This is a genomic window from Candidatus Binatia bacterium, assembly GCA_035631035.1.
Classification (GTDB): Bacteria; Eisenbacteria; RBG-16-71-46; order SZUA-252; family SZUA-252; genus DASQJL01.
The window spans coordinates 115,344-167,064 of sequence record DASQJL010000062.1; the positions used below are offsets into that span (position 1 = coordinate 115,344).

Annotated in this window: 50 protein-coding genes and 1 pseudogene (1 of these 51 running past the window's edge); 20 read left to right on the plus strand and 31 right to left on the minus strand. The window is 70.0% G+C overall.

Annotation, left to right across the window (positions count from 1 at the left end):
• The 3 genes from VE326_06860 to VE326_06870 all read right to left on the minus strand — a co-directional run.
• A protein-coding gene (locus VE326_06860) for a DUF4126 domain-containing protein (protein HYJ32926.1) crosses the window boundary here: on the minus strand, positions 1–318 show its 5' portion. It extends 264 nt beyond the left edge of the window; the window shows 318 of its 582 coding nt (coding positions 1–318); its start codon is at positions 316–318; its stop codon lies beyond the left edge, outside the window.
• A 66-nt stretch (positions 319–384) separates the two neighbouring features.
• Entirely contained in the window at positions 385–4,932 is a 4,548-nt protein-coding gene (locus VE326_06865; GenBank protein ID HYJ32927.1) for a PKD domain-containing protein, read from the minus strand.
• Between the two features lie 82 nt (positions 4,933–5,014).
• Positions 5,015–5,425, minus strand: coding sequence for a hypothetical protein (locus VE326_06870; GenBank protein ID HYJ32928.1), 411 nt, complete (start codon positions 5,423–5,425; stop codon positions 5,015–5,017).
• 149 nt (positions 5,426–5,574) lie between these two features.
• Between VE326_06870 and VE326_06875 the strand changes: the two genes are divergently transcribed.
• Positions 5,575–6,105 (plus strand): Lrp/AsnC family transcriptional regulator, encoded by a 531-nt coding sequence (locus VE326_06875; GenBank protein HYJ32929.1) that lies wholly within the window; start codon positions 5,575–5,577, stop codon positions 6,103–6,105.
• On the plus strand, positions 6,102–7,058 hold the full coding sequence (locus tag VE326_06880) for an EamA family transporter (GenBank protein ID HYJ32930.1): 957 nt from the start codon (positions 6,102–6,104) through the stop codon (positions 7,056–7,058). Before VE326_06875 ends, VE326_06880 begins: the two co-directional genes overlap by 4 nt.
• A gap of 109 nt (positions 7,059–7,167) precedes the next feature.
• Here the strand turns inward: VE326_06880 and VE326_06885 are convergent, their stop codons facing one another.
• A complete protein-coding gene (locus tag VE326_06885) occupies positions 7,168–8,073 on the minus strand; it encodes a hypothetical protein (GenBank protein HYJ32931.1) in 906 nt (301 codons plus the stop codon).
• Between the two features lie 504 nt (positions 8,074–8,577).
• On the opposite strand from VE326_06885, the gene VE326_06890 reads away from it, so the two are divergent.
• On the plus strand, positions 8,578–9,456 hold the full coding sequence (locus VE326_06890) for a DMT family transporter (GenBank protein ID HYJ32932.1): 879 nt from the start codon (positions 8,578–8,580) through the stop codon (positions 9,454–9,456).
• On the opposite strand, the gene VE326_06895 is transcribed toward VE326_06890, so the two are convergent.
• The 3 genes from VE326_06895 to VE326_06905 are packed head-to-tail and all read right to left on the minus strand — an operon-like array spanning position 9,398 to position 12,822.
• Positions 9,398–10,618, minus strand: a complete 1,221-nt coding sequence (locus VE326_06895; protein HYJ32933.1) for a PP2C family protein-serine/threonine phosphatase — start codon at positions 10,616–10,618, stop codon at positions 9,398–9,400. The two genes, VE326_06890 and VE326_06895, sit on opposite strands and share 59 nt — an antisense overlap.
• Before the next feature lie 10 nt (positions 10,619–10,628).
• Positions 10,629–11,984, minus strand: a complete 1,356-nt coding sequence (locus VE326_06900; GenBank protein ID HYJ32934.1) for a sigma-54 dependent transcriptional regulator — start codon at positions 11,982–11,984, stop codon at positions 10,629–10,631.
• On the minus strand, positions 11,977–12,822 hold the full coding sequence (locus VE326_06905) for an ATP-binding protein (GenBank protein ID HYJ32935.1): 846 nt from the start codon (positions 12,820–12,822) through the stop codon (positions 11,977–11,979). Before VE326_06905 ends, VE326_06900 begins: the two co-directional genes overlap by 8 nt.
• 272 nt (positions 12,823–13,094) lie before the next feature.
• Between VE326_06905 and VE326_06910 the strand changes: the two genes are divergently transcribed.
• Positions 13,095–13,529 (plus strand): Hsp20/alpha crystallin family protein, encoded by a 435-nt coding sequence (locus VE326_06910; protein HYJ32936.1) that lies wholly within the window; start codon positions 13,095–13,097, stop codon positions 13,527–13,529.
• A 13-nt stretch (positions 13,530–13,542) separates the two neighbouring features.
• Here VE326_06910 and VE326_06915 read toward each other — a convergent pair whose 3' ends face one another.
• From VE326_06915 to VE326_06965, 11 genes are all read right to left on the minus strand, one after another.
• On the minus strand, positions 13,543–14,019 hold the full coding sequence (locus VE326_06915) for a GNAT family N-acetyltransferase (protein ID HYJ32937.1): 477 nt from the start codon (positions 14,017–14,019) through the stop codon (positions 13,543–13,545).
• Positions 14,020–14,030: 11 nt separating this feature from the next.
• A complete protein-coding gene (locus VE326_06920; GenBank protein HYJ32938.1) occupies positions 14,031–14,489 on the minus strand; it encodes an SCP2 sterol-binding domain-containing protein in 459 nt (152 codons plus the stop codon).
• Positions 14,486–15,913 carry an FAD-binding protein gene (locus tag VE326_06925; GenBank protein ID HYJ32939.1) on the minus strand — a complete coding sequence of 476 codons (1,428 nt, stop codon included), beginning with the start codon at positions 15,911–15,913 and terminating at the stop codon, positions 14,486–14,488. The genes VE326_06920 and VE326_06925 overlap by 4 nt, the downstream gene beginning before the upstream one ends.
• Entirely contained in the window at positions 15,894–16,472 is a 579-nt protein-coding gene (locus VE326_06930; protein ID HYJ32940.1) for a DinB family protein, read from the minus strand. The genes VE326_06925 and VE326_06930 overlap by 20 nt, the downstream gene beginning before the upstream one ends.
• A gap of 15 nt (positions 16,473–16,487) precedes the next feature.
• The gene (locus VE326_06935; protein HYJ32941.1) at positions 16,488–17,063 is read right to left on the minus strand and encodes a cytochrome c; all 576 of its coding nucleotides are present in this window, start codon (positions 17,061–17,063) and stop codon (positions 16,488–16,490) included.
• A 40-nt stretch (positions 17,064–17,103) separates the two neighbouring features.
• A complete protein-coding gene (locus VE326_06940) occupies positions 17,104–17,835 on the minus strand; it encodes a TSUP family transporter (GenBank protein ID HYJ32942.1) in 732 nt (243 codons plus the stop codon).
• Between the two features lie 84 nt (positions 17,836–17,919).
• Complete coding sequence (locus tag VE326_06945; GenBank protein ID HYJ32943.1) at positions 17,920–18,639, minus strand: methyltransferase domain-containing protein; 720 nt, start codon at positions 18,637–18,639, stop codon at positions 17,920–17,922.
• Positions 18,640–18,652: 13 nt separating this feature from the next.
• The gene (locus VE326_06950) at positions 18,653–20,956 is read right to left on the minus strand and encodes an FAD-dependent oxidoreductase (GenBank protein ID HYJ32944.1); all 2,304 of its coding nucleotides are present in this window, start codon (positions 20,954–20,956) and stop codon (positions 18,653–18,655) included.
• 61 nt (positions 20,957–21,017) lie between these two features.
• Positions 21,018–23,420: a PAS domain-containing protein gene (locus VE326_06955; protein HYJ32945.1), complete on the minus strand. Its 2,403-nt coding sequence runs from the start codon at positions 23,418–23,420 to the stop codon at positions 21,018–21,020.
• A 3-nt stretch (positions 23,421–23,423) separates the two neighbouring features.
• Entirely contained in the window at positions 23,424–23,906 is a 483-nt protein-coding gene (locus VE326_06960; GenBank protein HYJ32946.1) for a GAF domain-containing protein, read from the minus strand.
• A 132-nt stretch (positions 23,907–24,038) separates the two neighbouring features.
• Positions 24,039–24,494, minus strand: coding sequence for a DinB family protein (locus VE326_06965; protein HYJ32947.1), 456 nt, complete (start codon positions 24,492–24,494; stop codon positions 24,039–24,041).
• Between the two features lie 64 nt (positions 24,495–24,558).
• Here VE326_06965 and VE326_06970 point away from each other — a divergent pair, with 64 nt between their 5' ends.
• On the plus strand, positions 24,559–25,200 hold the full coding sequence (locus VE326_06970) for an HAD family hydrolase (protein ID HYJ32948.1): 642 nt from the start codon (positions 24,559–24,561) through the stop codon (positions 25,198–25,200).
• On the opposite strand, the gene VE326_06975 is transcribed toward VE326_06970, so the two are convergent.
• Complete coding sequence (locus tag VE326_06975; GenBank protein HYJ32949.1) at positions 25,197–26,117, minus strand: proline dehydrogenase family protein; 921 nt, start codon at positions 26,115–26,117, stop codon at positions 25,197–25,199. The two genes, VE326_06970 and VE326_06975, sit on opposite strands and share 4 nt — an antisense overlap.
• 118 nt (positions 26,118–26,235) lie before the next feature.
• Between VE326_06975 and VE326_06980 the strand changes: the two genes are divergently transcribed.
• Both VE326_06980 and VE326_06985 read left to right on the plus strand, forming a co-directional pair.
• Positions 26,236–27,888, plus strand: coding sequence for a hypothetical protein (locus tag VE326_06980; protein HYJ32950.1), 1,653 nt, complete (start codon positions 26,236–26,238; stop codon positions 27,886–27,888).
• A 494-nt stretch (positions 27,889–28,382) separates the two neighbouring features.
• Positions 28,383–29,237: a hypothetical protein gene (locus tag VE326_06985; GenBank protein ID HYJ32951.1), complete on the plus strand. Its 855-nt coding sequence runs from the start codon at positions 28,383–28,385 to the stop codon at positions 29,235–29,237.
• A 4-nt stretch (positions 29,238–29,241) separates the two neighbouring features.
• On the opposite strand, the gene VE326_06990 is transcribed toward VE326_06985, so the two are convergent.
• Together VE326_06990 and VE326_06995 are read right to left on the minus strand one after the other, a co-directional pair.
• Positions 29,242–30,537, minus strand: a complete 1,296-nt coding sequence (locus VE326_06990; GenBank protein ID HYJ32952.1) for an amidohydrolase family protein — start codon at positions 30,535–30,537, stop codon at positions 29,242–29,244.
• Entirely contained in the window at positions 30,534–31,235 is a 702-nt protein-coding gene (locus VE326_06995) for a type 1 glutamine amidotransferase (GenBank protein HYJ32953.1), read from the minus strand. Before VE326_06995 ends, VE326_06990 begins: the two co-directional genes overlap by 4 nt.
• Before the next feature lie 178 nt (positions 31,236–31,413).
• Here VE326_06995 and msrA point away from each other — a divergent pair, with 178 nt between their 5' ends.
• Positions 31,414–32,043 carry a peptide-methionine (S)-S-oxide reductase MsrA gene (gene msrA / locus VE326_07000; GenBank protein ID HYJ32954.1) on the plus strand — a complete coding sequence of 210 codons (630 nt, stop codon included), beginning with the start codon at positions 31,414–31,416 and terminating at the stop codon, positions 32,041–32,043.
• Here msrA and VE326_07005 read toward each other — a convergent pair.
• The gene (locus VE326_07005; GenBank protein ID HYJ32955.1) at positions 32,040–33,296 is read right to left on the minus strand and encodes an aminoacetone oxidase family FAD-binding enzyme; all 1,257 of its coding nucleotides are present in this window, start codon (positions 33,294–33,296) and stop codon (positions 32,040–32,042) included. The two genes, msrA and VE326_07005, sit on opposite strands and share 4 nt — an antisense overlap.
• A gap of 342 nt (positions 33,297–33,638) precedes the next feature.
• Here VE326_07005 and VE326_07010 point away from each other — a divergent pair, with 342 nt between their 5' ends.
• The 3 genes and pseudogenes from VE326_07010 (at position 33,639) to VE326_07020 (ending at position 37,297) form a co-directional block, all read left to right on the plus strand.
• Positions 33,639–34,427 (plus strand): PEP-CTERM sorting domain-containing protein, encoded by a 789-nt coding sequence (locus VE326_07010; GenBank protein ID HYJ32956.1) that lies wholly within the window; start codon positions 33,639–33,641, stop codon positions 34,425–34,427.
• Positions 34,428–34,732: 305 nt separating this feature from the next.
• Positions 34,733–35,605, plus strand: a pseudogene (locus VE326_07015) (beta-eliminating lyase-related protein).
• A 213-nt stretch (positions 35,606–35,818) separates the two neighbouring features.
• A complete protein-coding gene (locus VE326_07020; GenBank protein HYJ32957.1) occupies positions 35,819–37,297 on the plus strand; it encodes a tryptophanase in 1,479 nt (492 codons plus the stop codon).
• A 32-nt stretch (positions 37,298–37,329) separates the two neighbouring features.
• On the opposite strand, the gene VE326_07025 is transcribed toward VE326_07020, so the two are convergent.
• From VE326_07025 to VE326_07035, 3 genes are read right to left on the minus strand one after another with little or no spacing between them, the layout of a single operon-like run.
• Positions 37,330–38,109: a succinate dehydrogenase/fumarate reductase iron-sulfur subunit gene (locus VE326_07025; protein ID HYJ32958.1), complete on the minus strand. Its 780-nt coding sequence runs from the start codon at positions 38,107–38,109 to the stop codon at positions 37,330–37,332.
• On the minus strand, positions 38,106–40,019 hold the full coding sequence (locus tag VE326_07030) for a fumarate reductase/succinate dehydrogenase flavoprotein subunit (protein ID HYJ32959.1): 1,914 nt from the start codon (positions 40,017–40,019) through the stop codon (positions 38,106–38,108). Before VE326_07030 ends, VE326_07025 begins: the two co-directional genes overlap by 4 nt.
• 4 nt (positions 40,020–40,023) lie before the next feature.
• The gene (locus VE326_07035; protein ID HYJ32960.1) at positions 40,024–40,716 is read right to left on the minus strand and encodes a succinate dehydrogenase cytochrome b subunit; all 693 of its coding nucleotides are present in this window, start codon (positions 40,714–40,716) and stop codon (positions 40,024–40,026) included.
• A gap of 81 nt (positions 40,717–40,797) precedes the next feature.
• On the opposite strand from VE326_07035, the gene VE326_07040 reads away from it, so the two are divergent.
• The 4 genes from VE326_07040 (at position 40,798) to VE326_07055 (ending at position 44,701) form a co-directional block, all read left to right on the plus strand.
• On the plus strand, positions 40,798–41,130 hold the full coding sequence (locus VE326_07040; protein ID HYJ32961.1) for a hypothetical protein: 333 nt from the start codon (positions 40,798–40,800) through the stop codon (positions 41,128–41,130).
• A 194-nt stretch (positions 41,131–41,324) separates the two neighbouring features.
• Positions 41,325–42,389 (plus strand): peptide-N-glycosidase F-related protein, encoded by a 1,065-nt coding sequence (locus tag VE326_07045; protein HYJ32962.1) that lies wholly within the window; start codon positions 41,325–41,327, stop codon positions 42,387–42,389.
• A 22-nt stretch (positions 42,390–42,411) separates the two neighbouring features.
• Positions 42,412–43,713, plus strand: a complete 1,302-nt coding sequence (locus tag VE326_07050; GenBank protein ID HYJ32963.1) for an MFS transporter — start codon at positions 42,412–42,414, stop codon at positions 43,711–43,713.
• A gap of 28 nt (positions 43,714–43,741) precedes the next feature.
• Complete coding sequence (locus VE326_07055) at positions 43,742–44,701, plus strand: threonine/serine dehydratase (protein HYJ32964.1); 960 nt, start codon at positions 43,742–43,744, stop codon at positions 44,699–44,701.
• 169 nt (positions 44,702–44,870) lie between these two features.
• On the opposite strand, the gene VE326_07060 is transcribed toward VE326_07055, so the two are convergent.
• The 3 genes from VE326_07060 to VE326_07070 all read right to left on the minus strand — a co-directional run bounded on the left by VE326_07060 (position 44,871) and on the right by VE326_07070 (position 47,138).
• On the minus strand, positions 44,871–45,461 hold the full coding sequence (locus VE326_07060) for an outer membrane beta-barrel protein (protein HYJ32965.1): 591 nt from the start codon (positions 45,459–45,461) through the stop codon (positions 44,871–44,873).
• A 458-nt stretch (positions 45,462–45,919) separates the two neighbouring features.
• Positions 45,920–46,414, minus strand: coding sequence for an outer membrane beta-barrel protein (locus VE326_07065; GenBank protein ID HYJ32966.1), 495 nt, complete (start codon positions 46,412–46,414; stop codon positions 45,920–45,922).
• A 247-nt stretch (positions 46,415–46,661) separates the two neighbouring features.
• Positions 46,662–47,138, minus strand: a complete 477-nt coding sequence (locus tag VE326_07070) for a DUF1579 family protein (GenBank protein HYJ32967.1) — start codon at positions 47,136–47,138, stop codon at positions 46,662–46,664.
• An 82-nt stretch (positions 47,139–47,220) separates the two neighbouring features.
• Between VE326_07070 and VE326_07075 the strand changes: the two genes are divergently transcribed.
• The 4 genes from VE326_07075 to VE326_07090 all read left to right on the plus strand — a co-directional run bounded on the left by VE326_07075 (position 47,221) and on the right by VE326_07090 (position 49,268).
• Positions 47,221–47,922: a hypothetical protein gene (locus VE326_07075; protein ID HYJ32968.1), complete on the plus strand. Its 702-nt coding sequence runs from the start codon at positions 47,221–47,223 to the stop codon at positions 47,920–47,922.
• Positions 47,923–47,924: 2 nt separating this feature from the next.
• Positions 47,925–48,122, plus strand: a complete 198-nt coding sequence (locus tag VE326_07080; protein ID HYJ32969.1) for a PspC domain-containing protein — start codon at positions 47,925–47,927, stop codon at positions 48,120–48,122.
• Positions 48,123–48,348: 226 nt separating this feature from the next.
• Complete coding sequence (locus tag VE326_07085) at positions 48,349–48,675, plus strand: hypothetical protein (protein ID HYJ32970.1); 327 nt, start codon at positions 48,349–48,351, stop codon at positions 48,673–48,675.
• A gap of 47 nt (positions 48,676–48,722) precedes the next feature.
• Positions 48,723–49,268, plus strand: coding sequence for a hypothetical protein (locus VE326_07090; protein ID HYJ32971.1), 546 nt, complete (start codon positions 48,723–48,725; stop codon positions 49,266–49,268).
• Here the strand turns inward: VE326_07090 and VE326_07095 are convergent.
• Positions 49,234–49,944 carry a hypothetical protein gene (locus VE326_07095; GenBank protein HYJ32972.1) on the minus strand — a complete coding sequence of 237 codons (711 nt, stop codon included), beginning with the start codon at positions 49,942–49,944 and terminating at the stop codon, positions 49,234–49,236. The genes VE326_07090 and VE326_07095 overlap by 35 nt on opposite strands.
• Before the next feature lie 96 nt (positions 49,945–50,040).
• On the opposite strand from VE326_07095, the gene VE326_07100 reads away from it, so the two are divergent.
• The gene (locus VE326_07100) at positions 50,041–50,517 is read left to right on the plus strand and encodes a VOC family protein (protein ID HYJ32973.1); all 477 of its coding nucleotides are present in this window, start codon (positions 50,041–50,043) and stop codon (positions 50,515–50,517) included.
• Between the two features lie 20 nt (positions 50,518–50,537).
• Here VE326_07100 and VE326_07105 read toward each other — a convergent pair whose 3' ends face one another.
• Both VE326_07105 and VE326_07110 read right to left on the minus strand, forming a co-directional pair.
• Positions 50,538–51,233, minus strand: a complete 696-nt coding sequence (locus VE326_07105) for a hypothetical protein (GenBank protein ID HYJ32974.1) — start codon at positions 51,231–51,233, stop codon at positions 50,538–50,540.
• Positions 51,234–51,259: 26 nt separating this feature from the next.
• Positions 51,260–51,721: PH domain-containing protein (locus VE326_07110; GenBank protein HYJ32975.1), on the minus strand; the 462-nt coding region annotated here is incomplete at its 5' end.

Here is a 51,721-nt window from a genome sequence, read left to right on the forward strand (position 1 = left end):
AGCGGCGCCGATCCGCCACGGCTCTCCCACCCCGGCCACCGCGGCGAACGCGAGAATCGCGGCCGCGGGCGGGCGGATGAAGGTGTGGATCACGTCCCAGACGTGGTCCACGGCCGGGATCTTGTCCGCCACGAACTCCACCAGGTAGAGCAGGATCGCGAGACCCAGGATGAGCGGGTGCGCGAGCGGGCGGAGCGATTCGGGAAGGACGATCGCGCCGAAGCGCTGGAGCAGCCCCAGCGTCGCCACCGTGGCGTAGACGTTGAGCCCCGCCGCGAAGGCGGTGCCGAGGACGAGTCCGAGGGAGCCGGTGGGCATGCCGTCAGTGTAGCGCGGGGCGCCCCGCTTGGGGACGCCCCGCTTTGCGGTGGTGCCGCCGGCCCCTCACTTCATCATGACCAATTTCCCGGAAGCGTTCCCCTCCGACGTGATCACTCGATAGAAGTAGACGCCCGAGGGCAGATCGCGGCCGTGAGCGTCGCGTCCGATGGGAACTTCGTGGTAACCCGCGGCCTCGCGGGGATCGTCGAGTGCCACGCGCACCACGCGTCCCGCCACGTCGAACAGCACCACGCGGGCCGGACCCGGGCTCGCCATCCGGAACGTGAGCAGCGCCGTCGGATTCAGCGGGTTCGGAGCGATGGCCACCGCCAGCCCCTTCTTACCGGCGTCGATCCGCAGCTGGAGCGGCGCCGCAAACCGTCCGCCGCCTGCCAGCGTCCCGCGAACCCAGAACGCGACGTCGCTCATCCCGGGTGCGAGGTCCGCGAGCATCGCGCGCAGGTCCGAAGTCCGGAAGGTGATCGCGATCTCAGACACGCCGTCGTGGTCCTGGTCGGTGAGCGCCGGGCTCTTCTCGCGCACCGCCGCGATCGCCGCGGCAACGCCGTCCCGTCGCTGCAGCGTGACGGAAGCGAGGTCCACGTCGGAGGCCCCGAAGCCGCCCGTGGACGGCTCGAGGGAGATCCGGACCGTGGGTCGCGCGGACTGCAGGCGCACCGCCGGCCCGCTGGCGGTGAGGAGCGCCGCCGCCGAGTCCACGGGAGCGATCTGGGCCGCCGTGGAGTCCTCGGTTCCGAGATGCGCGTCGAAGACCGAGAGCCGGACAGGGTACCTGCCTGCCGCGGTGTAGGTATGAAGCGGCTGAACTCCGCTGCCGATGGCTCCGTCCCCGAATCGCCACGTGTAGACGAGGGCATCCCCGTCCGGATCGCTCGACCCCGAGCCATCGAAGGTCACCGGCGTCCCGGCAAAGCCGGAGTACGGGCCGCCGGCTTCCGCTGCAGGTGGGCGGTCCGGCGGTGGCACGGGCGGCTCCATGATCTCGGATGCGGTGATTCGAAGGCGACGAAGCGCGTCCAGGGGGTAGAGCCCCTCCGCGGCGACGATCGCGAAGCGAACTTCCTGTTCCGCCCCGGGAGCGAGATCGAACGGGCCGGCCGAAGCCAGGATCCAGACGCCGTACCGACCCGCATACAACCAGCCGCTCTGGAGCAGCGGGTCTCCCGTGTAGGCGTACGGTGTGATCGGGAGCGCCGGATCGTCCCGTTCGTGCCGTGGCGTGCCGTCCGGATTGAGTCCTTGGAGCTGGTTGTGTACGCCCTGTGGCGAGAAATCTCTTTGGTCCTGAACGGCCGCGGGCCTGGGCTCGGGACCCAACGTGAGGACCCCAATGGCATTCCGGGCGACCCAGTCGTCCCGGCTGTACGCGTACGCCAGGCCGCTCGTCGTGTCGCATCCCATCTGATCCCGGTTGGGGTAGGCCACGCATCCGCCACCGGTCTCCCACGTGACCGGGTCCAGCTGGACCGCGGCATAGAGCTCCTGGATCGGGCTCGTGCCGACGTTCCGAAGCCGAAACGCCTGATAGACCGTGCTGCCCACGGCGCCCGGGTCGGCCATGCTCCAGGATGTCTGCCGGATCTCCAGGCCGAGCGCCTCGCGTGACGAGGGGGGAGACTCCCAGAGCGCGGGCGCGTCGTTGTAGACGCTCCATACCGTTTCATCCCCGAGGAGCAGAGGTCCGCCCGAAGCGTCGATGGGGGCGCCCAGCTGAGTCGGCCAGTGCACCCAATCGTAGTCCGACGTGGAGCCGCGCCGGATCGTGTAGTTCTTGAACTCCGGACGGAATACCGGCGCGGTGCCGCTTTCGACCGGCCCGGCATGATAGTCGGTGACCGGGCGGGCGATCCGGACGGAGCCGTCCACGACGCCCGAGAGAAGCAGCCCCGCCGAGCTCCCGACCGCGATCCCGGAGCCGCGCGGATAGATGAATCCCGGACCATTCCCCCACACGTCACTCGTGCTCCCGCGGTTCGTGACGATCGCCTGCAGCCGGTTCGCGTCCACGACGGCCGTCGTCTCGCCGGGGATATCGACGCAGGTGGTCATGAGACACGTATCGGGCGCCGTACCCGCGCGCTGCGCAATGAAGCGCAGGGAATGCAGGCCCTTGTCTCCCCAATCGGGAGTCCACCGGAAGAGAGCGGTGCTGTCGTTCGAGATGGTTATCGCCGCACCCGCCGGCAGGTCGGGGGATGTGACGGTCGGGCTTCCGGCGGCGTACCCGCCGATTCTCAGAGGAACTTCGAGCGCGACCTGAGCATGCGCCTCCATGCGGCTCGGCGCGTCGATCGACACCGGGAGCTGCGCGGCGTAGCGCAGCTCGACCTCGAAGAGACCGGAAACGCCATCCGGGTCGTGGCGAGCCGTCGCCCAGAACGATGTGACCGTGCCGTCTGCCGCGGCCTGCACCTGCCGGATCTCGAGCCGCGCTGAAGGGGGGCTCCGGAAGGAGCAGTAGTCGTGCGCCACGAACGCCGCGTGGGTGCTGTCCGCGACCGGGAGCGCGTCGTAGGTCACGCCGGCCGTGAACGTCTGCCCGAGCGGCGGCTGGAACCAGAAGGTCCAGTTGTTGATCGGTTCGCTGAGACAGTGCGGCCGCTGTGCCGGGAGGCAAGCGAGCTGAACGGCGGGACCCCACGCCGTGCCGTCGGGTTTCGGCGGGGGCGGCACGAACGCGACGGCAACCGTTCCGTGGTCCCCCCCTCTGGTGAACGAGCCCTCTCCCGTCCGGAACTGCAGCGTCGTCCATTCGTCCGAGGGCGCGGGATCGCGATGAAGCAGGAACATCGTGGAACCGGCGCGCGGCTCCAGCACCGTGACCTGGAACGACTGCTCCGACTCGCCCATCCCGTCCGACACCCGCACGCCCACCGTTGCCTGTCCCCGATCCCCGGGACGGGGCGCCATCACGATGCGCGCCGTCGTCTCGGTCGCGCCGCGGGTCACGTCGGTGAGGCGCATGAAGGGGAAGAAGCTGATCGGCGTGAACTGGAGCCAGTTCCCCTCCGGATCGCTCGCGTGCACGACCTGCGACACCGAGTCCCCTTCCACGGCGACCATGTTCGCGATGGGGTTCAGGACGGGGGGCGCGTTCAGCTCGTTGGGGTCGGGGACCTGAACACCCATGGTGGTGTAGCTGAAGGAGGTGCCGTCGCTCACCTTGATGCGCGCCGTGTGATCGCCCACATCGGCCAGAGTCGGCCGTAGTTCCACGCGACCCAAGCCGGTCCCATGACCTGGGTCGATCGTGAGAACCGTCATGAACGCGATAGGCTGCGAGAACACGAACTCCGAGAACGTGAGCGGCGCGCCCTCGGGATCGGTCGCGCTGACGTCCACCGAGGCCAGCGTTCCGGGGACCACGCTCACATCCGGCAGGTATTCGGGGATGATCGGCGGCTGGTTCCCATTCGTCACCGTGATCGGGAATGACTCCGTGTCGGATGCCATGCCGTCGTTCGCCGCGAGGACACCCGTGTAGGACCCCTCGTCCGAGTACCCGGGCCGCACGACGAGATCGGCGGAGATGCTCGTCATGCCCCCGACGACACGCGACAGGGACATGAAACCGGGACCGGACACGATCCTCAGGCTGAGAGGTGTCGTACCGTCCGCGTCCGACGCGACCACCGGCAGGGTCGCCGTCTGGCCTTCGACCACGCTCACGGCCGCCAGGGGCTGCAGGGCCGGCGCGCGGTTCACGTCGGTGACGGTGAGGTGCAAAAGGCTCCCCGCCTGGCTGACCCCGTCGGTGGCAAAGACGATCGCCTCCGTGGTGCCGGCGTCCGTATAGCCTGGCGAAACGCGCAGCAAGCCGGTGGCGCTCCCGGTGCCCGGGTCAGTCGTCGTGACCGAGGCATACGAAGGCCCGTCCATCCCGAAGGTCAGCGCCTGTCCATCGGGATCGGTGGCATGCAGTGCACGCTCGAGCACGGAGCCTTCCGCCACGATGAGGGGCGGGATGGGCTCGAGACTGGGCGCTCCGTTACCTGGGGAGGAGAACGGGAGCCCATCGGCATCGAACCAGTCCGTGCCCAGCTTCATGGTGTTGTCGTAGTCGACCCCCATGCATTGCGACCCAAACGAGGTCAGCGGTGCCCCGCTCATCGTCTCGGACGTGGGGACGACCAGGATCGACGGCGATCCGAACGTCGCCGTGGCCGTGAGACTCGCCAGCCGGTACCGGCCCGGCGCGAGCGCCGTGATCCCGGCGCGGCCGATCCAGAATTCGGTCGAGGAGCTGTCGCCTCCGGCGGCGTACGCCTGCGGCAGCAGCCGGTCCACGAAATTGCTCCAGACCACGGTTCCCTGAGTGGCGCGCAGGATGAAGGAATACGAGTTGATCGTCAGCGCCGCGGAGGGATCTGCGGCGCAGGTCGCGGGGGTGCCGTCCCGGTTGTGATCCGTCACCAGCCAGACGTCGAACGTCGCCGTGCCCGTCGACGGGAAGACGTCGGCTTCGGTGCGGACGCCGTCGCCGTTGGCGTCCAGGTACATGAATTGGGCCGCGGCGGTGGCGGCGCTGGCGACGACTACGAGGGAGACGGCAACCGCGATCGCATGGCGAACGTGGTAGCAAGGGTCCATGGACACCTGTCCCCCCGGACAGAGCCTCCGGCGGGCCGATCCGGGGCCTGACGACCCCTGTGAAGAGCGAGGCGCGCGGTCGTCATGACGCGCCCCGCTCCCGTTGCGCCTCGCCGCGCCTCACGAGCACGAACGCGATGAGCGCGACCACGAAGAACACCAGCAAAGCCCAGGCGATCCCCTGCAGGACCTGGAGGATGGTTCGGTACACCTCGAGACCCATCGACTCGGAATTGAGCGCGAAGGGAGGGCGGCCGGCGCCGTTCGGTCCCGGCTCCGCGCGGAGGTACTGCTCGAGCTTCCAGATCTGAACGCCGGAGGAGACGCCCACGACGTAGATGGCGAAGAGGAGGAACCGCTGCCAGGCGTGCGCCAGCTCGGGGCCGATGATGCGGTCCAGAATCTGGCGGATCGGCTTCCGGAAGAGGGCGACGACGATCGCTGAGGTCGCGAGCGCGACCAGGAGCGTCACGAGCAGAAGTGTCAGGAACACGATGAGTCGACCCCCTCGGGCCCGATCGGGCCGGACGGCTCCAGTGTACGCCGCGTCCCCTCCCCCGCCCATCCGAATTCCCGCGCAAGAATCGGAGTGCGTTAAGGCACCTTAACGAATATCATTCTGTCATACCCTGGAGGTGCCAAATGATCGACGCTGTTGACCGTGAAATACTGTCGATTCTTCAGGAGAACGCCCGCACCTCGAATGTGGAGGTGGCGCGGCGGATCGGGCTCGCGCCCTCCGCCGTGCTGGAACGGATCCGGAAGCTCGAGAAGCGCGGCGTGATTCGCGGCTACGAGCCGCGCCTGAACGCCTCCGCGCTCGGCTCGCCGCTCCTCGCCTTCATCTTCGTCCACGCCGACGAGAAGATCGGCGGGCTCGAGATCGGGCGGAAGATCGCGAAGTTCCCCGAGGTCCAGGAGGTGCACCAGGTCGCGGGCGAGGATTGCTACCTGGTCAAGGTGCGCATCGCGGACACCGACGCGCTGGGGCGGCTGCTTCGGGACTCCTTCGGCGCGCTCCCCGCGATCCGCACCACGCGTACGACGATCGTCCTCTCCTCGGTGAAGGAATCGGCGCAGATGCCGCTTCCGCCCGATGGCGCCGCAGCGCGCGCCTCCGAGACGCGCCGGCCGAAGCGCGCCGCCGCGCGTTCGCGCCGGAGGGCGCCATGACCGCCGCGACGCTCCGCTCCTCGCGCTTCAAGGTGATCCTCGCGTTCGCCTGCATCTATCTGATCTGGGGAAGCACCTACCTCGCGATCCGGTTCGCGGTCGAGACGATCCCGCCCCTTCTCATGGCGGGCGTCCGTTTCGTGATCGCGGGCGGCCTCCTCTACGGCTGGCTCGCCCTGCGCGGGGAAACGATGCCTCCCACGCGCCGGCAGTGGTCGGCCGCGGCGATTCTCGGGGGGCTCTTCTTCCTCGGAGGAAACGGCGCCGTCTCGTGGTCCGAGACGCGCGTCCCGTCGGGGCTCGCCGCCCTGCTCGTCGCCACCATCCCGTTCTGGATCGTGCTGTTCGACTGGATGCGCCGGGGTGGAACGCGCCCTTCGGCCGCGGTTCTGTGCGGCGTGCTCGCCGGCTTTGCGGGTGTCGTGCTCCTGGTGGGGACCCGCGGGCCGGAGGGAGGGATCGACCACGCGGGGGCGGCGGTGCTGGTCGTCGGACCGATGGCCTGGGCCGCGGGAACGGTCTTCTCGCGGCGGCTTTCCCATCCCCGTTCCCACCTCCAGTCGGGCGCCATGCAGATGCTGGTCGGAGGCCTCGCGTTGTGCGCCGCCGGACTCCTGCTGGGCGAGGCGCGGCAGGTCCACGTCGCGGCGATCTCGATGCGCTCGATTCTCGCGATCCTCTACCTGATCGTCGCGGGTTCGATCGTGGCCTTCAGCGCCTACAACTGGCTGCTCCAGGCCTCGACGCCCGCCCGGGTCGGGACCTACGCGTTCGTCAACCCGATCGTCGCGGTGTTCCTGGGATGGGCGTTCGCCGGCGAGGCGTTCGGGCCGAACACGCTGGTCGCGGCCCTCTTCATCCTGGCGGGAGTCGTGCTGATCGTATTCTCGCGCATGCGCGCGAAGAACGGCGGGGCTGAGCGCGCCGCAGCGTCCCGCGGGCGGGCGGCATGACCCGCCGGCTGGGCGGGCGGTAAATGCAAAGGGCGGACCCTGAGGTCCGCCCTTCGAGCCGCGACCGGCCCTTCCGTGCTCGGCCGCAGTGCTGTTATCCGAACGCTCGCTACTTCTTCCCGCCGTCGCTGCCGGAAGCGCTTCCCGCCGGGGCAGACGCGGCGTCGGGGGCCGCATCCTTGCCCGCGTCCGCCTTGGCGGACGCTGCCTTGTCCGCCTTGGACGCTGCCTTGTCCGCATCCGCCTTGGCGGACGCTGCCTTGGACGCCTCCTTCATGGCCGCCTTCTCAGCCTTCGCGGCACGTTCGCTCGCGTCGGCCTTGGAGCCGGCCCCATGCACGACGGCCACCTTGCCGTCAGCCGGCACCGCGCCCTTGGCGACACGAGCCTCCTCCTTGGCCGCCTTCACGACGTCCCCGAGGCGCAGCCCCATTCCGGTGGCGATCTGTCCCCACGACATCCCCTCCCCGCGCAGATCGAAGACCTGCTTGGCCGTGAGGTCGGTCGATCCGTTGGCGACGAGGGCATGGGCGATCATCAGCTGCCCCCAGCTCGCCTTGAGATCGTTCTTCTCGGAGAGGAGCGCGTCCGGCGTGGTGCCGAATTCCGCCGCGAGCCGCGCGGCGATCTTCGCGTCGCCGTCGGCCGCGACGTTCTTCTCGACGTCGTTGGAGGCGGCATCCAGGGCCGTGGTGACCTTCTGGTCCGTCTTGGCGTCGACCTTCTTTCCCTCGTCGCGGATCCGCGCCAGAACGTCCGCGGCGCTTGGCGCCGCCGGGGCGGCCGCGTCGCTGCTCACGGCGGGCTGACCGGGATCGGCCGGAGCGGTCGTCGGCGCGGGAGCCGGCTGCGTGGCCGGAGGCGGCTGCGTGGCCGGAGCCGGCTGCGTGCTCGGCGTCTGGGTCTGGTCCGCGGCGCCGGGCGCGGTCTGCGTCGCGGCGTCGTCGGCCAGCGCCGGGATCGCGGCGAGGGACAGGAGGCCGAGAGTTACCAACAGGGAGGTGGTGCGCTTCATGGAACTGACTCCTTCATGGCCGCGCGTCCCGAACGCACGTCCGAGGCGGCGACTCACGGTCTCCGCGGAACCTAAAAAATGGCCAGGGTCCTCGCGCCCCACCCCGGAGAGGCGAGGCGCGGAGGAGATGTCGTGATCGAAATCCGTTCCAACCCTGGCCGCCTCGATTCATCCCGGCGCCGTCATGGCGACGCCGAGGCAGACGTTCAGGAGAAAGGGACATGCCAGCGTGGGGAGCTGCGCCTGTGAAAAGCGCAAGTCGCTAGCACGAGGCCATTTAGCGCCGAGGCGGCCTTGCGCCGCGCGAACGAAAGGGCGCCGCCCTGTCCCGTTGCGGACAGGATACGGCGCCCGTGGAACGGCTGGGGACGGCTCGGACAAGTCCCACTCGCCCGGCGCGCCTCCCATTTCGCGACCGCTCCGTTCACGTGGGGCCCAACCAGCTCCCTGCTTCTCACTAGGTGACGCCCGGGGCCTCTGCTATAGAGGAGCTACGTGAAACCCATGAGCCGGGCACGGTTACAGGTCCTGGCGGCGGCTCTCATCTTCTCCGTGGGGGGCGCCGGGATCAAGGCGTGCGCCTTGACGAGCTGGCAGGTGGCGAGCTTCCGATCCGGCATCGCCGCGCTCGCCGTCTGGCTGATGATGCCGGAAGCCCGGCGCGGCTTTCGGCGTCCCGTGTGGCTCGTATCCCTGGCCTACGCCGCGACGGTTCTCCTCTTCGTCCTCGCGAACAAGCTCACGACGTCGGCGAACACGATCTTCCTGCAATCGACGGCCCCGCTCTACATCCTGCTGCTGGCGCCGGCGCTCCTGCGCGAGAAGACGCGCGCGTTCGACTGGGCGATCATCGGACTCCTGGCGATCGGCCTCTCCTTCTTCTTCGTGGGCGCCGAGGCTCCCCTCCGAACCGCGCCCAATCCGGCGCTCGGCAACATCCTCGCTGCCGCCGCGGGGATCACCTGGGCCCTGACCGTGATGGGGCTGCGCTGGATCGGTCGCGCGGAGGGCGCCGCGGGATCCGCCCCGGCCGTCGTGATCGCGGGCAACGCCATCGCCTTCCTGGTCGCGCTTCCCTTCGCGCTGCCCGTGGAGCACGCGCGCGCGCTCGACTGGGTGATCGTGTCGGGGCTGGGGGTCGTGCAGATCGGCGTGGCCTACGTGTTCCTGGTGCGGGCCATGCGCCACGTCCCGGCGCTGGAGGCCTCGGTGCTCCTCCTCCTCGAGCCGGCGCTGAACCCGCTCTGGGCGTGGATCATCCATGGGGAGCGGCCGGGTCCCTGGTCCAACGCGGGCGGGCTGCTCATCCTCGGCGCCACCGGGCTCAAGACCTGGCTGGACTCGCCGCGGGGCCGTCCGCGTAACGCACCACCAGCACCGTGACGTCGTCGGCCGGCGGATGGCCTGACGCGAACGCCCGCACGTCGTCGAGCAGCGATTGGAGGATCGCAGACGGAGGGCTTCCCCGGCTTCGCTCGAGACACGAGAGCAGGCGCTCTTCGCCGTACTGCTCCCCGCCCGGCGCCTCGGCGTCGGTGACGCCGTCGCTGTAGAGCACCAGCGTGTCCCCAGGCGTGAGCAGCGCCTCCTCCTCGGCGTAGGAAGCGAAGTCGAAGGCGCCCACCATCAGCCCGCCCTCTTCCAGGCGCGTCATCGTCCCGTCGCCGCGGAACAGGAAGCCGGGGTTGTGTCCCGCGTTGCAGGTGACCAGCTTCCCCGCCCGGTCCAGGCAGCCGTAGAAGAGGGTCGCGAAGCGCGCCTCGATCGCGCGGCGGAGGAGGGCCTTGTTGACGCGGTCGACGGTCATGGCGGGCGGCACGTCCGGTCCCACGTGCGAGGCGAGGATTCCCTGGGCCATCGCGGCCAGGATCGCCGCCGGCGGCCCCTTGCCCGCGACGTCCCCGAGCGCGAACGCCAGGCGTCCGTCCCCCAGCTCGAAGTAGTCGAAGAAGTCTCCGCCGATCGTCCGGCAGGGAATGGAGGATCCGGTGGCGCTGCACGTGGCCGCCTCGTGGGAATGCGGGGGCAGCAGCGCCTGCTGGATCGAGGCCGCCGTGCGCAGCTCCTGCTGCTCGCGTCCGCGGGCTTCCGCCGTGGCGATGACGTGCGTCAGGTACCGGCCCTGGATGATGAAGACGTAGTTCACGGCCAGGAAGAGCGCGCCGAAGAGCAGCGACCAGACCAGGATCTCCACCATCACGTGCGCCGAGCGGAGCAGTCCGGGGGCGATGGTGAAGTGGAGCACGACCGCGGCGAGGAGGGTTCCCACCAGGCTGGCGACGCCGTAACTGGCGATCTCGCGCACCAGCCCCGCGCCGCGGTCGGCCCGACCGTCCCGCGAGAGTCTGGGGCGCACCCATTTCGTATTGGCCTCGATGCACCATCCGATGATCAGCGAGAAGATGAGCGAGGCGACGTAGTACGCGGCGAACTGGCGGCCGGTGGTGCTCTGGAACTGGAAGAACAGGGCAAAGGGAACCGCGATCAGCGCGGGACGAAGGAGCAGCTTCCAGACCGGGGATTTTCGGAAGGAGCGCGCGGCCATGCGCGCGATCCTAGCACGCCGCTTCGGCTTCCAGCTCCTTGAGCTTTCGGTAGAGGTTGCGCTCGCTGATCCCGAGGATCTTGGCGGCCCGCTGGCGGTGGCCGTTGCACTCGCCCAGGACCTGACGGATGTAGCGCCGCTCGGCCTCGGCCAGGGTCATCCGCGACGTCGCCGACTCGCCGTTGCGCATGGGCGCGGCGCGCACTCCGATCGGGAGCTCCGCGGGCTGGAGCACGTCGCCGTCCGAGAGGATCAGCGCGCGCTCGATCACGTTCTGCAGCTCGCGCGCGTTCCCCGGCCAGTCGTAGCGCACCAGCACGCTCATCGCCTCGGGGCTCACCGTGACGCCCCGCTTCCCGACGACGCCGCTCGAGTGGATGAAGTGCTCGACCAGGAGCGGAATGTCCTCGCGGCGGTCGCGAAGCGGCGGAATCTGGATCGAGAAGACGTTCAACCGATAGTAGAGGTCCTCGCGGAAGGTGCCGGAGCGCATCATCGCCTCGAGGTCGCGGTTCGTCGCCGCGATGACGCGCACGTCCACCGAGACGTCGGAGGTTCCGCCCACCCGGCGGAAGACGCCCGTCTCCAGCACGCGGAGGAGCTTCACCTGGAGCGCCGGCGTCACCTCGCCGATCTCGTCCAGGAACAGCGTGCCGCGGTCGGCGACCTCGAAGAGGCCGTGCTTGAGCCGCACGGCGCCGGTGTAGGCGCCCTTCTCGTGCCCGAAGAGCTCGCTCTGGAGCAGGTTCTCGTGGAGCGAGGCGCAGTCGACGACGACGAAGGGCCGCCGCGCCCGGCGGCTCGCGCGATGGACCGCGCGCGCCACGAGCTCCTTCCCCACGCCGCTCTCTCCACGGATCAGGACCGTGGAATCGGTGCCGGCCACGCGGCCGATCAGGCCCATGACCTCGCGAAGCGGCGCCGTGGAGCCGACGATGCGATCGCTCGGTTTCAGCCGGTCGACGTCGCGCTGCAGGGCGAGGTTCTCGCGGGCCAGCGCCTGGACTTGAAGCGCGCGCTGGAGCACCGCTTCCATCTGTCCCAGCGTGCACGGCTTCGCCAGGAAATCGAAGGCCCCCTGCTTCATCGCCCAGATCGCCTCCTGCACGGTGCCGAAGGCGGTGAGGACGATGACCTGCGTCGCCGGGAAGGCTCCGTGGATCTCGGGGATCAGGTCGAGGCCGTTCCCGTCCGGAAGGCGCAGGTCCAGGAAGACGACGTCATACGCGCGCTCGGCCAGGAGCTCGCGCGCATCGGCCAGGGAGCCGGCGGTCTCGAGCGAGTAGCCGGCGTGCCGCAGCTCCTCGTGCGCGATCACGCGGAACGATTCTTCGTCGTCGACCAGGAGAACCCGGGGCTCAGCCATCCTCTCCTCCACGGGACTGGATCGGCAGCTCGACCGTGAAGCGCGCGCCGTGCGGCGTGAGGTTCTCGGTCCGGATCACCCCCCCCTGCCTGGCGACGATGCTCTGGGAGATGGAGAGCCCCAGTCCCGTTCCCCGCCCCGGGGGCTTCGTCGTGAAGAAGGGATCCCAGATGCGGTCCTTGATCTCGGGAGGAACGCCCTGCCCGGTGTCGTCCACCTCGAGCATGGCCGCCTCGGCCGTGTAGCGCGTGCGCGCCGTGAGCACGCCCCCCTTCGGCATCGCCTGGAGCGCGTTCATCATGATGTTCAGGCAGACGCTTCGCATCGCCCCCTCGCGCGCCCAGATGCACGGCAGTCCCGGCGCCAGGTCCAGCTGGGAGCGGATCCCCTGGACCGTCATCTGGTATCCGAGCAGCGCGGCCGTGTCGTCCACCGCGCGATTCAGGTTGAACCAGTTCGCCTTCTCGGACTCGGGGCGGGCGAGGAGCATCAGCTTGTCGGCGATGTCGCGCACCCGGCGCGTCTCCCGCTCCAGGATGTCGAGCAGCCGCGTCACGTCGGCGGCGGAGGCGGCCTCCTGCGGGTCGGAGAGACGACGGCGGAGCGCCTCGACCCCGGCGAGCAGCGACGCGAGCGGGTTGTTGATCTCGTGGGCGACGCCGGCGGCCAGGATGCCCAGCGACGCGAGCCGCTCGCTGTGACTGAGCTGCCGCTCCAGGGCGCCGCGATCTTCGACGAACGGGAGCGGCGCGGCGATCCCCGCGGCCGGCGCCAGGGTGGTGGGCGCCGGAGGACCGGCGGTTCCGGGGTTGGTTGAAGCTGGGCTCTCCACTGACATGGTGGTCTCCGTTCTCTGACAGATTGGCAGAGGAGGCCCGCGCGCCGATACGGTACCTAGGTAGAAGTCCCGCACCTACCGGAGCCGAAGTGCTTGGCCGATGGGGGCTCGCGGCCGGTTGCGCGCGGCGCCGCCCGGCCGGGCGTTCGCGGCACAATTCGTGCGGTTCCTGCTCCCGGTCGACGCGACGACCAAGCACCGAGCGCGATCCCGGGAAGCGCTGCGCCGCCCGGCTTCGCGGGGCCACCACGGCGGGCAAAGGGGGAGATGGAATGAAACCGCTCATCTCGGATGCCGGAATCTCGGCGCTACGCCGGGAGATGGACCGGCTCTTCGATCAGTTCTGGGGCTCGGAAACGCCGGTCAACACGTACGGGGTATGGGTCCCCTCGCTCGACATCGCCGACAAGGGGGACGCGATCGTCGTGAAGGCGGAAGTCCCGGGCGTGGATCCGAAGGAGATCCAGGTCACGGTGGACGAAAACGTCCTCACGCTGACGGGCGAGAAGCGGTACGAGAAGGACGAGAAGGACGAGAAGCACTATCGCATGGAGCGGTCGATGGGCAGCTTCACCCGGAGCGTTCAGCTCCCCCTGCCCGTCGATGCGACGAACGTCACGGCGGTTCACAAGAACGGCCTGCTCACGATCCGACTCCCGAAGACGAAAGCCGTGAAAGGCGCCGCGATCCCGGTGAAGATCGAGTGACGTCCCGAAGCTCCTAGAGGTCGAGTTCCATGTAGAGGGCGCCGGGGACCGGGTTCGGGCGATAGGGCTCGATCGCGCGAAAACCCAGCGCGCGGTATAGCGCGATGGCCGCGTCCATTCCCGGTACCGTGTCGAGCCGCATGCGGCGATATCCGCGGGCGCGAGCCTGGCGGATCGACGCGGCGGCGAGATCACGCCCGGCGCCCAGACCTCGATACGCCGGCCGCACGTACAGCCGCTTCATCTCGCACACGCCGCTCTCGAAGGGGCGGATCGCGATGCACCCCGCCGTTCCCGCTTCCGTCGCCGCCAGGAGCAGGCAACCTTCCGGTTCGGCGTAGGCGCCCGGCAGGGTCGCCACCTCGCGCTCGAAATCCTGAAATCCCAGATCGAACCCGAGCGATGCCGCGTACTCGAGAAAGAGGGTCCGGGCGAGAGCGAAGTCCTCCGGAGTCTCGGCGCGGCGGATGGAGACCGGTCGCGCGGCCACGGAGCGGCGGGTCAGCGAGCGGGAGGCGAGCCGGCGGCGGGCGCCGCCGGAAAGACGGTGGGCACGCTGGCGACCACGTGGATCAACGCCCGATTGGAGCCCGCGTGCCGGAGCAGCGTCAGCTTGTCCCCTTCCACGCGCATCCGGCCGGTGAGGATCGCCGCGGCGGCGAGGGTCCGCCGCTCGAGGATCTCCCGCCAGAGGGCGAAGGGAGCGCGCAGCGTGAAGCCCGCGTCGGGGTGGGACGGACCGGCCGTGAACTCGGCGCGCTCGCACCGTCCCTGCGCCAGCGCGAGGAACAGGTAGAGCGGCTTCGCGAGCCCGGCGTCGGCTTCGAACGCGAACAGGAGGTTCCCGTTCCACCCCGCGCCCCAGCGCGCCGCGGCATTCCGGTATTCCGAGGAACGGTTCACCGCCTCGCGGAGCGCTGCGGCCCACTCCGGGGTTCCGAACGGGATTCCCTCGGTCATCGAGCGACTTCGTCCGGAATCGGAGCGGCCGGACGCCGCTCGTCCAGGGGGATGAATCCCGGATTCAGGACGGCGTCGGGATCGAAGCGCCGCTTGGCGGCGGCGAACGGCTCCCACATCGGTCCGAAGTGCTCGCGCCACTCTTCCGGCGTGAACTCCACGTACCCCGACAGGTAGCGCTTCCCGCCCATCGCGATCGAAAGGCGGCTGGCCACGTCCAGCATCGGCTTGGCGTCCTCCCAGTAGCGGGCCGGAATCGCGGGAAGGATGCCGAATCCGAGAAGGTCCTCTCCCTCGGGCCGCATGAACAGCTTCGAGCGCGACGTGTTCCCTTTCGCGGGCCAGAGGAGAACGTGTCCGCCCACCAGGATCGAGGGGGGCAGATCGGGGAGGATGGCCTCGAGCAGGTCGGGAGCGGTCGCCCAGGGCATGACGCACTCCGTCCAGGCGTGGACGTGCTCCCACGTGCCGCCGCGCTTCCAGAGGTCGAATACCGGCTCCAGGCGCGCGAAGAAGTCGTACGTGGGGAGGTCGTCGACGTACAGGTTCTCGTAGGGGGTCAGTCCCGCCAGGAGTGCGGCGTCGTCGGGCTCGGCGTCCTCGTCGAACTCGACCGTGGCGTGGAAGGGATAGAACCAGCGCGCGAACACCTGGCGCCGCCCGTTCACCGGCTTCGTCCCCTGAGGCGAGGGGGAGGCCCACGACTCGAGGTGGTCCCAGCGCCCGGAGTCCATCGCCGTCCGCGCGTCGTCCATGAAGCGCCGCGCGTCGTCGTACAGGAGATAGTAGGTGCGGGTCATCGGCTTCACCCGGCGCAGCTTGAGCCGCGCGCGCGTGATGATGCCGCACTGTCCCATCCCCGCGATCACGGCCTCGAAGAGATCCTGATGCTTCCCCGGGCCGCAGGTCACCGTCTCGCCCGCGCCGGTGACCACGTCCAGCTCCTCGACCTGATCTCCCTGCGTGCCGTAGCGGAAGGAGGCCACCCCGATCCCCGCGACCGAAAGGGTGCCGCCGATCGTCACGTTCAGGTTGTTGGTCAGGACGGGAGGCGCCAGGCCGAACGGCTTCAGCTTCTGCAGCAGCGTGCCCCAGAGGACGCCGGCCTCGACGTCGGCGGTGAGGCGCTCGTGGTCGATCGTGAGCACGCGGTCGAGCGAGGGCATCGCGAGAAGGATGCCCTGCTCGGACAGCCCGACGTGGCTCTGGCTGTGGCCGCCGCCCCGCGCCGAGACGGTGAGCCCGTGCTCGCGCGCGAAACGGACCGCGGCCAGGACATCCTCCGGGGCGCGCGGCTCCACGAGGAGCCGCGGCACCGAGCGGAAGACGTGGCCGAAATTGGTGGTCAGCTCCTCCGGCACCTCGCCGGCGTCGCGGACCGCTCCCGTGACGGAGCGCTTCAGCTTATCGCGCAGTCCGCTCACGAGCCGCGCGGCGCATGTGGACCAGGAGCTGAATCTGTCCCCGGTGTCCCGAGAAATGCTCGAGCAGATGGTAGTAGTACCAGCGCACGTTGAAGCTCCGCACCGAACCGTCGGGACGCTCGCGCTGGATCTCCCGCTCCATGTCTTCCGGCGCCCGTTCCCGCGCCGTGCGCTTCAGGAACTCCCGCGAGCGGTCGAGCAGGTCGTGGTAGAACGCGAGGTCCTTTCCGTTCAGCGGCGGAAACGCCGGCGCTCCCTCCGGCACAGGGAGCCCGTCGCCGTCCGCGTCGATGCCCAGCACGTCCTCCACCGGGGCCGCCGGGTCGCCGCCGAGCACGAATTTGGTCCAGAACACCTCCACGACCGCCATGTGCGCGAGCAGCATCCCGATGGTGTTCATGCCGGGCGCCGGCTGCCACATGAGGTCCTCGGGCGTCAGATCGCGCGTCGCTTCCTTGACCAGCCGGAGCTGGTCGTCGAGCTGCGCGAGGAACGTGCCCGCCTCCGGAGCGCTGAACCCCGGAAGCGGCAGGATGTGGGATCGAACGACGGTCTGCATGGGAGCCCTCCCCGCTTACGATGCCGGCTTCCGCGGCTTGTCCCAATCGGGCGCCGGCGGGAACACGATGACCGAGCCCGCGACCTTCTGGCCGGGTGGGACCCTGGCGGGCGGAACGTGATGCACGGGCGGAATGCTGCGGAGATAGGCGACCACCGCCATGGCGTCGGCATGGGTCAGGTGCGCGAAATCGGGCCACGGCATCGGCGGGGCGATCGGCGATCCGTCCTTCTTCACGCCGTTCTGAATGGCGCGAAGGATCTCGTCGTCGGTCCATCCCAGGAGGCCGGTGGAGTCCGGGGTCAGGTTGCGCGCGTAGGAGACGCCCCACGGACCCTGCCATCCCAGCTCGCTTCCCGAGAGGGCGCGGCTCATGTCGGGCGCGCCGTAGAAGTAGCCCGGGGTGTGGCAGTCGTGACAGCCGAGCACGGTGACCAGGTACTCGCCGCGCTGCACGGGAGTCATGGACGCGGCGGCCTGCGCGGCGGAGTCGGCCGGGGCGCCCGCGCCCTGACCCGGCTCGTTCTTGGAGCAGGAGGCCGCGGCGAGCGCAAGGAGGGCGAGGATCGCGATGCGGTGAATCCGATGCATGGTTCGTGGATCTCCTTTCGAAGTTCGCTGCGTGAAACCGCTACCGACTCCCCGGCGCGAGAAGGTCGCGAGCGACCTTCACGACCAGCCCGAGCACGACCAGCACGACGACCGCCCGTATGAAACGGTCCCCCTGGCGCACGGCCAGGTGCGCGCCGAGGAACCCGCCCAGGAGCTGCGCCCCCGCCATCGGGAGGGCAAGGCTCCAGAGGACCGAGCCGCGGCTCGCGAAGAGGGCGACCGCCGCGAGGTTCGATCCGAAGTTCACGACCTTGGCGTCCGCCGTCGCCCGCGTGAGCGTGCGGTGCAGCAGCGTCACGAGAACCAGGATCAGGAACGTGCCGGTGCCGGGACCGAAGAAGCCGTCGTAGGCGCCGATCCCGAGGGCGGCTCCCGCCCAGATCCAATCCGCCCGTCGTTCGGACGGCGCGGCGGCGCGACGCTCCTCCGACGGGCGGACGGAAACCACGACCACCGCGGCGGCGACCAGAAGCACCAGCACCAGAGGTCGCAGCACTTCGGGCCGGATCGCAAGCGCCAGCGCGACGCCTCCGGCCGAACCCGCGACCGCGAGCGGGAACGCGAAGCCGGCCGCCTTGCGGTCGACCAGCCCGGCGTGCGCGTAGCGCGACAGCGCCGCGAAGGAACCGAAGACCGACTGGCCCTTGTTGGTCCCGAGCGCGAGGTGCGGCGGCAGGCCGGCGGCGAGGAGCGCGGGCACCGTCACGAGCCCGCCGCCGCCGCCCACCGCGTCCATCGCGCCCGCGAACATCGTGGCCGCGCACAGGGCCACGACGGTGCCCGCCGAGAGTTCCGCCGCCGCCTCCTTCCCGACCGTTACGCCGCGAGCGCGGGATTATAGCAGGGGCTTCCCCACGAATCGAAGTCCCGCGGCGGCGATGTCCCGCTCGCGGATCAGGCGGCTCTCCAGCTCGAACGCGACCTCCAGGACGCGCACCCCGCGCGGGCCGCCCTTGGCGCGCGCGGCGAAGCCGCGGTAGAGGAAGGGAGCCTCTTCCACCGCGGAGAGCTCCAGGCGTTCACGCGCCGCGGCGAGCATGTCGTGCCCCGTAGCGAGAGGCGGATCGGACGCGTGCTCCTGGCGCCATCGCGCGAGAGGACGGCGCTCGGCGGCGTGCGCCGGATCGGGAGGCTCGATCACGTCCGCGGCGACGAGCACCGATTCGAGGTCGTAGAACCACCGCGCCGTGTGCACGTTGACGCGATCGAACGCAACCTCCTCGGCGAGGAGGAGGCCGCCGGGCGCCAGCGCGGCGAGCGCGCGGTCGAGCGTCCGGCCGGCCGGCTGGAGCGCGTGAAGGGCGTTCGTGAAGAGGACCGCGTCGAACGGCTCGTCGGGAGTGAAATTCGAGAACTCGGCCTCGATCCACTCCAGCGGGGCGTCCCCTCGCTCGGGAGGGGCTGCCTCGTCGAGGGCCGTGACGGCATAGCGCCGGCGTGCCAGCTCGAGCGCCACCGCTCCGTCGGCCGCTCCGACCTGGAGCAGGCGCGCGGGCGGAGGCGGCAGATGGCGCTCCAAGAAGGCGATCGTCTCGCGAAGGGCGACGCCGTTCACGACGGGGATCGGCTCACGGCGCGGTTTTGGGCACGGCGCCTGCCCGGACGTCGGCTTCACGCATCTGCACGGGCGAGGCCGGAAGGAGATCGAGCGCGATCGTCCGCCCCGCGCGGTCGACCTGGCCGAAGGTCAGCACGCCGGTGGGACAGGCATGAACGCACGCCGAGCAGCGCACGCACTCCGGATCCCGCATCGGCTCTCCCTTGTTCGCGAAATTCATCACGTCGATCCCCTGGTGGCAGACCGACGTGCAGACGTTGCAGGAGATGCACTTCTTCTTGTCGGGCACGATGGCGAACCGGCTGAAGCGCGCGTACACGTGCATCAGCGCTGCGAGCGGGCAGAAGAACCGGCACCAGACCCGTCCCGAGAACCAGAAGTAGAGACCGTATCCGATCACGCCGGCGAGGAACACGTCCACGATCCACTTGTACTGGGTCTTGAAGACCGGATCGAAGAGCCGGTCGGCCCAGTTCCCGTCCGGGAGGATCCACCCCGCGATCCGCACGCCGAGCAGCAGAAAGGCGACCGCCAGGACCCCCTGCCCCGCGAGGTTGAGGCGGTTCCACGCCGGGCCGTGCGGCATCTTGTGACGGTGGGTGTCGCCCAGCGTCTCGGCCAGAGCGCCGCAGGAGCAGATCCAGCCGCAGTAGACGCCCTTGCCGAAGAAGTAGATCCCCAGCGGGATCAGCACGAAGGTCTGCGCGGCGCTGATGCCGATCCACCACCAGAGCGGGTCGTGCGTGAACACGTTGTACACGTTGAGGGGCCAGGCGAGGATCAGCCCGTAGGCGCGCCAGTACTCGCGGCCGTGGCCGTAGGTCACCGACGGGAACAGCGCGTCGGCCAGGCCGCGCGGGAGCAGGTGGTTGTGCCCGAGGAGCGGAAGGACGATCTCGGGAAGCAGGAAGAGCGGCACGACCTGGATCGCGGCGAGCGTCGCGGTCTGCGCCGTGACGTAGGGGGTGCGGCGGCGCCGGATCCGCCGCCACCCGAAGAGGAGCACGACCGTGGTGTACGCCAGCGTGTACCAGAAGGAGGGGCCGGCCGCGCTGATGGCCAGGGTCCCGATCAGGGTGCGCGGATCGGCCGCATCCCGCGCGATCGCGCCGCCCGCCACGGCCAGGAGTGCCGGGAGGTTGAAGGGAAACCAGCTCCGCGCGGCGAAGAGGGCCGACATGCTGCCGCCCGACTTCCAGTTGTAGAGCCAGGCGCAGAAGAGAAGGAAGAGACCCATCGCGATCCAGGAGGCAGCACCGCGCTCCCCCGCGATCGGGATTCCGGAGCGGCGGAAGAACCCGAGCGGCGCGTCCCGGCCGATCATGGTGAAGACCGCGTCGTTCGGAATCCGCTCCACGCGGCCGCTCCCGTCCTCGAGCGTCGCGTCCTTGGCGCCGATCTCGCGGACGCGGGTCTTCGGCCGGATCGAGACGCCCGATCGGCGGAGGCGCTCGGCGTTCTCCGGCTTCGGCCGGACCAGCTCGGCGCCGCGGTGCGCCAGCGTCACGCGCGCTCCGGCCCCGTCGAGCAGGAGCGCCGTCTCGACCGCCGAGTCGCCGCCGCCCACGACCAGAACGTTCTGCCCCGCGAAGTCCTTCGGGTCGTGGAGCCGGTTCGTGACCTTGTCGCGCTCCTCGCCCGGGACGCCGAGCCTCCGGTAGTCGCCGCTCTTTCCGATCGCCACCAGCACCCGCCGGGCCCGGATCGGCTCTCCGTCCGCCCGCTGCACCGCGAGCATCCCGCCGCTCTCGCGGGCGACCCGCGTCGCGTGGCCTGGCAGGACTTCGATTCGGGCCGCGGCGGCCTGCGCGCGAAGCTCCTCGAGGAGCGGCTCCTTCACGTCGGCGGTGACCTGCAGCGGCCCCACGGGCTTCATCCCGGTGGGGTAAGTGAAGATCGGCTTCTTCTTCGGGAAATTGGCGACGGTGGCGAACGGCTCGGCGCTCTCGAGGACGGCGAAGGAGAGACCGGCGCGCCTCGCCTCCATCGCGGCGGCCATGCCGGAAACCCCGGCGCCGACGATGACGAGATCCAGCGCCGCGGCAGGGGGCGCCGCTTGCGCCGGGGGCAAGACGTCTTCCCCGGGCGGCGGGGTGCGCGGCGTTCCCCTGAGGTCGAGGGCGATTCGCTGGACCGCGCGCGCGCCCGTATCGAGGGCGTTCTTGAGGAGCGGGATTCCCGTCAGGTCGCCCGCGACGAGAACGCCGGGCACGCGCGTGGTCCCGTCGGAGCGAACCTCCGGGAGCTTCTCCACGGTGCCCGCGGGCCATCGTGTGTGCAGCCAGCGGGCGTAGCGGCGGATCGGGTTGGGCATGCGGGAACTATACTCGGGACCGGGCGGGGCGTGACCGGGCGTACCGGCCAAGGGCGGAGGTTCAGCCGAGGATCTGGCGGACGACCCGCGAGAGCTCGTCGGGCATGCAGGGCTTCTGGAGGAAGGAGACGCCGGCCTCGATGACGCCGCGCCGGACCAGCGCGTCGTCGGTGTAGCCGGAGACGTAGAGCACCTTGGTCGCGGGGCGGACCTCCGCCATGCGGCGCACCAGCTCGCCCCCCGCCATGCCGGGCATGATCACGTCGGTGACGAGCAGGTCGATCGCCTGGCCGAAGCGCGACGCCACCTCCAGCGCCTCGATGCCGTTCGCCGCTTCGAGCACCCGGTACCCGGAGGCCTCGAGCACGTCGCGGAAGAGGTCCCGGACCATCGTCTCGTCCTCCACCAGCAGGATCGTCTCGTGGCCGGGGGTGAGCGCGGGGACGGCGAGCGGGGCGGGCTCGTCCGACGCCGGAGCCTGAGCGCTCGGGAAATAGATCGTGAACGTCGCCCCCTCGCCCAGGGCGCTGGTGACGAACACCTCTCCCTCGCTCTGCTTCACGATGCCGTACACGGTCGAGAGCCCGAGGCCGGTGCCCTCTCCGACGGCCTTGGTCGTGAAGAAGGGCTCGAACGCCCGCTCCAGGGTCGAGGCGTCCATTCCCTGCCCGGTGTCGCTCACGACGAGGCTGACGTAGGAGCCCGTCCGGAGGGGTTCGGGGCGCCCCGCGTCTCCTTCCCCCGCCTGCGGGCCCATCCCCGGCGCGACGTCGCGCGTCCCGAGAACGAGCCGGCCGCCTCCCGGCATGGCGTCGCGCGCGTTCACGACGAGATTGATCACGACCTGCTCCACCTGGCCGGCATCGGCGCGGATCCAGGGACGCTCGGCGTCGAGCCGGGTCACGAGCTCGACGTCTTCGCCGATCAGGCGCTTCAGCATCGGCTCCATGCCGGCGACGACGGCGTTCAGGTCCACGGCCCGGAGCTGGAGGACCTGCTTTCGGCTGAATGCGAGGAGCTGCCGGGTGAGGGTGGCCGCACGGTTGGCGGCGTGCTCGACGGCGTCCACCTCGGCGCGCAGCTCCTCGGAGGCCCCGAGCTTGTCCCGGAGGAACTTCAGGTGGCCGAACATCGCGGTCAGGAGGTTGTTGAAGTCGTGCGCCACCCCTCCGGCCAGGCTCCCCACCGATTCGAGGCGCTGCGCGTGGCGCAGCTTCTCCTCGCTCTCCTGGAGCGCCCGCTCCGCGCGGCGCCGCTCGGTGATGTCGGTCGCGACGCCGATCACGCCCTGGATCGAGCCGTCGGGATCGCGCAGCGGCACGTAATAGACGTCGTAGGCGAGGGTGCCCAGCTCCACGGAATCGGTCACCGTCGCGCCGGCCAGCGCGTCCCGGATGGCGGCCCCGATGCCCGGCGTGTCCCGATAGATCTGGAATGCGGACCTCCCGACCACCTCCCCGGGTGCGAGCCCGAGCGCTTCCAGCCCCTTCCCCTCCGAGAGGGTGAAGAGGCCCTCGCGGTCGACCGCGAAGAGCACGATCGGGGCGCCGGAGATGACGGTCTGGAGGCGGTCCTTCGCGCGCCGCACGACTTCCAGGTTGGAGAGGTCCTGGATCTGGCCCAGGACCTCGAAGGCGCGACCGTCGGGGCCTTTGATCGGCAGCGCCGTCAGGTACAGCTCGCGGCCGTCGGGAGCGTGCACCTCGCGATGCACGGCGGCATTCGTCTCGAAGGCGCGGCGGACCGGGCACACGCCGCACGCGCCCGACTCCCCCACCAATCCCAGGCGCTCGCACAGCTCGGCGCAGGGCCGGCCGGTCCAACCCTCGTCCTCGCGGCCGAAGAGCTGCGCCATCGCCTTGTTGTGCCACGTGACCGCGTGGGAGGCGTCGGTGACGAAGGCGCAGGTGTCGCTCTGGTTGGCGACGGCGGCGAACTTCTGCCGTTCCCGGTCGAGGATGCGGAGCTGGGCATCGAGCGTCTTGAACCAGCGCTCGTACTGCTCGTGGCGCGCGCGGTGGTATTCGCCATCGCGCACCGACGCGACCTTCCAGACGAGCACGTCGAGGATCGATTCGGCGGCGCCGCCGGCCGCTTCGGACCCCGCCTCCCGCACCCAGACGAGCGTGACGCGCGCGTTTCCCGCGGGCGCCGGCACGGTGCGCCGCGCCACGAGGGCGCCCGTGGGGCCGTAGTGGCGAGGATCGGCATCGGGTCCCTCGAGCGCCGCCTGCTGGAATCGCACCCGGCGCTCGAGGTCGCCCGCGGCGCCGTCCTGGTGCCACGCCTCTGCCGCGATGCCATCGTCGGTAACCAGGAAGAGCGCCGAGGCCCCATGGGCCCCGGAAGCCAGCAGACCGGCCCCGCGGGCCAGCGCCCCCGCGAGGCCGGTCTCGCTCCAGACCTCCGCGAGCTGCCGCGCGATCCGGCTCTCCGGGCTCGACGAGTGCGCGGGCGAAGCCATCCGTCAGGCGGGCGCGCGCCGGGGCGAAGCCTTGGCGGCGTACGCCCTCGCGAGCCAGTCGGCGACGCGCTGGACCTGGGCCACGGTGGATTCGTCGAACGCGGCGACCCGATGGCTGTCGATGTCGATCTGCCCGTAGATCGTGTCGCCGTCCCGGATCAGAACGACCAGCTCGGAGCGGGTCTCGGTGCTGCAGGCGAGGTAGTTCGTGATCTCGCGCACGTCGGGGACGTTCATGTTGCGCCGCTCCGCGACCGCCGTGCCGCAGACGCCGTTACCCACGCCGATGAACACGTGATCGGTCGGAGCGCCGACGAACGGCCCGAGCCGCAGCATGTTGTCCTCGAACAGCTCGTAGACGCCGGTCCAGTGGAAGCGCGGGTCGGTCTCGTGGAGCCCGCGCACCGCCTCCTCCAGCAGGCCCTCGAGCGGAGCTCCATCCTTGGAGAGCTGGTCCAGGCGCGCGATCAGTTGGTCGACGGTCATGGTTCGGTCCTCGGATGCAGGGGAGTTTGCCGCCTCCGCCGAGGCGGAGCGCCGCGGAGATGGATCGGCAGGGAACGGGCCCATCTTGACGGGGTCGCCTCGGGTGGGGCCGGCCCCGCCGACGGGGATAGGTTACCCCCTTTTCAGGACGGCGAGCTGTCCCGCGTGGTAGAGAGCGTGATGCACGGCGCCGTGGGCCAGCCGGTAGAGGGTCGTCCTGCCGCCGGGCGCGGCCGTCTCCAGCCGCTCGTCGGGGATCGCCGCGATGGCCCGGTTCAGCTCGTCGTGGGTCTCGCGGAGCGCGGCGAGCGCCGTCTTCCAGGCGGCCGCGCCCGGATCGGCCACGCGAGGCCAATCCTCGGCGTCGGTGGGCTCGACGACTTCGCCGCGGAGCCGTCGCAGGACGATATCCTCCCAGGCGCGCATGTGGAGCACGATCTCCCAGGCGCTGTGGGCCCTGGCGACCGGCTTCCGCGCGGCGCGCGCCGCGTCTACGCCCTCCAGGATCTCGAACACGTGGGGACCATGCCACGAGTCGCCGTCGAAGGCCCGGCGATGCAGGTCGGCGATCCGTTCGGCTTCGCTCATCGTTCTTCCTCCGGCGGCGCCTTCAGGGCTGCGCCGCGCCGTGGGGCGTGTCAGACTGGCGGCCGTGCGGCCGCTCCTCATCACCTTCGATATCTTCGGCACGGTGCTCGACTGGCGGCGCGGCCTCGCCGACGCGCTCGAGGGTGAGGGCGTCGCGCTGGACGGCGCCGCGTTCGACCGGGTGATCGACGCGCAGGCCGGCCTGGAGTCGGGCCCCTTTCGATCCTACGCCGAGATCACGGCCGAGAGCTTGATCCGCGTGCTGGGCGTCGACCCGGAGCCCGCGCGCGCCATCGGCCGAAACGCCGGGGCGTGGCCGCTCTATCCCGATTCGCGGGACGCGCTCCGGCGCCTCCGGGCGATCGCGCCGTGCGTCGCGACCACGAACAGCGATCGGGAGCACGGCGAGCAGGTGCAGGCCGCGCTCGGGTTCCGGCTGGACGGGTGGATCTGCGCGGAGGATGTCGGGGTCTACAAGCCGGATGCGCGGATATGGCACGCCGCGTCGGCGCGGCTGGGCGTTGCGCCGGGCCCATCGTGGTGGCACGTGTCGGCGTACGCCGATTACGACCTCGCCACGGCGCGGGCGCTCGGCCTCACCGGCGTATTCGTGGCGCGGCCCCACGCGCGGCCGGGAGATCCCGACATCGCGGTGGCGAATCTGGCGGAGCTGGCCGAGCGGATCGAGCGTGCCGAAGCGGGCTAGCGCCCCTTCATCAGGCTCCGCAGCACGAACCCCACGTTGGCGGGACGCTCGGCCAGGCGCCGCATGAAGTAGGGGACCCATTCGGTGCCGTAGGTGACGTAGACCCGCATCCGGTACCCCTCGCGCACCAGCTCGTCTTGAAGGTTGCGCCGCACGCCGAGGAGCATCTGCACCTCCCACTCGTCGGGACGGCGGCCGTATTCCTGGGCCAGCGCTTTCGCCTCGGCGAGGAGCCTTTCGTCGTGCGTGCCGATGGCCGGGAAGAAGCCATCGGAGAAGAGCACGCGCATGAGCTGGCTGTAGGACTCGTCGACCTCGCGCTTTTCGACGAAGGCGACGTCGCTCGGCTCGAGGTAGGCCCCCTTCACGAGGCGGATCTTCGGGCGGAGCGGCTTCAGCCGTTCCAGGTCGGCCCGGGTCCGGCGCAGGCAGGACTGGACGGCAAGCCCCACGTTGTCGTGCTCGCGGCGGATGTACTCGAAGAGCGATACGGTCGCCTCAGTCGTGCCCGAGTGCTCCATGTCGATCTCCACGAAATTTCCCACCGCGGCGGCGTCCCGCACCAGCCGCAGCGTCAGCTCGCGGCAGAGATCGTAATCCAGCTCCAGCGCGATCTGCGTCGGCTTGACGGTGATGGTCGCGTCCAGCTTCCGCTGGGACAACTGCTGGAGGATTTCGTAGTAGGAGCGGTAGGAGTCGCGGGCCTCGTCCTGGTTTCGGACGTGCTCGCCCAGGTGATTCAGGATCACCTGGAGGCCGCAGCGGTTCAGGGAAGCCGCCGCGCCGAGCGCATCCTCCAGGGTCTCCCCCGCGATGAAGCGGCGGGCGAACCCCAGGCGCATCCCGGTCCCGCCGACCGTGCGCGTGAAGGCGCGCTGGGTGGCAAGCCAGGAAATGACGCTCCGGGTTACCGACATGGCGGTTGCGTGCGAAGGGTCAGGTTCAAGGCGGGCTGACTATACCGAAGCGCGTTTCCCGTTGGTAGACTCCTCCGGTCCGACCCGGATGCTCCTTTAGGCCCATGGGAGGTTCTCCATGAAACGAGTCGTCTTGCCGTTGGTCGCCCTCGCCCTCGCCGTCGCCTTCGCCGCGGGTCCGGCCGCGGCCCAGCACCAGCACGGAGCTTCGTCCTCTTCGGCTGCCGCGATACCGATGTTCAACGGACTGGGCGATGTCCATCATCCGATCGGAACCCGGTCGGCCAAGGCCCAGAAGCTGTTCGACCAGGGCCTTCGACTCTGCTACGCGTTCAATCACGATGAGGCGATCCGCTCGTTCCATGAAGCGGCGCGCCTCGACAGCGCGTGCGCGATGCCGTGGTGGGGGATCGCGCTGGCGCTCGGGCCTAACATCAACATGCCGATGGGCCCCGACGCCGAGACGCAGGCGCTGGAGGCCCTGGCCCGCGCCAAGGCGCTGGCCGCCGCGGCCCCCGAGGCCGACCGCGCCTACATCGAGGCGCTCGGTTTCCGCTACGGCACGCCCGCGGGGGAGAACCGTGCCCCGCGCGACAGCGCCTACGCCGACGCGATGCGCTCGCTGAAGAACCGCTACCCCAACGACCCCGACGCCTCGGTTCTCTGCGCCGAGGCGCTCATGGACCTCCGGCCGTGGGATCTCTACGACGTGAGCGGCGCGCCCAAGCCGGGCGCCGAGGAGATCGTTTCGATCCTCGAGGGCGTGATCGAGAAGAACCCGCGCCACACCGGAGCGCTCCACCTGTACCTGCACGCCATGGAGGCGTCGGCGCATCCGGAGCGCGCGGAGGCCGCGGCCGACCGGCTCGCCAAGCTCACCCCCGAAGCGGGGCACCTGATCCACATGCCGTCGCATATCTACCTGCGCGTGGGCCGCTACGACGACGCCGCGGAGCTCAACGCCCGCGCGATCCGCGTCGACCGCGACTACCTGAAACGCTACGACGTCCAGTCCATCTACCGGATGATGTACTACCCGCACAACATCCACATGCGATGGTCGGCGCTCTGCTCGGCGGGACGGAGCGCGGCCGCCGCGGCGGCCGCCAAGGAGCTGCTCGAGGCTGTGCCCTGGGAGATGGTGCAGCAGATGCAGCCGATGGAGTTCTTCCGCGCCGTGGAGTACTACACGCCGGCGCGCTTTGGAAAGTGGAACGAGATCCTCGCGCTTCCCGCTCCTCCGGCCGGCATGCAGGTCACCACGGGCATCTGGCACTACGCGCGGGGCCTGGCGCTGGCCGCGACCGGCCGCGGCACCGAAGCCGGCATCGAGAACGACAGCCTGGCCGCGATCGCGGCACGGCTTCCGGCCGACGCCGCGTTCGGACTGAACCCGGCGCGCCCGCTCCTCGACTTCGCGTCGGTGCTGCTGCAGGGCGAGATCGCGGCCCGGGCCGGATCGACGGATGACGCCGTGCGCCTGCTGACCCACGCAGCCGGGATGCAGGACTCGCTCCGCTACGACGAGCCGCCGCCCTGGTACGGCACGGCGCGCCAGGCGCTCGGCGCGGTGCTGCTCGGGGCGGGACGCACGCGGGAAGCGGCGGACGTCTATCGCGAGGACCTGAAGCGCTACCCCGAGAACGGCTGGTCGCTGTACGGTCTGGCCGAAGCGGTCAAGGCTTCCGGTGAGGCGAGCGGTCCGGAGATGCAGCGCTTCAAGAAAGCCTGGGAAAAGGCGGACGTCCAGATCAGCGAGTCGCGCTACTGAGGGCGACAGATCGTCAGGACGGTCCTGCCAGGGTGACAGAAGGGGATTGTGCCGCCGAGGCCGGGCGGCCGGAGACCGCTCGTAAGTGGCGCGCTCCCAAGGGACCGCTCGGGCCCGGCGAGGCCCCGACCCGCGGCATGCCGATTGCATTAGGTGAGCGTGGCGGCGCGCAGCGGCAGACGGTTCGCGGGAGAGCGCGGATCGGCTGAAGATGGCCGACGCGGGTACATCCTGCGATGCGCGTAGTCCAGGAGTCATACCGAACTTAGCAAGCGTCGATCTGAGCGGTTGATGCCTTGCCGGCCGCGTCTGGCGGGCTGGAAACGGCTCCACTTGGCGTCCACAAGATCGTGTATGTCCCGGATACGGCAGCCTGCCCCGCGCGCCGGAACTCATAGAGCGAGAGCCCGCGACGTGCAGTCGTCGCGGGCTCTCGCGTTCCCGGCGGGTCGCGCCGCCCGGCGGGGACCGGGACATGATAGATTCCCGGGCCCATGACCGACCTTCCGGCCCGAAGCTTCGCGCTTCCCGACCTGCGCGTGGTGCCCGTCGACTGCCTGGTCCCCCACGAGCGCCACGACGAGCATCGCATGGGGCCGCTCACCGCGCGCCTGCGGAGCGAGGCGGTGCTCCGCAACCCGCCGATCGTCACCCCGGCCTCGGCTTCGGGCGAGGAGCGCTACGTCGTGCTGGACGGGGCCAACCGGAGCGAGGCCGCGCGCGCGATCGGACTTCCGCACTTCGCGGTCCAGGTCGTGCCCTACGAAGAACCCGACGTGCGCCTGCTCACCTGGAATCACGCGCTCGCGGGGGCGGACGCGGGCTCCCTCTTCCAGCTCCTCTCGTCGGTGCCGGGGATCGCCTGCTCCCGCGAGTCGCAGGCGCACGCGCGCGCCCTGCTCGCGCGCCGCGAGATCATCGCCTACGCCGCTTCGACCGGCGGAGCGATCGCGCTCTCCGCTCCCGGCGACTTCACGGAGCAGAATCGCGCGCTGAACCGGGTCGTCGAGGCCTATCGCGAGAAGACCCGCGTCTACCGCGTGGGCTCCGATTCGGTCGAGGCCGCGCTCGAGCGGATTCCCGATGCCGAGGCGATCGTGGTCTTTCCGCGCTACGCCCCCGCCGAGGTGCTCGAGCTGGCCGCGACCGGCGAGCGCGTGCCGGCGGGGATCACGCGCCACCTCGTCCGGTGGCGCGCCCTGCGCGTGAACCTTCCGCTCGATCTGCTCGCCGACCGGGAGACGTCGCGCGAGGAAAAGCAGGCGTGGCTGCGGTCGTGGATGCGGGAGCGGGTGGAGCAGGGGCACGTCCGGTTCTACGAGGAGAGCACGGTCCTTTTCGACGAGTAGCGCGTCAGGGCGCGAGGACGATCTGCCCGGCTTTCATCACGAACGACGGCGTGAGCACCGCATGGATGTCGCGCGACGGATCGCCCGGCACCGCCACGAGGTCGCCGGCGTAGCCGGTCTCGATGCGCCCGATCTCGCGCTCCAGGCCGAGCAGCGCGGCATTCACCGACGTGGCCGCGCGGAGCGCCTCCAGCGGCGTGAAACCGGCCCGCACCATCCAGACCAGCTCCCGGCCGTTCTCCCCGTGCATCGTGTACACCGCATCCGACCCGGAGCCGATCCGCACCCCCGCCCGACGCGCGAGCGCCAGCGAGGCGAATTGCTCCTTCTGCAGCGCCGCGAGCCGCTCGGCGTATCCCGGCGCGTATCCGAGCGCCGCGCCGTGATCCGCGTACCACTGGAGATGGTAGAGCGTGGGAACGAGGTAGGTGCCGCGGCGCGCCATCTCGCGCGCCGTCTTCGCATCGAGCCGCGAGCCGTGCTCCAGGGAGCGGACTCCCGCCTCCACCGCGCGCCGCGCGCCCTCGAGCCCCATCGCGTGCGCCGCCACCCACCGTCCGCGCGGATGCGCCGCCTCCACCGCGGCACGGATCTCGTCGCTCGTGTAGAAAGGGGTGCCCGACGTGTCGTCGAAGGTGCCGCCGGTCTCATAGATCTTGATCCAGTCGCAGCCGTTCCCCAGGTATTCGCGCGCCTTCTTCGCGATCTCCGACGCGTTCGCGGCCGTGCCGTCGGGAGGCCAGTGGATGTCGGGACGGCCTCCCCCAGGCGGGTAGATGGGTCCCGCCACGATCAGCCGCGGCCCGTTCACCAGCCCGCGGCCGATCGCCTGCGCGAGCGCCAGGTCGATCCCGTCCGCGTCCCCCATCTCGCGCACGGTCGTGAAGCCGGCGCGCAGCGTGCGCTCGGCGTTCCGGCCCGCCTCGAACGCGACCACGATCGGCGAGCCGAGATAGTCGTTCAGGTAGTTCGGGGCGCGCGTGGTGTCGGACCAGAGATAGGTGAGGTGGGTGTGCACGTCGATCAGCCCGGGGAGGAGGGTCATGCCGCCGAGATCCAGACGCCGCGCGCCCGCCGGGGCCTCGAGCGCGGGCCCGATCCGCGCGATGAGCCCCTTCTCGACGAGGATGCGCGTCCGGCCCTCGTGCATGGCGTTCCCGTCGAACCAGCGGGCGCACTCGATCACGACCGGCGCCGGCTCGGCGGCTTCCTGGGCGCGCCCACGTAGGGCCGGGACCGCCAGGGCGGCGAGCAGGACGAGCGCCGCGCCGAGTGCGCGCCGTGCCGAGGACGTCGTCACGAGCGCCCCGTGCCCGCCCCGAGCGCCACGTCGAAGTAGCGGCCCAGGATCCCGCGACCGGCGCGCTCAACTTCGGCGCGGCGCGCTTCCTCCAGCGTCCCGGGAGGGAGCTTCGGGGCCCACGCCTCGGCGAGCGCGCGGTCCACCTCGAGGTGGAACTGGAAGGCGTAGACGCGCCGCCCCAGCCGAAACGCCTGGTTCTTGTACAGCGGGCTCCCGGCCAGGAGCACGCCGCGCTCGGGCACGTGGAACGTGTCCTCGTGCCAGTGGACGACCGGGAAGGAATCGCCCTCCGATCCGATCACGACGTCGCCCCGCCCTTCCGGCGTCAGCGTGACCTCGCCGATTCCGATCTCCGGCACGGGCCCGCGCTCCACCCGCGCGTCGAGGGCTACGGCGAGGAGCTGCGCGCCCAGGCAGACGCCGAGAATCGGAAGATCGCGCTCCGCCGCGTCGCGCAGGAGCCGCCGCTCATGGACCAGATGCGGATGATCGACCGTGTCGTGGACGCTCATCGGCCCGCCCATCACGATGACGCCCCCCAGGTCGTCGGCGGCGGGTACGGGCTCTCCGCGATCCAGCCGGACGACGCCGATCGAAATGCCGCGCGCGGCGGCCTCGTCGGCGATGGTCCCGGGCCCCTCCCAGGGAACGTGCTGCAGCACCGCCCAGGGAAGCGCCTGAGGCGCCGGCGTCATCGCCGTCCGATTCCGAGGAGGATCGTGGGGAGCATGCGGCGGCAGAATAGCATGGCGCGTCTCCCGTGGAATCGCGGAGGATCGGCGGCGCGCGCGGTCACGCCGCGCCCCCCCTGCCGTAGTACCGATGCGAGCCTCCGGACGGCGGCCCGCTCGCCCAGAACCCGAGGGAACTCCGATGAACCGCTCGATTCGTATCGCCATGATCGCGGTCGCCGCGGCCGCTCTCGCCAACGCCTCGCCGGGGGACGCCGCGCCGGCCGCGCACGCCCCGGCCCTCGCCACGTTTGCCGGAGGCTGCTTCTGGTGCATGGAGACCGCGTTCGAGGGAATGCCGGGCGTGCTCTCGGTGACGTCCGGATTCTCGGGCGGGCCGGAGAAGAATCCGACCTACAAGGACGTCTCGGCCGGTAGGACGCACCATATGGAATCGGTCCAGGTGGAGTACGACCCGCGGCGCATCTCCTACGCAAAGCTCCTCTCCATCTACTGGCACAACATCGATCCCACGCAGGGGGACGGGCAGTTCTGCGACCACGGGGCCCAGTACCGCTCGGCGGTCTTCTACCGGTCTCCCGAGGAGCACCGGCTGGCGCAGATCTCGGAGCGCGCCGCCGCGGCCGAGATCCGCGTGAAGAAGCCCTTCGTCACGCGGCTGGTTCCCTTCACCGCGTTCTGGCCGGCCGAGGAGTACCACCAGGACTACTACCGGAAGAATCCCGCCGACTATCACGCCTACCGCGCGGGGTGCGGCCGCGACCGCAGGCTGAAGGAGATCTGGGGCGTGGTGCCGCACACCGCGGGCTAGGCGGGCCCGGCGCCGCCCCGAAACGCCAGGGCGGCGCCGATGCCGGCGGCGCGGCCGGTCGACCAGGCCCAGGCGAAGTTGTAGCCGCCGATCGGCCCGAACGCGTCGAGCATCTCCCCGCACAGGAAAAGCCCCGGGCGCCGGCGGCTCTCCAGCGTGCGCGGCTCGACCTCGGCGAGCGACACGCCCCCTCCCGTCACCTCGGCTTTCGTGTAGCCCTCGTCCCCGGTCCAGAAGAGCGGAAAGCGCGTGAGCGCGAGCACGACGCGCCGGCGATCCTCGCGCCGGAGCTGCCCCAGGGCGACCGCGCCGTCGACGCCCGATTCTTCGAGGAGCGCCTCGGCGAGGCGCGCGGGAAGCCGGGCGCGAAGAGCGGCCAGCAGGGTGCCCTCTCCCTCGCGCAGCTCCCGCTCCCACGCGGTTTCGTCGAGCGAAGTCCACCGCGCCAGCACGGGCTGCGCGCGCCCCTCCAGGCGCGCGCGCACGCATAGGTGGGAGAGATTCAGCACCGCGGGACCGCTGTAGCCCTTGTGCGTGAAGAGAAAACCCCCCTCGGAGCGGAGGCGCTTTCCGGCGCCCAGCGGCGCTTCGAGCGCGACGGAAAGGGAGATCCCCGAGAGCGCGGCGAAGCGATGCGGCGTGGCGACGAGCGGCGTGAGCGCGGGATAGGTGTCGTGGATCGCGTGTCCCAGCCGGCCCGCGATCGCGAGACCGTCGCCGTCGCTCCCCGTCGCGGGCACCGACAGGCCGCCGGTCGCGAGCACGACGCTCGAGGCGCGGATCGCCTCGCCGCTTTCGACGGTGACGCGCCATCCCCCGTCAGGGCCGGGCGCCGCGCCCGTAACACGGGTGTCGAACCGGCGCTCCACGCCGCGGCGCTCCGCGAGCGCCACGAGCGCGTCCCGCACGTCGCGGGATCGGTTCGACACCGGGAACAGCTTGCCGGTCTCCGCCTCCAGCGCGAGCGGGATTCCCACGACCGCTTCGAAGAAGCGCCGCTGCTCGTCGAGCGGCCACGCGAGAAGCAGCTTCCGCATCGTATTCGGCGACGACGCCGTCACGAATCGCGAGGGGTCGATCGCCGAGGGGAGCACGTTGCAGCGTCCCCCGCCGCTCATCACGATCTTGCGGCCGCCGTCGCGCGTCCGCTCCACGAGCAGCACGTTGGCGCCCGACTCGGCGGCGAAGAGCGCGGCCATCAGCCCCGCGGCTCCTCCGCCCACGACCACGACGGGGTTTCTTCGCCCGTTCATCATTCCTCCACGATTTCCAAACGGCGGACCCGCCGGGGCACGGCCCATGCAGTACCCCCGAACGCTCCTCCGGGAACGAGAGGAGGGACGGCATGACGGGCGCGATGGGCAAGGTAAGTACCTACCGCCCCGAACGATGGCCAAAGGATCGGCCGGAGCCCGACCCGACGTGGGGGCCGGGGTGCCGCCGGGATTCGAGAGTTCGAAGCAGGTGATGGCCTCGATTTACACCGGCCGACGAGCCTTGGGAAGTATTTACACGAACCGGCCCGGATCCCGATACCCAACAGGGGAAACCCCCGTTCAGGCTGCTTCCATGTGGCGGCCTTAGAGGTTTTGCGTATGGAGCACTATCCGAAGTCTATGAAGGGAATCGCGCTCGCAGCGCTGGCCTCCGTGCTCCTGTACGGGTCGGCGCTCGCGGTGCCGAGTCCCTCGAATCCCAGCTTCCATCCGGGATCCGATGCGGCGCTCACGAGCGCGACCCCCGCGGCCGCGCATTCGGCCACGGGCGCCAGGATCCTGTTCCGCACGAGCGATCGCCTGCTCGCCCGCGGCACCTTCCGAAGCGGCGGCGGCTCCCTCGCGGGAAACGTCGCGAGCATCGGCACGGGCAGCTCCCGCTCCAAGGCCCATTACATGTTGTCGGGAATGGTACTCGCCGCCCTGACGCCCCTTGCGCTGCACCATTCCGGTGAGCCGGGGGACAAGTCGGTTTCGGTGCAGACTCAGACCCCCGCGAGCTCGTCGCTGGCCAGCCTGGGCGACGCGATCTCGACGGGCCACGGTCATGGTCATGGGCGCGGCGGTGGCAACGGCGGTGGCGGCGGCGATGACGAAGGAGACTGCAACAACAACGATAACGGCGGCGACAACGGCGACGACGATGGCGGCGTCGTTTGCGACACCGGCGATCACGGCGACAACGACGACAACGGCGACAACGGCGGTGACTGCGATAACGGCGGCGGCTGCGACAATGGCGGCAACTGCAGCGGCGGTGACCAAGGTGGCGGCGGTGGCAACGGCGGCGGTGGCGGCGGCACCAGCCTCCCCGAGCCGGGAACCGTTCCGCTCGTCGGCGCGGGGCTCATGATGGCCCTCGCGTTTCGTTCGCGCCGGGACCGGTAGCATGGCTTCCTGACCGGAGGCGCCCGCGGGGGTGCGTTCCCCCGCGGCGCGCCGCAAGGTCCCCCCAGTCGACCGAGGTACCACTTCCCTTCGCGCCCCCATGCGCTAGCCTGAGTGGGACACTCCCATCGTCCCACTTCCCGCGCGAGGAGCCATCGGTGGCGCCACACGTCCCGCTGCACGAGCCCCATAAGATCAAGACCGTCCGGCTGATCTCCTTCCCCACGCTCGAGGAGCGGAAGCGCCGCCTGGCCGAGGCCCGCTTCAACGTCTACCGGCTCCCGCCGGCCCACGTCACGTTCGACATGCTCTCCACGGGCACCAGCGCGCGGAGCCAGGAGCAGCTCGCCGGCGAGCTTCTGGGCGACGAGGCGTATGCGGGCGCGAGGAATTTCGAGGCCCTGACCGCGGCCGTGAACCAGGTGCTGGGGCACACCTACGTCTGCCCCGCCCACAACCTGCTTGGGTGCGTGAAGCTGGTCCTGGCGGCGTTGGTGCCGCGGGGCGGAACGGTGGCGAGCAACGCCCGCGGAAGGGCCGGGGTCTTCGCGGCCCGGCAGGTGCGGCTCGTGGACGTGCGGGACGCGCGCGAGCCGGTGTTCACCGGAAACGTCGATCTCCTGGCACTTCGCGCCGCGCTGGCCGAGGAGGAGATCTCCCTGATCGACCTCCAGGCCTTCGCCGACGGCATGCACCCCTTCAGCCTGGCCAATCTCGAGGCCGTTCGCGCCGCCGCCGACAAGCGCGGCGTGCGCCTCCTGCTGGACGCGTCGCGCGTGATCGAGAACGCCTGGTACATCCAGCGCCACGAGCCCGGCCAGGACCTGCGCCGGATCGCCGACATCGTGAAGCAGATCTCGAAGACGGCGCACATCGTGGCGATCGACGGCGCGCAGGATCCGATGAGCCCCATCGGCGGCATCCTCGCCACCGACAATCCCGCCGATCACGAGCGCTTCCAGAACGAGGTAGTCGTCTACGAGGGGCTTCACACCTACGGCGGCATGTCGGGGCGCGCGATGGAATCGATGGCGCGCGGACTGGTCGAGATGGGCGACGAAGCCGAGGCGCAGTGGGCGATGCGCGAGACCGAGCACTTCACGGAGCGCCTGCGCGCCGCGGGGGTGCCTCTGGAGCGCGGTTGCGACGGCGCCTATCTCGAGGCGGCGCGCTTCCTCCCCGCGCACCGGCAGTACGCGGCGCACGCCCTCGCGGCCGCGATCTATCTCTCCTCCGGCGTGCGGGCGGTGGTCCCCGGCCCTTCGACGGAAGGAGATTACCTGCCGGTTCAGTGCCCCCGGCTCGCCATGACCACGTGGCAGCTCGACCAGGTCGCCGACGCCATCGTGAACGTCTACCGCCAGCGCGACAAGGTGGCGCGCCTGGAGCTGATGACGGGCGGCGCGTGGAACGACGAGCTGGAGTTCCGTTCCGTCTTCTCCGAGCTCGATCCCTACGAATTCGACTGCTACCCGTTCGTGGTGCACACGATCGAGCGGATTCCCTCGACGACGCGCGAGCAGCGCGAGGGGGCGGTGCGCGAGGCGGGCTACAACACGTTCCTGCTCCGCTCCGCGGACGTCACGATCGACCTCCTCACCGACTCCGGAACGTCCGCGATGAGCATCGACCAGTGGGCCGCCTACGAGGCGGCGCGCGCGACGGCGGCGACCAGCGACGCCTACCTGCGCTTCGTGCAGACGATCCGCGAGACCTACGGCTATCAGCACGTCGTTCCCACGCACCAGGGCCGGGCGGCCGAGCACATCCTGAGCGAGATCCTGATCCGCCCCGGGCAGCTCGTCCCCGGCAACATGTACTTCACGACGACCAAGCTGCACCAGGAGCTGGCGGGGGGCGTGTTCGCCGACGTGATCGTGGACGAGGCGCACGATCCGTCCTCGCCCTTCCCCTGGAAGGGGAACATCGATCTCGAGAAGCTCCAGAGCCTGGTCGCGCGGCATGGCGCGGAGCAGATCGCCTACGTTTCGTTCGAGCAGAGCGTGAACATGGCCGGCGGCCAGCCGGTCAGCATGCGGAACATGCAGGAGGTCTACGCGCTCTGCAGCGAGATCGGGATCCCCGTGTTCTTCGACGCGACGCGCGCCGTGGAGAACGCCTACTTCATCCAGAAGCGCGACCCGCACTACCACGCCACGCACATCCGGGACATCCTGCGCGAGATGATGGTCTACGGCGACGGTCTCACGATCTCCGGGAAGAAGGACTTCCTGGTGAACATCGGCGGGGTGCTGGCGTTCAAGGACAACGCCGAGTGGAAGCGGAGGGCCGACGAGCTGCTCCGCGTGTACGAAGGCGGCGTGGCCGACGGGGGCCTCTGCCCGGGCGATCTGGCCGCCATGGAGCGGGGCGTGATCGAGATGCTCGACGACCGCTACATCCGCACGCGCGTGGAGCAGGCCGCGTTCCTAGGGCGGCTCCTCACCGAGGCGGGCGTCCCCATCGTCACCCCGGCGGGTAGCCACGCCATCTTCATCGACGCGCGGCGCTTCCTGCCCCACGTCGACCAGGATCAGTACCCGGCGCAGCGGCTGGCCGCGGAGATCTACGTCGAGACCGGCGTGCGCGTGATGGAGCGCGGCAACGTCTCGAAGGGGCGCGACCCCGACACCGGGAAGAATTACCGCCCGGCCCTGGAGCTGGTTCGCCTGACGATCCCGCGACGGGTTTACACCAACGATCACATGCGCGCGGTCGCGGAGGGGATCATCCGGGTCTGGAAGCGGCGCGAATCGATCGGGGGTCTGGCCTTCGTCTACGAGCCGCCCCACCTGCGGTTCTTCCGCGGGCGGTTCGCGCCGGCGGAGAGGGTCGCGGCGCCGAAGGAGGCCGCAGCGCCGGTCGGCTGACCGGCGAGGCTCGAGGAGCCCGGGCGAGCGGGCTAGCCCGCGCCGCCCTCGTCGTCGGCGAGCCGGCGGCCCCGGGCCGCCGAGGCCCGGATGTAGTCGCGGTTCATGCGCGCGATGTTGTCGATCGTGATCCCCTTGGGGCAGACCGCCTCGCATTCGCGGTGGTTGCTGCATCCGCCGAAACCCTCGGCGTCCATCTGCCACACCATGGCCAGCGCGCGCCGCTCCCGCTCCGCCTGTCCCTGCGGCAGGAGCCCCAGGTGGGCCACCTTGGCGGCCGTGAAGAGCATCGCCGAGGCGTTCGGGCACGCCGCCACGCAGGCGCCGCAACCGATGCACGCCGCGGCGTCCATGGCGAGCTCGGCGTTCTCCTTGGGCACGGGGAGGCTGTTCGCCTCGGGCGCGCTCCCCGTGGGCGCCGTCACGAAGCCTCCGGCCGCGATGATCCGGTCGAGCGGCGAGCGGTCCACGACGAGGTCCCGGATCACCGGGAACGAGGCGGCGCGCCATGGCTCGATGGTGATCGTGTCGCCGTCCTCGAAGGAGCGCATGTGGAGCTGGCAGGCGGTGGTGCGCGCGCGGGGTCCGTGCGCGCGGCCGTTGATCACCATGCCGCACGTCCCGCAGATCCCCTCGCGACAGTCGCTGTCGAACGCGATCGGCGGTTCGCCGTTCACCGTCAGCCCTTCGTTGACCACGTCGAGCATCTCCAGGAAGGACATGTCGGGGCTGATGTCCCGGGCTTGGTAGGTCACGAAACGGCCCCGCTCGGAGGCGTTCGGCTGGCGCCAGACGTGGAGGGTCAGGTTCACTTGTAGCTCCGCTGCGCCAGGTGGACGGTCTCGTATTCGAGCGGCTCCACGTTCCGGAGCGGCTTTTTGCCTTCTCCCTGGTACTCCCACACGGCCGCGTGGCAGAACCGCTCGTCGTCGCGCAGCGCTTCCCCGTCCGGGGTCTGGTGCTCCTCGCGGAAGTGGCCGCCGCACGACTCGTCGCGCTCCAGCGCGTCCAGGCAGATCAGCTCGGCGAGGTCGATGAAATCGGCCACCCGCCCCGCGTGCTCCAGGGCCTGGTTCAGCTCCTTCTCCTCCCCCAGGACGGCGACGTTCTTCCAGAACTCCTCGCGAAGCGGCGGGATCAGGGAGAGCGCCTTCGTGAGGCTCTCCCGGGTGCGGGCCATGCCGCAGTGCTCCCACATGACCTTGCCCAGCTCGCGGTGGAACGAGGTGACCGTGCGCTTGCCATGGATCGAGAGGAGCCGCCGCGTGCGCGCCTCCACCTCCTGCTCCGCGCGCTTCACCTCGGGATGCGTGCGGTCCACGGCCGGCAGCTTCTGCGCCGCCATGTAGTCGCCGATCGTGTAGGGGATCACGAAATAGCCGTCCGCGAGCCCCTGCATGAGGGCGCTCGCCCCCAGCCGGTTCGCGCCGTGGTCGGAGAAGTTCGCCTCGCCGAGGACGTGCAGGCCGGGAATCGTGCTCATCAAGTTGTAGTCCACCCACAGCCCGCCCATGGTGTAGTGGGAGGCGGGATAGATGCGCATCGGCACCCGGTACGGATTCTCGTCGGTGATCCGCTCGTACATCTCGAAGAGATTCCCGTACTTTTCGCGGATCGCGCCCTCGCCCAGCCGGCGGATCGCGTCGGCGAAGTCGAGATACACGCCCCGCCCGCCCGGACCGACGCCGCGCCCCTCGTCGCAGACCTGCTTCGCCGCCCGCGACGCGATGTCGCGCGGGGCCAGGTTGCCGTAGGAGGGATACTTCCGCTCGAGGTAGTAGTCGCGCTCGTCCTCGGGGATCAGGGCCGGCGCCCGCCCATCGCCCTTCTGCTTCGGAACCCACACGCGGCCGTCGTTCCGAAGCGATTCGCTCATCAGGGTCAGCTTGGACTGGTGCTCGCCCGTGACCGGGATGCAGGTGGGGTGGATCTGGGTGAAGCAGGGGTTCGCGAACCCCGCGCCCTTCGTGTAGGCGCGCCAGATCGCGGTGGTGTTGCATCCCTTGGCGTTCGTCGAGAGATAGAAGACGTTCCCGTAGCCGCCCGTGGCCAGGCAGACCGCGTCGGCGAGGTGCGATTCCACCTGGCCCGTCACGAGGTCGCGCGTGACGATGCCGCGCGCGCGGCCGTCGATCACGATCAGCTCCAGCATCTCGTGGCGGGCGAACATCTCCACCTTCCCCAGCCCCACCTGCCGCTCCAGGGCCTGGTAGGCGCCCAGCAGGAGCTGCTGCCCCGTCTGCCCGCGCGCGTAGAAGGTGCGGGAGACCTGGGCACCGCCGAAGGAGCGGTTCGCCAGCAGGCCACCGTACTCGCGCGCGAAGGGAACCCCCTGCGCGACGCACTGATCGATGATGTTCACCGAGATCTCGGCCAGGCGGTAGACGTTCGCCTCGCGGGAGCGGAAATCGCCCCCCTTGACCGTGTCGTAGAAGAGGCGGAAGACGCTGTCGCCGTCGTTCTGGTAGTTCTTCGCGGCGTTGATCCCGCCCTGCGCCGCGATCGAATGCGCGCGCCGCGGGCTGTCCTGGTAGCAGAAGCACTTCACGTTGTAGCCCAGCTCAGCCAGGCTCGCGGCGCCCGAGGCGCCGGCGAGTCCGCTTCCCACCATGATGACCGTGTACTTCCGCTTGTTCGCGGGGTTCACCAGCCGGATCGACGAGCGGTGCTTTTCCCACTTCGTCTCCAGCGGGCCGGGCGGAATCTTCGCGTCGAGCTTCATGCGCCTACCGGATCACGCCCGTCAGCACGGCGAGCGGAAAGGAGATGTTGCCCACGACGACGATCGCCGTCATGAGGCCCGCGAATCCGTGGCGCAGGAAGTTGTACCGCGGATGCGAGAGACCCAGCGTCTGCAGCATGCTCCAGATCCCGTGATACAGGTGGTACCCCAGGGCGAGCATCGCGACGATGTAGAAGACCGAGACGGGCACGACCTGGAAGCCCGCGACGAAGTTGTGATAGACGTCCCCCTCCACGAACGAGGGGTGGACCGTGCCGAAGGTGAAGTGGAGGAGGTGGTAAACGATGAAGAGCAGGAGGATCGGCCCGCTCCAGACCATGGTGCGCGAGGCATACGTGGAGCGGTCGTAGGCGCGCCGGCGGTAGCCGACCGGGCGGGCGCGGACGTTATCCCAGGTGAGCGCGGTGGCCGACCAGATATGCAGGATCACCGACAGGAGGAGCACCGCGCGGGCGATCCAGAGCGCCGAGCCGTGCATCAGCTCGCGCAGCCAGACCGCATAGGCGTTCATGGCCTCCGGGCCCATATAGGCCTGGAGGTTTCCGATCATGTGCGCGACGACGAAGCCGAAGAGAATGAAACCGGTGACCGCCATGACCACCTTCTTCCCGATGGTCGAGGCGGCGAACGGCTCGGCGCGCAGGGTTGGACCGGAGTCAGCCTGGATTCGTTCCATAGACACGATCAGTGGCGCATCTTAGACCGGCCGGGACGGGACGGCAAGGGCGGCGCCGGTGTTCTCCGGTATACTTTTCCCATGAGCCGAATCCGCGCCGCCTGGATCCTCGCCATCGTGGCCGACACCCTTCAGATCGTGCTCCTTCCCGCCTTCGGCGAAGGCGTCGCCTCTCCGGCGGCGGACGCCCTCGACATCGTGGTCGCGATCGGCATGACCGTGCTCCTGGGGTGGCACTTCGCCTTCCTCCCCACCGCGATCGCGGAGATCGTCCCCGGCCTGAACCTCGTGCCCACCTGGACCGCGGCGGTCTTCTTCGTGACGCGGAGCCGCCGGGCGCGCGGGAGCGACGTTCCGGAGGAGCCCGGCCGAGTCGAGCCGCCAAGGGGCTCATTGCCACCGCCGCCGGAATGAGACGACTCGATGGAAAGCGTAGCGACATCGACGTCAATCTCTGCTGACTTGTGTCGTGCGTTTCACCCGCGCCAGCGCGGGTTGCCTCTCATCTCCTATCATTTCGATGCGGTGCCGATGGGCTCCGGTGCGGCTCGGGACCGTCTCCATCGCGATCCGTTGCGCCCCCACGAGCCGTCGCCTAATCTCCCGCCGTGAATCGCCGAGCGGCTGCGCCTGTTGCCCTCCTCCTGGTCTCGCTGATGCTGCAGGGCTCGGCGCGTGGTGACGACCGCGACACGATGCCTGGGGCGAGCCGCGGCCCTGGCCCGCGCGTTGCCGACGTCTCGATCTTCCGCGATGCCGCGATCCGCTGGAGTCCCGACTCCTTGCGCTTCTTCGCGCGGCGCGGACTCTCGTACGTGGATGCCGGACGCGGCGCCGTCACGACGGTCACGCTTCCCACGCTCCGAACCCCGCACAAGATCACGGCGATTCTCACGGTGCGACCCGTCGCGAAGTCGGACCGTGAGGTCTGCGACCGCTACGACCGCGCCGGCAGCGTCCGGATCACCGTTCCCGGCGCGCCCGATCTCGAGGTGCTCCGGTTCATCACCTCGTACGGCGGGCGCACGGACCATGAGGTGGACGTCACCGCGCTGGCCCCGCTCCTCCAGGGGCGCCGCACGTTCACGGCGCACATCGACACCTGGACCAGCCCGGCCTGGACGGTGGACTTCTCGCTCCGCTACACGCCGCTCACCGACTTCGACAACGCCTCCTGGGCCGCGCCGGTCTATGGCACCGACAACTTCAACCGCGAAGGGATGCCGCACGGCGACAGCGCGACCGTCGTGATCCCACCGGGGCTCTCCCGCGTGGTGCTCCGCTACACCGCGACGGGCCACTGCACCGACGGCGTGGACGCGGACGAGTTCGTCTCCAAGGCGAACGTGATCGCGGTGGACGGCGTGGTGGTGGCGCGCTTCCATCCCTGGCGCGACGACTGCCGCTCGTTCCGCGACCGGAATCCCTACTGCGCGCGATGGACCGACGGTAGCTGGTCCTCGGACTACGCGCGAAGCGGATGGTGCCCGGGGGTCGAGGTGCTTCCCCAGGAATTCGATCTCACCGATCATCTGCGCGCCGGCCGCCACACCATCCGGATCGCGATCGAAGACATGCGTCCCAAGGATGCGAAGGGAAACTACGGCTACTGGCGGGTCGCGGCAGCGCTGGTGGGCTGGAAGACGCCGCCTCGCCTCTGGCGCAACCCCTGACCTCCTGGGTATCCTCTTGGGCGTGAGCCCGCCACCCCGGCGCGCGCGCGGCGGCGTCCGCACGATCGGCCGCGCGCTGGCGCATCGAAACTACCGCCTCTTCTTCACCGGTCAGAGCATCTCCCTCATCGGGGCCTGGCTCACGCGAGTGGCCACGAGCTGGCTGGTCTACCGGCTCACCCACTCGGCGTGGATGCTCGGCATCGTCGGGTTCGCCGGACAGTTCCCCACCTTCCTGCTCGCTCCGATCGCGGGCGTCTGGGTGGATCGCTGGAACCGCCACCGCGTGCTCGTCGTCACGCAGGTGCTCGCCGCGATCCAGTCGGGGCTGCTCGCCTACCTGGCCCTGCGCGGCATCATCACGATTCCGCACGTGATCGCGCTGAGCATCTTCCAGGGCGTGATCAACGCGCTGGACATGCCGGCACGGCAATCGTTCGTGGTGGACATGATCGGCAACAACCGCGAGGACCTGCCGAACGCGATCGCGCTCAATTCCTCGATGTTCAACGGCGCGCGCCTCATCGGCCCCTCGGTGGCGGGAATCCTCATCGCCTGGGTCGGCGAGGGGTGGTGCTTCTTCATCGATGCCGTGAGCTACCTCGCGGTGATCGCGTCCTTGCTGCTCATGAAGGTCGCCCTGTCCGAGCGCCCCCGCCGCGAGGGCTCGGTCGTTCGGGAGATCCGCGAGGGCTACCGCTACATCGCGGGGTTCACGCCGATCCGGTCCGTGCTCCTCCTGCTCGCGCTGGTCAGCCTGCTCGGATTCCCCTACACCGTGCTCATGCCGATCATGGCCGCGCAGGTGCTGCACGGCGGCCCGCACACCCTCGGCTTCCTCATGGCCGCCTCGGGCGTCGGCGCCCTGACGGGCGCGCTCTACCTCGCCTCGCGCAGCTCGGTGCTGGGGCTGGGGAGCCTGATCGCCCGGAGCGCCGCCGGCTTCGGCCTCGGCCTCGTCCTCTTCTCGCTCTCGCGCAACCTGTGGCTTTCGATGGGGCTGATGGCGGTCTGCGGCCTCGCCATGATCCTCCAGATGGCCGCGAGCAACACGGTGATCCAGACCCTCGTGGACGATGACAAGCGCGGGCGCGTCATGAGCTTCTATTCGATGGCCTTCTTCGGAACGGCGCCCCTCGGAAGCCTGTTCGCCGGAACGGTCGCCACCTGGATCGGCGCGCCGCGCACGATCCTCGTGGGCGGCGCCGCCTGCGTGCTCGCGGCCCTCGGATTCTGGAAAGCGCTCCCGCACATCCGCCGCGCTGCCCGCCCCGTCTACGTCCGCCTGGGGATTCTCCCCGCGCCGACCGAGCAGAGCCTGTGACCCCGGTGACGCGCCGGCGGGCCGCGCCATGAGGACGCTCGAGCTCCCCTCGCTCGACCAGGTCCGCGCCGCGCGCGAGCGGATCCGCGGCGTCGCGATCCGCACGCCGCTCCTCCGCCTGAACGTAGACGGCCCGGCCGAGATCTGGCTCAAGTGCGAGAACCTCCAGCCGATCGGCTCCTTCAAGCTGCGCGGCGCCGGGAACGCGATGGCGCTCCTCCCTCCCGAGGCGCTCCAGCGAGGCGTCTACACGGCGAGCGCCGGGAACATGGCGCAGGGGGTCGCCTGGTGCGCCCGGCGTCTGGGGATTCCCTGCTCCGTCGTGGTTCCCGATCACGCGCCGGCGATCAAGACGGCGGCAATCGAACGGCTGGGCGCCTCGGTCCTCAAGGTCCCGTTTCCGACCTGGTGGCGCGTGATGATGGAACATCGGTACGAGGGGATGAGCGGGACTTTCATCCACCCCTTCTCCGATCCCGCCGTCCTGGCCGGCAATGGAACGATCGCGCTGGAGATCTTGGAGGACCTGCCCGATCCCGACGCCGTCCTGGTTCCCTACGGCGGCGGCGGACTCTCGACGGGAATCGCCGCAGTCCTGCGCGCGCTGGCTCCGAGGGTGCGCGTTCATGCGTGCGAGATCGCCACGGCCGCGCCTCTCGCCGTTTCCCTGGCGGCAGGCGCTCCCAGCCCCGTCGAGTACACGCCCAGCTTCGTGGACGGAATCGGAGGAACCACCGTGTTCGAGGAGGTCTGGCCCCACGCGCGGGAGCTGCTCGCGGGCAGCCTGGTCGTCTCTCTGGAAGAGGCGGCGGCTGCCCTGCGGCTCCTCGTGGAGCGCAATCGACTGGTTGCCGAGGGGGCCGGAGCGGTGCCGGTCGCGGCGGCGCTCAGGGGGCTGCCTGACGCGAGGAAGATCGTGTGCGTGGTATCCGGCGGGAACATCGATCCTCAAAAAACGGCCGCGATCCTCTCGGGCAAGTTGCCCTGAGCGAATCGCGGCGTACCGGGCCCTGGAGATCGGCCCGGGCCGGGCGCAGGGGGGAGGAGGCCTCGTATGCCTCCCCCTCCGTACCCTGTCGCCTCTTGTGCAACACCGGCAGCGGCAGAGCATGCGCCCATCTATGTAAACGTCCGCCCGGCGTCGCCGGGTGGAACGACTAGAACTTCAGCGCAAGACCCATCGACAGGGTCCAGAACGACGGATCGAACTTCTCAGGAATTAGCTTCGACTCCTGATCCTGCAGCTTCACGTAGCGGCCGCCCAGGTCCAGCGCCACCCGCGGCGCGACCGGCACCTTGATGCCTCCGCCCACGTGCACGCCGAACTTCTGGACGGTCTCGTCGCCGAGCGCGTCGTCTTCGTAGTCGTAGGTCGTGTGGTACCAGCCCACGCCCGCGCCCGCATACACCACGTTCATTGGCGAAATGAGGAGCGAGGCCGTGATCGGCCACTGGCGCACGTGCAGCGCCCCGCCCGACATCTCCTCGGTGCGGTAGCCGGCGCCGATCTCGCTCTGGAGCACGTTCGGGATGATGTTCCCGCGCAGGGCCAGTCCGAACATGCCCTTCACCTGGTCGCCGCCGTCCACGGAGCGCGTCAGCCCGTACGAGGGCACGATCTCGGCGGCGTGCGAGCGCGCGGGAGCGATCGCGATGGCAATCGCGAGCGCAACCAGGGAGACGACGAGGAGCGCGAGCGCGGACGTGCCCGGCTGGGTCGGCGTGCGGCTTTCGAGGTGTCGGTTCATCGCGCTCTCCTTGATCGATGGCTTCTTCTATGGGGAGCGCCGCTGCGGCGGCGCCATCTTCGAAACTTTCGGCGTCCGCCCGGCTCGGTCGGGTCGAGGCAAGGGGGGTGAGACCGTGGGGTCCGGCCGGGCGGCGCCTGCACTGGGCTTCATCAAGGCGCGTGCCACGACGGGCGGGCGACCCTTTACACGCTACCCAACCACGCTCCTGTTCGAGAGTTAGCGCTCTTGCCGCGCCGCCACAACGGCGTTGGGCCCGGGATGGAAGGAACTACCATTTGGAACATCGGGGAACGACTCTGCACCCGTCGGTGCAACAATGAAAATCGGAGGGCCCGGTCCGCAAGGGTGCGTGAGGCTCAAGAAAAAACCACCGGCGTCCGGTGGGCACGGCGACCGCGGGGGCGGGAGCCGTACCTGATTCCGGTGCGCCGGTGGCCAATACGATCAGTGGGTACTCAGTGCGAGATCGGGAACGTCACCCCTCCGAAGAGCGACGTCTGCGACAGATCCGTGGCCGAGTACCGGAGCTCCGCGAAGAGCCGGCTCGATCCCATCGGGAAGAGCGCGCCCCCGAACAGGTTCAATCCGAGGTCCGTGCCGGGGTCTCCCGGGCCGTCGGCGGAGTACATGTGCACGGCGGCTCCGGCGCCCACGTACGGGCTGACACGCCCCGAGGGCGCGAAGTGGTAGTAGAGGTCGAAATTGGGATTCACGTCCTTCAGGCCGCTGTTGGACCAGAAGAGAACGCTGGGCATGATGTGCACGCGCGAGCCGGCCTCTTCGAACTCCAGGTGGCCGCCTCCCGACAGCGACGCATCGGCGTGCTCGGCGTCGGTGGTGCCGAGACGTACGCCCGCCCCGGAAAGACCGAACGAATGCGCGGGCGCGGTCCACGCGGCGGTCGCGAGCACCGCGAAGCACGCCAGCACGATCCCATAAATTGGCTTCATCGTTCCTCCCCATTGGGGTTTGGTGGGCGGGTCCGCCATTGGGGGCGAACGGCCGCCGGCGGCTCGGAATCTCAAGGGATATGCCAGAAGCCGTCTTCGGGCCAGTCCGGCCGCCGCAGCCGACGGCCGGTGGGCGGGTTAAGGCAGGGCGTCAGGAGGGATCGTACGCTCCGAAATGGCGCGCCGCACCTCGGTGAGGCCTTGAAGAATCCGCTTCTCGGCAAGTACGAATGACAACCGGCTCCGATCAGGCCCGGCGGCGATAGACCACCCGTACCATCTCGAACTCACCGCCCTGTGGCAGAGGCACCAGGTTTCGATAGAGCAGCGACCCGTCCTCCTGGGTCTGCGTGATCTCACGATAGCGGACGGAACGGGTGCCCAGGTCCACCACCGTCTCGTACGTCATCGTACGAGTTGCCGGATCCCACGTTCCCTCGGACCGAGCGATCGCTGAAGACGTGGAATCCACCCAGACGCCCGTGTATCGGCCCCGCGCCGGATCCCATCCGTAGATCCCATGCCCCTCGAAGCCGCTGTCGGAGGCGTAGTCCATGACCAGGTAGCGCCCGCCGGCGATGCGGCGATTGCGGGCCACGCCCTTGGCCGGCACCGGCGAGGCCTCGGGGCCGGGACGGATGACCGATTCGGCGTCCCACGTGCCGACGTCCTTCTCGAAAATCTCGTTCGCATGCGCGATCGCGCGCTCGGCCTCTTCATCCATGGCAACCCTCCTTGGAGTTGACCGCGCCTTGACACCCCCCAGGCTCCGGCGGGAGCATGGCGCCCGGGAAAGGAGGTCGGTCGTGACGCGGTGGTACCTGGGTTCTCTCGTGATCGCGCTCTCCGTCACGGCTTGCGGCGGACCCTCGCCCGCCGAGAAGACGCCGATCGAGCGCGCCGCCTTCGAGGACTGGAAGATCGAGCCCCGGATCCGGGTCGGCGGGCTGAACCGCTTCGGCTCCGAGCTGGACCTGGCGCGCGCCTACGGGGCGCAAAGCTTGCGCGACTCCTCGATCTCCCTTGGCGAGGGGGAGACGGCCCCCGGCACCCTGCTCTTCCCCGACGACCCCCAGCGCCGCCTGGAGATCATCTGGTCCGATCCCGGCGCCAAGCGCGCGCCGCGCCGCGCCGTGCTGCGCGGCGAGCGATCGCGCTGGATGCTCCCGGGGGACATCTCCCTCGGGACCACCCTGGCGGACCTCGAGAAGACGAACGGCCGTCCGTTTCGGCTCACGGGGTTCGGGTGGGACTATGCCGGGGGCGTGACGTCGTGGGAAGGGGGTGCCCTGGACTCGCTGCTCCCCGGAGTGCGGCTCTATCTGGAGCCGCGGATCGAGGATCGCGCGGGCGGAGCGTACCGCCGCGTTCAGGGAGATCGGGAGTTCGATTCGAACAATGCCGACCTGCGCGCCCTGGAGCCGAGGATCTACCAGATCTTCGTCGACTTCGAGCCGGAAGGATCGGCCATGGCGCCCGACTCTGCCCACGCTCCAGGAGGACCATGACCATGGTGGACGCATCGAGAAGGCTCCGTCGCTCGCGGAACCGGATGCTGGGCGGCGTGTGCGCCGGGATCGCGGAATGGCTCGGCTGGGACGTCACGCTGGTCCGCGTGCTCTACGTGGTTCTGTCGATCGTGAGCGTCGGGTTCCCCGGCACGATCGTGTACATCATCCTCTGGATCGTGATGCCCGGACCCGAGTGAGCGCGCGCAATTCTTGCCACCGCTCCCGCACCGCTTGCAAGCCCGGGCGCGAAATGTTTGTGGCCCGGCCGTCGCTGCTGGTACATCTGGGCATCGAGCCTCCACTTCCGCGCGCAATCCCCGCGCCGCGAGCGTCGCTTCGGCACGGGCCCCATCCTTGCACTCCGTGAGGGGTCTTGCCGGGAGCCCGGCAAGGCCAACATCACGGAGGTGCTTCATGGTGAATGTGAGCGACGCGGTAGACAAGGTGACGAACCGGCCCGAGCGCACGGAAGGCGGCGTGGCCAAGGCCATCGAGAAGCAGACGTCCAAGATGCCGTCGGACTGGTTCCTGATCGCGGCCGTCGGGGCGATCAGCGCCTCGCTGGCGATGCAGGTGGCCGGAAGCAGGCACAAGAGTCTCTTCATCGGGCAGTGGGTCCCTTCGATCCTCCTGCTCGGGGTGTACAACAAGATCGTGAAGGTGGCGGGCTCCGACCGCTTCGATCAAGGCGGAACGATGGGACGGCCCGACGTGAGCCGGCCCGGAATGACGACGGCGGGAGCGCGCTGACGGCGGGAGGTCGGATCCGGTATCTCATCCTGGGCGTCCTGAGCCTGATGGTCGGATGCGCAACGCTGCGTGAAGCGGCCGCGCTGCGCCGGGTGGAATTTCGCCTGGACCGGGTTTCGGACGCCGAGGTGGTCCGGATCCGGCTCGACCCGCTTCCCACCTATCGCAGCCTGACCGCGGCGCAGATCGCGCGCCTCGGCGTCGGGGTCGCGACCCGGGACGTTCCCTTCGGCTTCACCCTCCACCTCGAAGGACGCAATCCCCAATCGAACCAGGTCGCCGCGCGGATGATCGCGCTCGGCTGGTCCTATCGCGTGGACGACCGTGAGATCTTGAACGGTCGCCTGGACCAGCCGCTCCGCTTCCCCCCCGGCCAGGCGGTGGACGTTCCCGTCGCGATCGAGTTCAACCTCTACCGTTTCTTCGGGGGCGACGCCCGGACGCTCTTCGAGACGGCGGCCGCCCTCGCGGGGCAGGCCGGCGGACGACACGACGTCGAGGTGCGGCTGACGCCCCGGATCGACACGCCGATCGGCCCGATGGACTACCCGACCCCCATCACGATCCGCCTCGCGTCGGCCGACGCGGGCTGACCGGCAGCGCGAAGCGCGAGGTCCGGATCAGCGCCGCCTGCCACCAGTCGATCCGGTCGTGGGTTCCGCCAGGCCGATCGGTCATGACGTTGTCGGGGTCGGCCTGGTGCCTCCAGAGGTCCGCGAGATGTCCCAGCTCGTGCACCACCGTGGTCCCGTCCGTGCGCAGCTCCACGACGATCCAATCGGCCCCGGGCACGGCGCAGCCCGCCAGCGATCCCAGGTCCTCCACGAAGTAGACGGTCAGGCAGGGGGCGCCGGCGCACCTCGCGGACGCCCAGGGAAAGAAGCGCCCGGCGACCGCCGCGAGGCCGCACCCGGGCGGGGGGACCGTCTGGGGCATCAGCGCGGGATCGACGCTTTGGACCTCCAGCCGGACGCCGTGCGGATCGAGCAGGGCGGCCGCCTGGGACAGCACCGCTCGGACCCGCGCCGAGGCGACGTCCGGATCGGCGCGCGAACGGAGAAGCGGCACGGCCCGCACGGGAATGCGGCGGGGGCGGGGTCCGGCGCTCCACTCGCGCGCGAGGATCGGAATCCGGACCAGCGTATCCAGGAGCCAGAATGCCCAGCCGAGCGGAAACAGTGCGTATTCGACCGGCGCCTCGAGGGCGCCGTCGCGAACGGCCGCGCGGAGCGCTCGGGCCAGGGGGCCGAGCAGGACGGTGCGAATCACCCGTTGCGGCCCCCCAACCGGCGTGTCCTATACTTTCCGCTTCGCTTCAAAGCGTCGCCCCGGCCGGACCCACATCGTCACGGAGGCTCGACTCCCATGGCCAACGTCAAACGGATTCCCGAAGGCTACACCACCGTCACCCCGTCCATCACGCTGCGCGACACCGCGAAGGCGATCGAGTTCTACAAGCGCGCGTTCGGCGCCGAGGAACGCGGGATCATGCGCGGACCCGACGGCAAGGTGATGCACGCCGAGATCAAGATCGGAAACTCGATCGTCATGATGAACGACGAGGTGATGGGCTCGCGGTCGGCGGAGACGCAGGGCGGATCGCCGGTCTCGTTCTATCTCTACTTCGAGGACTGCGACGCCGCCTACCAGCGCGCGGTCACGGCCGGTGCGAAGGGGGACATGGCCCCGGTGGACATGTTCTGGGGCGACCGCATGGGGCACATCATCGATCCCTTCGGTCATCGCTGGAACGTCGCGACGCACGTGAAGGACGTGACCCCCGAGGAAATGAAGCGGGGGCAGGATGAGTTCATGAAGCAGATGGCTTCGCGCGAAGCCTGATTCCGGCCGCGGGCGGCGGCCTAGCGCATCAGCCGCCGCTCGCGTCCCACCGCGCGGTTGTTGGACATTTCCACGTTCTCGCTGGCCTGCCCGTCCCCATCCACCGCCAGGACTTCCCCTTTCCGCGAAAGCACGACCGTGCGGTGCGACGAGACGAACGGCAGGAAGGTTCCGTCGTCGTACGTCCAGCTCAGGTGGATGTGCGCCACCCACACGTTCTTGAAGGTGGAGTCTCCGATCTCGAATTCCTCCTCGGGCGCCACGGAGGCCTCGTACATCAGCGCGCTCGTGAAGATCGGCTGCATGCCCGGCTCCCGATATTCGCGGTCGCGGTACTTCTGCGTGAGCTTGAGATAGTGCTCGAGGGCGGCGCGCGTGGCGGCATAGGGGACGCGGCGCTCGTTCTTCCCCTTGCTCCACCACACCGGCACGCCCACGGTGTCCGAGCCGAACTCGTAGCCCTTCTGCGAAGCCAGTGCGGCCAGAAGGTCGCCGCGCGGGTAGGTGCACTCGGCGATCGCGAGAAAGCGGGCGCCCGAGTCGGGCGCGGCGCGCTGGATGGAACAGGTGTAGAGCCCTCCGGGCTCCTCCCGCGGCGCCGGGGGCGCGGCCCGCACCGACGCCCAGTCGACGACGTATCCGGCGGGCGATGCCGCCGCGGGGACGGCGGCCGTCAGGAGCGCGAGGACCAGGATCAGCGAAGCGTGCGATCTCACGATTCCTCCCGAACGGGGCCGTCGGATCAGGCGGTGCGGATCTCGGTGGGGCTTCCCTCGATCTGGGTCTGCACCTGCCTGCGAAACTCGAGCGGATCGGCCACGCGCTCGAACGCCTCGGGAGTGCCCCCGGTTCCGCGCACCGTGACCGTGCCGAAGCCGAGCGTCTTTCCCAGGAACGACTCGTCCACGACCACGCTCTCGATCTTGGAGAGGAAGATCTCGATCGTCTTCCGGCTGAAGAAGCCGGTCTTGATGAGAACGCGCTTGTTGGTGACGGCGATTTCCGTCGCGGCCCGCTTCAGGATGCCGATCAGAAGGATGGCGAGGCCGGCGCCGAAGAGGAGCACGCCCCCGATCGCCGCCGCGGTGCCGCCGCTCCCCAGGTCGTTTCCCGTCGTCACGAACGTGCCCGCGACGAGCCCCAGGCCGAGGAGCGCTCCGAGGCCGCCGATCAGGCCATGCCAGAGGAGGACCACCCAGTGGAG

Bases quoted from the DNA above. Each gene is read 5' to 3' on its own strand.
- VE326_06880 (HYJ32930.1), top strand. From the start codon at position 6,102: ATGACCGCCGCGACGCTCCGCTCCTCGCGCTTCAAGGTGATCCTCGCG.
- VE326_06895 (HYJ32933.1), bottom strand. From the start codon at position 10,618: ATGGCCGCGCGCTCCTTCCGAAAATCCCCGGTCTGGAAGCTGCTCCTT.
- VE326_06940 (HYJ32942.1), bottom strand. From the start codon at position 17,835: ATGTTCGCGGGCGCGATGGACGCGGTGGGCGGCGGCGGCGGGCTCGTG.
- VE326_07060 (HYJ32965.1), bottom strand. From the start codon at position 45,461: ATGAACCGACACCTCGAAAGCCGCACGCCGACCCAGCCGGGCACGTCC.
- msrA (HYJ32954.1), top strand. From the start codon at position 31,414: ATGAACCGCTCGATTCGTATCGCCATGATCGCGGTCGCCGCGGCCGCT.
- VE326_06935 (HYJ32941.1), bottom strand. From the start codon at position 17,063: ATGCATCGGATTCACCGCATCGCGATCCTCGCCCTCCTTGCGCTCGCC.
- VE326_07100 (HYJ32973.1), top strand. From the start codon at position 50,041: ATGGCCAACGTCAAACGGATTCCCGAAGGCTACACCACCGTCACCCCG.
- VE326_06965 (HYJ32947.1), bottom strand. From the start codon at position 24,494: ATGAGCGAAGCCGAACGGATCGCCGACCTGCATCGCCGGGCCTTCGAC.
- VE326_07030 (HYJ32959.1), bottom strand. From the start codon at position 40,019: ATGAAGCTCGACGCGAAGATTCCGCCCGGCCCGCTGGAGACGAAGTGG.
- VE326_06955 (HYJ32945.1), bottom strand. From the start codon at position 23,420: ATGGCTTCGCCCGCGCACTCGTCGAGCCCGGAGAGCCGGATCGCGCGG.
- VE326_07090 (HYJ32971.1), top strand. From the start codon at position 48,723: ATGGTCGGATGCGCAACGCTGCGTGAAGCGGCCGCGCTGCGCCGGGTG.
- VE326_06960 (HYJ32946.1), bottom strand. From the start codon at position 23,906: ATGACCGTCGACCAACTGATCGCGCGCCTGGACCAGCTCTCCAAGGAT.
- VE326_06885 (HYJ32931.1), bottom strand. From the start codon at position 8,073: ATGAAGCGCACCACCTCCCTGTTGGTAACTCTCGGCCTCCTGTCCCTC.
- VE326_06890 (HYJ32932.1), top strand. From the start codon at position 8,578: ATGAGCCGGGCACGGTTACAGGTCCTGGCGGCGGCTCTCATCTTCTCC.
- VE326_07065 (HYJ32966.1), bottom strand. From the start codon at position 46,414: ATGAAGCCAATTTATGGGATCGTGCTGGCGTGCTTCGCGGTGCTCGCG.
- VE326_06910 (HYJ32936.1), top strand. From the start codon at position 13,095: ATGAAACCGCTCATCTCGGATGCCGGAATCTCGGCGCTACGCCGGGAG.
- VE326_06980 (HYJ32950.1), top strand. From the start codon at position 26,236: ATGAAACGAGTCGTCTTGCCGTTGGTCGCCCTCGCCCTCGCCGTCGCC.
- VE326_07070 (HYJ32967.1), bottom strand. From the start codon at position 47,138: ATGGATGAAGAGGCCGAGCGCGCGATCGCGCATGCGAACGAGATTTTC.
- VE326_06985 (HYJ32951.1), top strand. From the start codon at position 28,383: ATGACCGACCTTCCGGCCCGAAGCTTCGCGCTTCCCGACCTGCGCGTG.
- VE326_06875 (HYJ32929.1), top strand. From the start codon at position 5,575: ATGATCGACGCTGTTGACCGTGAAATACTGTCGATTCTTCAGGAGAAC.
- VE326_06900 (HYJ32934.1), bottom strand. From the start codon at position 11,984: ATGGCTGAGCCCCGGGTTCTCCTGGTCGACGACGAAGAATCGTTCCGC.
- VE326_06930 (HYJ32940.1), bottom strand. From the start codon at position 16,472: ATGCAGACCGTCGTTCGATCCCACATCCTGCCGCTTCCGGGGTTCAGC.
- VE326_07035 (HYJ32960.1), bottom strand. From the start codon at position 40,716: ATGGAACGAATCCAGGCTGACTCCGGTCCAACCCTGCGCGCCGAGCCG.
- VE326_06920 (HYJ32938.1), bottom strand. From the start codon at position 14,489: ATGACCGAGGGAATCCCGTTCGGAACCCCGGAGTGGGCCGCAGCGCTC.
- VE326_07040 (HYJ32961.1), top strand. From the start codon at position 40,798: ATGAGCCGAATCCGCGCCGCCTGGATCCTCGCCATCGTGGCCGACACC.
- VE326_06975 (HYJ32949.1), bottom strand. From the start codon at position 26,117: ATGTCGGTAACCCGGAGCGTCATTTCCTGGCTTGCCACCCAGCGCGCC.
- VE326_06995 (HYJ32953.1), bottom strand. From the start codon at position 31,235: ATGACGCCGGCGCCTCAGGCGCTTCCCTGGGCGGTGCTGCAGCACGTT.
- VE326_06950 (HYJ32944.1), bottom strand. From the start codon at position 20,956: ATGCCCAACCCGATCCGCCGCTACGCCCGCTGGCTGCACACACGATGG.
- VE326_07020 (HYJ32957.1), top strand. From the start codon at position 35,819: ATGACGGGCGGCGCGTGGAACGACGAGCTGGAGTTCCGTTCCGTCTTC.
- VE326_07005 (HYJ32955.1), bottom strand. From the start codon at position 33,296: ATGAACGGGCGAAGAAACCCCGTCGTGGTCGTGGGCGGAGGAGCCGCG.
- VE326_06865 (HYJ32927.1), bottom strand. From the start codon at position 4,932: ATGGACCCTTGCTACCACGTTCGCCATGCGATCGCGGTTGCCGTCTCC.
- VE326_06905 (HYJ32935.1), bottom strand. From the start codon at position 12,822: ATGTCAGTGGAGAGCCCAGCTTCAACCAACCCCGGAACCGCCGGTCCT.
- VE326_07055 (HYJ32964.1), top strand. From the start codon at position 43,742: ATGAGGACGCTCGAGCTCCCCTCGCTCGACCAGGTCCGCGCCGCGCGC.
- VE326_07010 (HYJ32956.1), top strand. From the start codon at position 33,639: ATGGAGCACTATCCGAAGTCTATGAAGGGAATCGCGCTCGCAGCGCTG.
- VE326_07080 (HYJ32969.1), top strand. From the start codon at position 47,925: ATGGTGGACGCATCGAGAAGGCTCCGTCGCTCGCGGAACCGGATGCTG.